General features: G+C 66.8%; 50 protein-coding genes and 1 tRNA gene (1 of these 51 cut by a window edge). 13 read left to right on the top strand and 38 right to left on the bottom strand.

What is annotated here, in order from left to right:
• Positions 1-1,797: the 5' portion of a penicillin acylase family protein gene (locus FB547_RS31715; protein ID WP_145747578.1), read on the bottom strand. Its footprint begins 747 nt before the window's first position; 1,797 of the gene's 2,544 nt are visible here — the first part of the coding sequence; the start codon lies at positions 1,795-1,797; the stop codon falls past the left edge of the window.
• Between the two features lie 99 nt (positions 1,798-1,896).
• Between FB547_RS31715 and FB547_RS31710 the strand changes: the two genes are divergently transcribed.
• The 4 genes from FB547_RS31710 (at position 1,897) to FB547_RS31695 (ending at position 6,517) form a co-directional block, all read left to right on the top strand.
• The gene (locus tag FB547_RS31710) at positions 1,897-2,973 is read left to right on the top strand and encodes a PLP-dependent cysteine synthase family protein (protein WP_145747577.1); all 1,077 of its coding nucleotides are present in this window, start codon (positions 1,897-1,899) and stop codon (positions 2,971-2,973) included.
• The gene (locus FB547_RS31705) at positions 2,970-4,046 is read left to right on the top strand and encodes a lipocalin-like domain-containing protein (protein ID WP_145747576.1); all 1,077 of its coding nucleotides are present in this window, start codon (positions 2,970-2,972) and stop codon (positions 4,044-4,046) included. The genes FB547_RS31710 and FB547_RS31705 overlap by 4 nt, the downstream gene beginning before the upstream one ends.
• A 95-nt stretch (positions 4,047-4,141) precedes the next feature.
• Entirely contained in the window at positions 4,142-4,597 is a 456-nt protein-coding gene (locus tag FB547_RS31700; RefSeq protein ID WP_145747575.1) for a hypothetical protein, read from the top strand.
• A gap of 84 nt (positions 4,598-4,681) precedes the next feature.
• Complete coding sequence (locus FB547_RS31695) at positions 4,682-6,517, top strand: bifunctional metallophosphatase/5'-nucleotidase (protein WP_145747574.1); 1,836 nt, start codon at positions 4,682-4,684, stop codon at positions 6,515-6,517.
• A gap of 58 nt (positions 6,518-6,575) precedes the next feature.
• Here the strand turns inward: FB547_RS31695 and FB547_RS31690 are convergent, their stop codons facing one another.
• The 5 genes from FB547_RS31690 to FB547_RS31670 form a co-directional block, all read right to left on the bottom strand.
• Complete coding sequence (locus FB547_RS31690; RefSeq protein ID WP_145747573.1) at positions 6,576-7,562, bottom strand: branched-chain amino acid ABC transporter permease; 987 nt, start codon at positions 7,560-7,562, stop codon at positions 6,576-6,578.
• 5 nt (positions 7,563-7,567) lie between these two features.
• The gene (locus FB547_RS31685) at positions 7,568-8,443 is read right to left on the bottom strand and encodes a branched-chain amino acid ABC transporter permease (RefSeq protein ID WP_145747572.1); all 876 of its coding nucleotides are present in this window, start codon (positions 8,441-8,443) and stop codon (positions 7,568-7,570) included.
• Between the two features lie 84 nt (positions 8,444-8,527).
• Positions 8,528-9,724, bottom strand: coding sequence for an ABC transporter substrate-binding protein (locus tag FB547_RS31680; RefSeq protein WP_012748582.1), 1,197 nt, complete (start codon positions 9,722-9,724; stop codon positions 8,528-8,530).
• 55 nt (positions 9,725-9,779) lie between these two features.
• On the bottom strand, positions 9,780-10,496 hold the full coding sequence (locus FB547_RS31675; RefSeq protein ID WP_145747571.1) for an ABC transporter ATP-binding protein: 717 nt from the start codon (positions 10,494-10,496) through the stop codon (positions 9,780-9,782).
• A gap of 87 nt (positions 10,497-10,583) precedes the next feature.
• On the bottom strand, positions 10,584-11,354 hold the full coding sequence (locus tag FB547_RS31670) for an ABC transporter ATP-binding protein (RefSeq protein ID WP_145747570.1): 771 nt from the start codon (positions 11,352-11,354) through the stop codon (positions 10,584-10,586).
• A gap of 217 nt (positions 11,355-11,571) precedes the next feature.
• Here FB547_RS31670 and FB547_RS31665 point away from each other — a divergent pair, with 217 nt between their 5' ends.
• Complete coding sequence (locus tag FB547_RS31665; RefSeq protein WP_145747591.1) at positions 11,572-12,771, top strand: AGE family epimerase/isomerase; 1,200 nt, start codon at positions 11,572-11,574, stop codon at positions 12,769-12,771.
• 121 nt (positions 12,772-12,892) lie between these two features.
• Here FB547_RS31665 and FB547_RS31655 read toward each other — a convergent pair whose 3' ends face one another.
• The 4 genes from FB547_RS31655 to FB547_RS31640 are packed head-to-tail and all read right to left on the bottom strand — an operon-like array spanning position 12,893 to position 17,876.
• Positions 12,893-14,455, bottom strand: a complete 1,563-nt coding sequence (locus tag FB547_RS31655) for a DHA2 family efflux MFS transporter permease subunit (protein WP_145747569.1) — start codon at positions 14,453-14,455, stop codon at positions 12,893-12,895.
• Positions 14,456-14,485: 30 nt separating this feature from the next.
• Positions 14,486-15,829 (bottom strand): efflux RND transporter periplasmic adaptor subunit, encoded by a 1,344-nt coding sequence (locus FB547_RS31650; protein ID WP_145747568.1) that lies wholly within the window; start codon positions 15,827-15,829, stop codon positions 14,486-14,488.
• Positions 15,830-15,868: 39 nt separating this feature from the next.
• On the bottom strand, positions 15,869-17,347 hold the full coding sequence (locus tag FB547_RS31645) for an efflux transporter outer membrane subunit (protein WP_145747567.1): 1,479 nt from the start codon (positions 17,345-17,347) through the stop codon (positions 15,869-15,871).
• Positions 17,340-17,876: a MarR family winged helix-turn-helix transcriptional regulator gene (locus FB547_RS31640; RefSeq protein WP_145747566.1), complete on the bottom strand. Its 537-nt coding sequence runs from the start codon at positions 17,874-17,876 to the stop codon at positions 17,340-17,342. The genes FB547_RS31645 and FB547_RS31640 overlap by 8 nt, the downstream gene beginning before the upstream one ends.
• A gap of 76 nt (positions 17,877-17,952) precedes the next feature.
• Here FB547_RS31640 and FB547_RS31635 point away from each other — a divergent pair, with 76 nt between their 5' ends.
• Positions 17,953-19,737 carry an ABC transporter transmembrane domain-containing protein gene (locus tag FB547_RS31635; RefSeq protein WP_145747565.1) on the top strand — a complete coding sequence of 595 codons (1,785 nt, stop codon included), beginning with the start codon at positions 17,953-17,955 and terminating at the stop codon, positions 19,735-19,737.
• Positions 19,738-19,752: 15 nt separating this feature from the next.
• Here the strand turns inward: FB547_RS31635 and FB547_RS31630 are convergent, their stop codons facing one another.
• From FB547_RS31630 to FB547_RS31510, 25 genes are all read right to left on the bottom strand, one after another.
• A complete protein-coding gene (locus tag FB547_RS31630; RefSeq protein WP_145747564.1) occupies positions 19,753-20,226 on the bottom strand; it encodes a DUF1178 family protein in 474 nt (157 codons plus the stop codon).
• A gap of 7 nt (positions 20,227-20,233) precedes the next feature.
• The gene (locus FB547_RS31625) at positions 20,234-20,839 is read right to left on the bottom strand and encodes an NUDIX domain-containing protein (protein ID WP_370878960.1); all 606 of its coding nucleotides are present in this window, start codon (positions 20,837-20,839) and stop codon (positions 20,234-20,236) included.
• 5 nt (positions 20,840-20,844) lie between these two features.
• Positions 20,845-21,153 carry a DUF2818 family protein gene (locus tag FB547_RS31620; protein ID WP_145747562.1) on the bottom strand — a complete coding sequence of 103 codons (309 nt, stop codon included), beginning with the start codon at positions 21,151-21,153 and terminating at the stop codon, positions 20,845-20,847.
• Positions 21,154-21,169: 16 nt separating this feature from the next.
• Positions 21,170-22,657 carry an NADH-quinone oxidoreductase subunit NuoN gene (gene nuoN, locus FB547_RS31615; protein ID WP_145747561.1) on the bottom strand — a complete coding sequence of 496 codons (1,488 nt, stop codon included), beginning with the start codon at positions 22,655-22,657 and terminating at the stop codon, positions 21,170-21,172.
• A 24-nt stretch (positions 22,658-22,681) separates the two neighbouring features.
• Positions 22,682-24,160, bottom strand: a complete 1,479-nt coding sequence (locus tag FB547_RS31610) for an NADH-quinone oxidoreductase subunit M (protein ID WP_145747560.1) — start codon at positions 24,158-24,160, stop codon at positions 22,682-22,684.
• Between the two features lie 24 nt (positions 24,161-24,184).
• A complete protein-coding gene (gene nuoL / locus FB547_RS31605) occupies positions 24,185-26,215 on the bottom strand; it encodes an NADH-quinone oxidoreductase subunit L (RefSeq protein WP_145747559.1) in 2,031 nt (676 codons plus the stop codon).
• Between the two features lie 7 nt (positions 26,216-26,222).
• Positions 26,223-26,531 carry an NADH-quinone oxidoreductase subunit NuoK gene (gene nuoK, locus FB547_RS31600; protein ID WP_012748597.1) on the bottom strand — a complete coding sequence of 103 codons (309 nt, stop codon included), beginning with the start codon at positions 26,529-26,531 and terminating at the stop codon, positions 26,223-26,225.
• A complete protein-coding gene (locus FB547_RS31595; protein WP_145747558.1) occupies positions 26,528-27,181 on the bottom strand; it encodes an NADH-quinone oxidoreductase subunit J in 654 nt (217 codons plus the stop codon). The genes nuoK and FB547_RS31595 overlap by 4 nt, the downstream gene beginning before the upstream one ends.
• Positions 27,182-27,219: 38 nt before the next feature.
• Positions 27,220-27,765, bottom strand: coding sequence for an NADH-quinone oxidoreductase subunit NuoI (gene nuoI, locus FB547_RS31590; RefSeq protein ID WP_012748599.1), 546 nt, complete (start codon positions 27,763-27,765; stop codon positions 27,220-27,222).
• A gap of 17 nt (positions 27,766-27,782) precedes the next feature.
• Positions 27,783-28,859, bottom strand: coding sequence for an NADH-quinone oxidoreductase subunit NuoH (nuoH, locus tag FB547_RS31585; RefSeq protein WP_012748600.1), 1,077 nt, complete (start codon positions 28,857-28,859; stop codon positions 27,783-27,785).
• Positions 28,856-31,018 (bottom strand): NADH-quinone oxidoreductase subunit NuoG, encoded by a 2,163-nt coding sequence (gene nuoG / locus FB547_RS31580; RefSeq protein ID WP_145747557.1) that lies wholly within the window; start codon positions 31,016-31,018, stop codon positions 28,856-28,858. Before nuoG ends, nuoH begins: the two co-directional genes overlap by 4 nt.
• Before the next feature lie 20 nt (positions 31,019-31,038).
• Positions 31,039-32,379, bottom strand: a complete 1,341-nt coding sequence (nuoF, locus tag FB547_RS31575; protein WP_145747556.1) for an NADH-quinone oxidoreductase subunit NuoF — start codon at positions 32,377-32,379, stop codon at positions 31,039-31,041.
• Positions 32,379-32,927: an NADH-quinone oxidoreductase subunit NuoE gene (gene nuoE, locus FB547_RS31570; RefSeq protein WP_225613275.1), complete on the bottom strand. Its 549-nt coding sequence runs from the start codon at positions 32,925-32,927 to the stop codon at positions 32,379-32,381. The genes nuoF and nuoE overlap by 1 nt, the downstream gene beginning before the upstream one ends.
• A 10-nt stretch (positions 32,928-32,937) precedes the next feature.
• A complete protein-coding gene (locus FB547_RS31565; protein ID WP_145747555.1) occupies positions 32,938-34,191 on the bottom strand; it encodes an NADH-quinone oxidoreductase subunit D in 1,254 nt (417 codons plus the stop codon).
• 1 nt (position 34,192) lies between these two features.
• Entirely contained in the window at positions 34,193-34,804 is a 612-nt protein-coding gene (locus FB547_RS31560; RefSeq protein ID WP_145747554.1) for an NADH-quinone oxidoreductase subunit C, read from the bottom strand.
• Positions 34,805-34,817: 13 nt separating this feature from the next.
• The gene (locus FB547_RS31555) at positions 34,818-35,297 is read right to left on the bottom strand and encodes a NuoB/complex I 20 kDa subunit family protein (protein ID WP_012748606.1); all 480 of its coding nucleotides are present in this window, start codon (positions 35,295-35,297) and stop codon (positions 34,818-34,820) included.
• Between the two features lie 15 nt (positions 35,298-35,312).
• On the bottom strand, positions 35,313-35,672 hold the full coding sequence (locus FB547_RS31550; protein ID WP_012748607.1) for an NADH-quinone oxidoreductase subunit A: 360 nt from the start codon (positions 35,670-35,672) through the stop codon (positions 35,313-35,315).
• Positions 35,673-35,740: 68 nt separating this feature from the next.
• Positions 35,741-35,825: transfer RNA gene (locus FB547_RS31545), tRNA-Leu, on the bottom strand.
• 117 nt (positions 35,826-35,942) lie between these two features.
• Positions 35,943-36,356: a preprotein translocase subunit SecG gene (gene secG / locus FB547_RS31540; protein WP_145747553.1), complete on the bottom strand. Its 414-nt coding sequence runs from the start codon at positions 36,354-36,356 to the stop codon at positions 35,943-35,945.
• A gap of 39 nt (positions 36,357-36,395) precedes the next feature.
• Positions 36,396-37,181: a triose-phosphate isomerase gene (gene tpiA, locus FB547_RS31535; protein ID WP_145747552.1), complete on the bottom strand. Its 786-nt coding sequence runs from the start codon at positions 37,179-37,181 to the stop codon at positions 36,396-36,398.
• Positions 37,175-38,173, bottom strand: a complete 999-nt coding sequence (locus FB547_RS31530) for an NAD(P)H-quinone oxidoreductase (protein WP_145747551.1) — start codon at positions 38,171-38,173, stop codon at positions 37,175-37,177. Before FB547_RS31530 ends, tpiA begins: the two co-directional genes overlap by 7 nt.
• An 89-nt stretch (positions 38,174-38,262) precedes the next feature.
• Complete coding sequence (gene pnp, locus FB547_RS31525; protein ID WP_145747550.1) at positions 38,263-40,563, bottom strand: polyribonucleotide nucleotidyltransferase; 2,301 nt, start codon at positions 40,561-40,563, stop codon at positions 38,263-38,265.
• Positions 40,564-40,779: 216 nt separating this feature from the next.
• Positions 40,780-41,046, bottom strand: a complete 267-nt coding sequence (gene rpsO, locus FB547_RS31520) for a 30S ribosomal protein S15 (RefSeq protein WP_007837783.1) — start codon at positions 41,044-41,046, stop codon at positions 40,780-40,782.
• A gap of 225 nt (positions 41,047-41,271) precedes the next feature.
• Complete coding sequence (locus FB547_RS31515) at positions 41,272-42,432, bottom strand: pyridoxal phosphate-dependent aminotransferase (RefSeq protein WP_145747549.1); 1,161 nt, start codon at positions 42,430-42,432, stop codon at positions 41,272-41,274.
• 11 nt (positions 42,433-42,443) lie between these two features.
• Entirely contained in the window at positions 42,444-43,724 is a 1,281-nt protein-coding gene (locus tag FB547_RS31510; RefSeq protein ID WP_145747548.1) for a branched-chain amino acid ABC transporter substrate-binding protein, read from the bottom strand.
• A gap of 122 nt (positions 43,725-43,846) precedes the next feature.
• Between FB547_RS31510 and FB547_RS31505 the strand changes: the two genes are divergently transcribed.
• The gene (locus FB547_RS31505; protein WP_145747547.1) at positions 43,847-44,218 is read left to right on the top strand and encodes an Hsp20/alpha crystallin family protein; all 372 of its coding nucleotides are present in this window, start codon (positions 43,847-43,849) and stop codon (positions 44,216-44,218) included.
• Between the two features lie 190 nt (positions 44,219-44,408).
• Positions 44,409-45,170, top strand: a complete 762-nt coding sequence (locus tag FB547_RS31500; protein WP_145747546.1) for an alpha/beta hydrolase-fold protein — start codon at positions 44,409-44,411, stop codon at positions 45,168-45,170.
• Here the strand turns inward: FB547_RS31500 and tsaD are convergent.
• The gene (tsaD, locus tag FB547_RS31495; protein ID WP_145747545.1) at positions 45,103-46,167 is read right to left on the bottom strand and encodes a tRNA (adenosine(37)-N6)-threonylcarbamoyltransferase complex transferase subunit TsaD; all 1,065 of its coding nucleotides are present in this window, start codon (positions 46,165-46,167) and stop codon (positions 45,103-45,105) included. The genes FB547_RS31500 and tsaD overlap by 68 nt on opposite strands.
• Positions 46,168-46,244: 77 nt before the next feature.
• On the opposite strand from tsaD, the gene FB547_RS31490 reads away from it, so the two are divergent.
• The 4 genes from FB547_RS31490 (at position 46,245) to FB547_RS31475 (ending at position 50,862) form a co-directional block, all read left to right on the top strand.
• Positions 46,245-47,525, top strand: coding sequence for a nitrate regulatory protein (locus FB547_RS31490; RefSeq protein WP_145747544.1), 1,281 nt, complete (start codon positions 46,245-46,247; stop codon positions 47,523-47,525).
• A 343-nt stretch (positions 47,526-47,868) separates the two neighbouring features.
• Complete coding sequence (locus FB547_RS31485; protein WP_145747543.1) at positions 47,869-49,113, top strand: CmpA/NrtA family ABC transporter substrate-binding protein; 1,245 nt, start codon at positions 47,869-47,871, stop codon at positions 49,111-49,113.
• Between the two features lie 13 nt (positions 49,114-49,126).
• The gene (gene ntrB, locus FB547_RS31480; protein WP_145747542.1) at positions 49,127-50,056 is read left to right on the top strand and encodes a nitrate ABC transporter permease; all 930 of its coding nucleotides are present in this window, start codon (positions 49,127-49,129) and stop codon (positions 50,054-50,056) included.
• Positions 50,053-50,862 (top strand): ABC transporter ATP-binding protein, encoded by an 810-nt coding sequence (locus FB547_RS31475; protein WP_012748620.1) that lies wholly within the window; start codon positions 50,053-50,055, stop codon positions 50,860-50,862. Before ntrB ends, FB547_RS31475 begins: the two co-directional genes overlap by 4 nt.
• A gap of 141 nt (positions 50,863-51,003) precedes the next feature.
• On the opposite strand, the gene FB547_RS31465 is transcribed toward FB547_RS31475, so the two are convergent.
• Positions 51,004-52,305 carry an ANTAR domain-containing protein gene (locus tag FB547_RS31465; protein WP_145747541.1) on the bottom strand — a complete coding sequence of 434 codons (1,302 nt, stop codon included), beginning with the start codon at positions 52,303-52,305 and terminating at the stop codon, positions 51,004-51,006.
• Between the two features lie 257 nt (positions 52,306-52,562).
• Between FB547_RS31465 and FB547_RS31460 the strand changes: the two genes are divergently transcribed.
• On the top strand, positions 52,563-53,834 hold the full coding sequence (locus FB547_RS31460) for an MFS transporter (RefSeq protein WP_145747540.1): 1,272 nt from the start codon (positions 52,563-52,565) through the stop codon (positions 53,832-53,834).
• Between the two features lie 39 nt (positions 53,835-53,873).
• Here FB547_RS31460 and FB547_RS31455 read toward each other — a convergent pair whose 3' ends face one another.
• Positions 53,874-55,574 carry a bifunctional protein-serine/threonine kinase/phosphatase gene (locus FB547_RS31455; protein WP_145747539.1) on the bottom strand — a complete coding sequence of 567 codons (1,701 nt, stop codon included), beginning with the start codon at positions 55,572-55,574 and terminating at the stop codon, positions 53,874-53,876.
• Positions 55,575-55,711: the final 137 nt, after the last annotated feature.

The raw sequence follows: 55,711 nt of genomic DNA, 5'->3' as shown, positions 1-55,711 counted from the left end.
CTGCATGCGCTCCGAATCTTCTAGCGTGAAGCGCGAGCCCGAGGCCGCTTTCTTCTCGAACAGATCCTTGAGCCGGCGCGCACGCGCACCGTCGCTCCATTCGTAGCCGATGCCTTTCTTCGCGGCCGGATGATCGGGCGGAATGTTGTTCTCGTTCGCGGTCACGACGTAGCCGCGCGCGGGATTGAACTCCGAGGGCAGTTCGTCGCCGTTGCGAAAGCCCGACCACTCGTAGCGGCCATCGCCCGGCACCGGCATCAGGCCGTCCCAGTTGGGGCGGATCGGCGTGAGGCCGCCAGGTATCCAGCCGACGTTGCCATGGCGGTCGGCATAGACCTGGTTCTCGCCGGGCGCACCCCAGCGGTTCATGGCGGCGCGGAACTGGTCCCAGTTCTGCGCGCGCATGTAGTCCATCGAACCGAAGTACGGCGCCATGCCGGGCTCGAGCCATGCGGCGCGCAGCGCGAAGGCACGCCGCTTGCCGGGCTCGGACAGCAGCACCGGGCCGTGGCGCGTGAAGGTGTTCACCACCTCGCGCGGCGCGCTCTCGCCGCGCACCGCGATGCGCTCGGTGACGCGCGTCATCGGCTCCCATCGGCCCTGGTAGCGGTATTCGTTGGGGTTCCGCGGATTCAGCTGGTACACGTACAGGTCTTCCTGGTCCATGTAGAAGCGCGTGAGGCCGAAGGCGATGGTGCCGTTGTGGCCGATCGAAAGGCCAGGCAGGAAGGGCTCGCCAGCGCCGATGGCGTCCATGCCGGGCGCGCTGAGATGCGCCATGTAGCGCAGGCTCGGGGCGCCGTGGGCGCGGTGCGGATCGTTGGCGAGGATCGGGCGCCCGGTGGCCGTGAGCCTCGGCGCGATGACCCAGTTGTTGCTGCCATAGGCGGCCGTCGGATCGCCTTGCAGAGCCTGCTGCCGCTCTTGCTCCTCTTCGGCGCTGCGTGCCGCGGCTTCGGCGCTGCCGGGCGGCAGGAGCGCGGACGCGGTCGCGGTGCCGGCCAGCCGCGTGTTGTCCTTGGTGAAGCGCGGCGGCTCCGTGGCGCGCAGGTAGGCCGCGCGCAACTCGGCCGCCGGAAGGGTGCAGGGGTCGAGTCCCACGGGCACCTTGGGCGTGACCGGCGGATCGAGCTCGCGGCGCAGCCAGTCGGCCTTGATGCCCTGGCCGCCGGCACAGAAGGCGCGCGCGCGGTCGATCTCGGACGTGAAGTTGAGCGTGAGGCCGTGATGGCGAATGCGCACCACGTCCTCGGCCGACCAGAGCGACGGCTGGTAGCCCAGCAGCGCGAATTCCTTCGGCAGCAGCGCCGGCTGCGCGCGCACCTGCGCCACATAGGCGTTGACGCCGGCCGTGAAGGCCTCGGCCACGCGCTTGGCATCGGAGCCGTAGGCCAGCCATTCGCGGTACATGTCGCCGCGGTAGAGCACGGCGCGCGCGGCGCGGTCGCTCTCGACCCAGGCCGGGCCGAAATCCCTGGCCATTTCGCCGAGGCCGCGTTTGCGCCAGAGGTCCATCTGCCAGAGCCGGTCGCGCGCGGCAATGAAGCCCTGCGCAACGAAGGCGTCGTAGAGCGTGCCGGCATAGAGATGCGGCACGCCCCAGCGGTCGACCAGCACCTCGGCCGGCTTCTCCAGGCCGGGCACGGCGAAGGACGACGGCGCGCGCGGTGGCGTCTGCACACCCGGAGGCCCCGATGCACAGCCCGCGAGCACGAGGGCCGCGAGCGCTGTGGCGCCAATGGAATGCCTTTGACCTAACGAGCGCCGCGACGTGGGGCGCAGGTGTCTTGTTCTCATGCGTCTTGTCTCCTGCCGGGTGGAATTTGGCAGCGCACAGTATCCCGATTTGCGCGTTCGCTGGGTGCTGCGAGGGATGACTTGTAGACTTCCTCCTACATGCAGCAAACACCCTTCTCTTCCTCCTGCGGCGGCTGGCTTGGCGGCGCGATCCGCCGCATCGAGGCTGACTACCAGCGCAGCGCCGACACGCACCTGATCCCGCTGCCGCTGCCCGCGCTTGCCGCGGTCGGCATCGACCTCTACCTGAAGGACGAGTCGACCCATCCCACCGGCAGCCTCAAGCACCGGCTCGCGCGTTCGCTCTTCCTCTATGCGCTGTGCAACGGCTGGGTGCGCGAGGGCACCACCATCGTCGAGGCCTCGAGCGGCTCGACGGCGGTCAGCGAAGCCTATTTCGCGCGGCTGCTGGGGCTGCCCTTCATCGCCGTGATGCCGCGCAGCACCTCGCCCGAGAAGGTCGCGCAGATCGCCTTCTATGGCGCGCGCTGCCACTTCGTCGACCATGCGGCGCAGGTCTACGAGGAAGCGCACGCGCTCGCCGAGCAGACCGGCGGCCACTACATGGACCAGTTCACGTACGCCGAGCGCGCCACCGACTGGCGCGGCAACAACAACATTGCCGAAAGCATGTTCCAGCAGATGGCGCGCGAGCGGCATCCGGTGCCGGCCTGGATCGTGGTGGGGGCGGGCACCGGCGGCACCAGCGCCACCATCGGGCGCTATGTGCGCTACCGCTGCCACGACACGCAGGTGTGCGTGCCCGATCCCGAAGGCTCGGTGTTCTCGGCCTACCACCGCACCGGCGACGCCGCGCTGACGGCGGCGGGCTCGCGCATCGAAGGCATCGGCCGGCCGCGCGTGGAGCCGAGCTTCATCCGCTCGCTGGTCGACCGCATGATCGAGGTGCCCAACCTCGATTCGGTGGCCGCGATGCATGCGCTCTCGACGCTGCTCGGCCGCAAGGTGGGGCCGTCGACCGGCACCAACTTCGTCGGCATGCTGGCCGTTGCCCATGAGATGTGCGCGGCCGGCCGGCAGGGTTCCATTCTTTCGCTGCTTTGCGATGCTGGCGAGCGCTATCTGCCGAGCTACCACGATGCGGCCTGGGTGCAGAACGCGTTCGGCGACATCGGCCCGGCGCAGCAGCGCATCGACGCACTGGTCGCGGGGTGACGCCGCCGGCCGCGCTCCACGGGTTCTCGCGCCGCAGCCTGCTGCTCGCGGCGCTGGCCGCCGCGCCCGCGGGCTGGGCGCTGCCCGCGCGCACCCTGCAGTTCCCGCGCGACTACGGCAGCCACTCCGACCTGCAGACCGAGTGGTGGTACATCACGGGCCACGCGAAGACCGCGGCAGGACGCGGATTCGGCTTCCAGGTGACCTTCTTCCGTTCGCGCGTCGATGCGGCGCAGGGCCTGCGCTCGGCCTTCGCGGCCAGGCACCTCGTGTTCGCGCATGCGGCCGTCACCGATCCCGAAGGCCGCGTGCTGCTGCACGACCAGCGCATTGCGCGCGCGGGCTTCGGCATCGCATCGGCCAGCGAAGCCGACACCGACGTGCGCCTGCGCGACTGGTCGCTGGTGCGCGAAAAAAGCGGCAGCTATTCGGCGCGCATTCCGGCCGGCGAGTTCTCGCTCGAGCTGCGCTTCACGCCCACCCAGCCGGTGCTGCTGCAAGGCAAGGCCGGGCTCTCGCGCAAGGGCCCCGAAGAGGCACAGGCGAGCTACTACTACAGCGAGCCCCAGCTCAGGACACAGGGCAAGCTGGCGCTCAAGGGCCAGGCCTTCGACGTCGATGGCACCGCCTGGCTCGACCATGAATGGAGCGAGGCGCTGATGCATCCCGAGGCCGTGGGCTGGGACTGGATCGGCATGAACCTGGACGACGGCAGCGCCCTCACCGCCTTTCGCCTGCGGCGCCGCGACGGCAGTGCGCTGTGGGCCGGCGGATCATTTCGCACGCGCGATGGGGTGCTGCGCGTTTTCAGTAACGACGAGGTGCACTTCGAAGGTGCGGATACGTGGACCAGCCCGCGCACGCAGGCGAAGTACCCGACCCGGTGGCGCGTGCAGACCCCATCGGGTGGCTTCGAGGTGCGCGCGCTGCTCGACGACCAGGAACTCGACAGCCGCGGCTCCACCGGCGGTGTGTACTGGGAAGGCCTGAGTGACCTCGTCGATGCGCAAGGCCGCCGCGTCGGCCGCGGCTACCTGGAGATGACCGGCTACGCCGCACCCTTGCGGCTCTGAGGCCGCGCCGCCCTGTCTGTCATCACGCCGTCATGCGGGCCCCCTGAACTCGGCATTCGACGTTTGCACGATGGTCGTGCGCCAACAAGGCTTGAATGAACAGACGATCCCGGCTCATCGCGCTGCTGACGGTGCTGCTGGCCGCCGCGGGCGCCGCGTGGGTGTTCGCAGCGGCGCGGCCTGCCCCAGCGGCAACGACCGCAGCGCTTGAAATCCGCTGGCACGGCAACGGCATCATCCTGCAAGGCACTGTCAGGGATGCGGCCACGCAGCGCGCGCTGGTGGACGGCGCGACCGCGCGGCTCGGCGGCGAAGCCGACCAGGTGGTGGACTGGCTCGACATCGTGCCCACGGCGCTGCCCATCGCGGACGCCGCTTCGCTCGCCAGCCTGATCCGCATCGGGCAGGAGGGCTGGCACCTGCAGCGGCGAGCCACCGATGGATGGCTGGCCGTGCAGTCGCCCGGCGATGCGCAGAGCGCCCAGGCCAGCGAGCTGCTGCGGCGCGCCTTCGGCCCCGGTGTGGCCATTCGCGTGGTTCCGCTGCCCTGATCATTCTTCCTGCGCGGGGCGGTCATGGCGACGTCATCTGCCATGTCCAGCATGCGCTGCATTCCATCCAAAGAGGAGAGGCTCATGCACGCATCGTTGAAACATCTCGCCATGGCGGGGGTGGTCCTGGCCACCTTGTCCGCATGCGGCGGAAGCAGCAGCAATTCGAACGGGTTCATTCCCTTCATTCCGCCGCCCGCACCAGCACCGGCGCCCTCCCCGGCGCCGGCCCCCGCCGCGCCCGGCAGCATGGACGTGAAGCTCATTGCCTTCAACGACCTGCACGGCAACCTCGAGCCGCCCCGGCTCTCCATCACCGCTCCGGCCAAGGAAGGCGGCACGGTCCCGGTGCCTGCCGGCGGCGCCGCGTACCTCGCTTCGGCCATCGCGTCGCTCAAGGCCAAGAACGAGAACAACGCCGTGGTCTCGGCCGGCGACATGATCGGCGCCTCGCCGCTGGTCTCGGCGCTGTTCCTCGACGAGCCGACCATCGAAGCCGTGAACGCGATGAAGATCGACTTCAACGCGGTCGGCAACCACGAATTCGACAAGGGCCAGACCGAACTGCTGCGCATGAAGAATGGCGGCTGCGCCAAGAACACGCCGCTGGAGCCCTGCCGCGTGAACAAGGCCTTCCCGGGTGCCAACTTCGGCTTCCTGGCGGCCAACACCGTGAAGACCGACGGCACCACGCTGTTTCCCGCCACGGGCATGAAGAGCTTCACCAAGGACGGCGCCACGGTGAAGGTGGCATTCATCGGCATGACGCTCAAGGGCACGCCCAGCATCGTGACGCCGGCCGGTGTCGCGGGCCTGAGCTTCAAGGACGAGGCGGATACGGCCAATGCGCTGATCCCCCAGCTGAAGGCCCAGGGCGCGGACGCCATCGTGGTCGTGGTCCACGAAGGCGGCACGACCACGGTCGGCTACAACGACAAGAGCTGCGCCGGCCTGGGCGGCGACATCCTGCCGATCCTAGACAAGCTCGACGCCTCGGTCGACGTGGTGATCTCGGGCCACACGCACCGCTCCTACGTCTGCGACTACGGCAAGACCAATCCGGCCAAGCCCTTCCTGCTGACCAGCGCCGGCCAGTACGGCACCCTGCTGACCGACATCAACCTGACGATCGACACGCGCACCCGCAAGGTCACGGCCAAGTCGGCCGACAACGTGATCGTCCAGGGCGAGGCCTACACCAGCGGCGCGAACACGGTGGCCGTGACCGACCAGTACCCGGTGTTCGGCAAGAACCAGGAAGTGGCCGCGCTCGTCAGCCAGTACCTGTCGGTCGCGGCGCCGCTGGTGCAGCGGGTGGTGGGCACGCTCTCCGGCCCGGCCACGCGCACGCAGACGGCCTCGCGCGAAAGCGTGCTGGGCAACCTGATCGCCGATGCGCAGCTCGCCGCGACCAGCGCCAGCAACAAGGGCGGCGCGCAGATCGCGTTCATGAACCCGGGCGGCGTGCGTGCCGATCTCGTGCCGGCCGGCGACGGCAGCGTGACCTATGGCCAGATCTTCAGCGTGCAGCCCTTCGGCAACAGCCTGGTGGTGAAAACGATGACCGGCGCGCAGATCAAGGCCGTGCTCGAGCAGCAGTTCAACAGCGGCAGCAACACGGTCGCTTCGCCGCGGGTGCTGCTGCCTTCGCGCAGCCTGAGCTACAGCTACAGCCTCTCGGCGCCCGCGGGCTCGCGCATCAGCAACATGGCGCTCAACGGAACCGCGATGAGCGACGGCGCGAGCTACCGCGTGACGATGAACAGCTTCCTGGCCACCGGCGGCGACAACTTCACGGTCTTCAACCAGGGCACCGACACGCTCGGCGGCGACCAGGACGTGGACGCCCTCGAGGCCTACATCAAGGCGAACAGCCCGCTGGCGCCGCCCGCGGCCAACCGCATCACGGCACTGCCTTGAACGGGCCGGCTCCTCCAGAAGCGAAGAAGGCGGACAGGAGGGTCCGCCTTCTTTCGTTTCAAGCTTTCCTGCCCTTGCGGCGATCGAGGAAAGCGATGACCTCGCCCATGATGCCCCTGCGGAACGCCAGCACGCAGATCACGAAGATCAGGCCCGTGACCATGGTGACCGACTCGCCGAGCGTATTGAACCAGTCGACCCCGGTGAGGTGCGCCATGAAGCTGCCGAAATCGCCCACCTTGTTTTCCAGCAGCACCACCACCGCCGAGCCCACCAGCGGGCCCGACAGCGTGCCGAGGCCACCCACCAGCGTCATCAGGATCACGTGGCCCGAAGCGGTCCAGTGCACGTCGCTCAGCGAAGCGAAGCCGAGCACCAGCGTCTTCAGCGAGCCGGCCAGGCCCGACAGCGCGGCCGAGATCACGAAGGCCAGCAGCTTGAAGCGGTTGACGTCGTAGCCGAGCGAGATGGCGCGCGGCTCGTTCTCCTTGATACCCTTGAGCACCTGCCCGAACGGCGAATGCACGGTGCGCGCGATGAGCAGGAAGGCCGCGACCACGATCACCAGTGCGACGTAGTACATCGTGAGGTCGTCGCGCAGGTCGATGAGGCCGAAGAGCTTGCCGCGCGGCACGCTCTGCAGCCCGTCCTCGCCGCCCGTGAACGGCGCCTGCAGCGCGACGAAGTACATCATCTGCGCGAGCGCCAGCGTGATCATCGAGAAATAGATGCCCTGGCGGCGAATCGCCAGCCAGCCGAACACCAGCCCGAGCAGCGCACCGGCCAGCGTGCCCGCGATCAGCCCGAGCTCGGGCGTGAGGTGCCAGACCTTGAGCGCATGGCCCGTGAGATAGGCCGAGCCGCCCAGGAACGCGGCATGGCCGAAGGACAGCATGCCGGTGTAGCCCAGCAGCAGGTTGAAGGCGCAGGCGAAGAGCGCAAAGCACAGCACCTTCATCACGAACACCGGATAGAAGCCGATGAAGGGTGCGGCGACGAGCGCCAGCAGCAGCACCCCGTAGACGACGAGCGATATTTTCTTCATGGACTTCACTTCTCGCTGCCGAACAGGCCGGCCGGACGGATCAGCAGCACCACGACCATGATCACGAACACCACGGTGGCCGAAGCCTCCGGATAGAACACCTTGGTCAGGCCCTCGATCACGCCGAGCCCCAGGCCCGTGAGGATGGCGCCCATGATCGAGCCCATGCCGCCGATCACGACCACCGCGAACACGATGATGATCAGGTTCTGCCCCATCAGCGGCGAGATCTGGATCACCGGCGCCGCGAGCACGCCGGCAAAGGCCGCCAGCGCCACGCCGAAGCCGTAGGTCAGCGTCACCATCAGCGGCACGTTGACGCCGAAGGCCTCGACCAGCCGCGGGTTCTCGGTGCCGGCGCGCAGGTAGGCGCCAAGCCGCGTCTTCTCGATCGCATACCAGGTGGCAAAGCACACCACCAGCGACGCCACCACCACCCACGCGCGGTAGTTGGGCAGGAACATGAAGCCCAGGTTGGTGCCGCCGCTCAGCGCCTCGGGCGTGCTGTAGGCCAGGCCGGAGACGCCGTACACCGAGCGGAAGCCGCCTTCGATCAGCAGCGTGAGGCCGAGCGTGAGCAGGAGGCCGTAGAGGTGGTCGAGCTTGTAGATCCAGCGCAGCAGCAGCCGCTCGATCAGCACGCCGAACAGGCCGACGATGATCGGTGCCGCCACCAGCATGACCCAGTAGTTGACGTTGAAGTAGTTCATCGCCATCCACGACAGCACCGCCCCCATCATGAACAGCGCGCCATGCGCGAAGTTGATGACGTTGAGCAGCCCGAAGATCACCGCCAGCCCCAGGCTCAGGATCGCGTAGAACGACCCGTTGACCAGCCCCAGCAGGAGCTGGCTCAACAGGGCAGGCATGGAAATGTTCATCGTGTATGGAATCGAGGTTCAGAAAGGTGGCAGCGGCTTCGCGCGGGGGCCGCCGTGTACGGCAGCCTCCCGCTCAAGCAACAATTACTTCCAGAGCGCGCAGGTGCTTTCTTCCTTGGTCGTGTAGACCTGGTCGCCCGGCACCTTCTTGACGATCTTCAGCAGGTCCCACGGACCCTTGGATTCGGACGGCTTCTTGACCTCGGCCAGCAGCATGTCGTGCACCATGCGGCCGTCGGCGCGGATCACGCCCTTGGCGTAGAAGTCGTTGATCGGCGTCTTCTTGAGGTAGGCCATGACCTTGTCGGCATCGGTGCTCTTCACCGCCTCCACGGCCTTGAGGTAGGCCATGGTGGCCGAGTAGTCGGCGGCCTGGATGTCGGTCGGCTTGTTCTTGGTCTTGGCTTCGTAGCGCGCGGCCCACTTGCGCGACTCGTCGTCGGCGTCCCAGTACCAGCTGGTGGTGTGCAGCAGGCCCTGCGTGGCCGGCAGGCCCAGGCTCTTCACGTCGGTGAGGAACACCAGCAGGCCCGCGATCTTCATCGACTTGTCGATGCCGAATTCCTTCGATGCCTTCATCGAGTTGATGAAGTCGCCGCCGGCGTTGGCCAGGCCCAGCACCTGCGCCTTGGAGTTCTGCGCCTGCAGCAGGAAGGACGAGAAGTCCGATGCATTGAGCGGCGCGCGCACCGTGCCCACCACCGAGCCGCCCTTGGCCTTGACGACCTTGGCGGTGTCGGCTTCGAGCGCATGGCCGAAGGCATAGTCGGCCGTCAGGAAGAACCAGCTCTTGCCGCCGGTGTCGACCACCGCGCCGCCGGTGCTCTTGGCCAGCGCGACGGTGTCGTAGGCGTAGTGCACGGTGTAGGGGCTGCACTGCGCGTTGGTCAGCGCCGAGGTGGCCGCGCCGTTGGTGAAGAACACGCGCTTCTTTTCCTGCGCCACCTTGGCGGTGGCCAGCGCCACGCCCGAATTGGTGCCTGCGAAGATCATCGTGGCACCGGCCGTGTCGATCCACTCGCGCGCCTTGGAGGCGGCGATGTCGGGCTTGTTCTGGTGGTCGACGCTCAGCACCTCCACCGGCTGGCCGAGCACCTTGCCGCCCATGTCGTCGATGGCCATCTGGATGGCCGTTGCGCCGCCCTTGCCTTCCAGGTCGGCGTACAGGCCCGACAGGTCGCTGATGTAGCCGATGACGACCTTCTCCTGCGCCTGCACGGCATGGCTCGCAAGACCCGCGGCCCCGAGCATGAGAGCGATGATTTTGAGCTTGGTTTGCATGGTGTCTCCTGGAATGGTTGAGAGAGTCAGCGTAAAAAAAGTGGCGCGGACGCGCCTACACGCCCAGCAGTTCGCTGAGCACGGGCATCTTGGCGTCGAGCTCCCTGGCGCCGAAGGCCTCGACCATGCGGCCGTGCTCCATCACGTAGAAGCGGTCGGCCAGCGGCGCGGCAAAGCGGAAGTTCTGCTCCACCATCACGATGGTGTAGCCCTTGGCGCGCAGCGTGTGGATCATCCGCGCGAGCGCCTGCACGATGACGGGCGCCAGGCCTTCGGAGATCTCGTCGAGCAGCAGCAGCTTGGCGCCGGTGCGCAGAATGCGCGCCACCGCCAGCATCTGCTGCTCGCCGCCCGAAAGCCGCGTGCCCGGGCTGTGGCGGCGCTCGGCCAGGTTGGGGAACATCTCGTAGATCTCGGCCACCGACATGCCCTGCCCCACGCCCTTCGAGCTCTTGAGCGGCGGCGGCAGCAGCAGGTTCTCCTCGGCCGAGAGGCTCGCGAAGATGCCGCGCTCCTCGGGGCAATAGCCGATGCCCAGGTGCGCGATGCGGTGCGTGGCCATGCCGATGGTCTGCACGCCGTTGACTTCGATGCTGCCCTTGCGCGAGCCGGTCAGGCCCATGATGGCGCGCAGCGTGCTGGTGCGCCCCGCGCCGTTGCGCCCGAGCAGCGTGACGACCTCGCCGGGCTGCACCACCATGTTCACGCCGTGCAGCACGTGCGATTCGCCGTACCAGGCGTGCAGATCCTTGATTTCCAGGGCCGCGGTCATCGGGTCTCCTGCCGGGCCGCCCCAAAGGAGGCCCGCGCCCCCTCGGGGGGCAGCGCATACACGAAGTGAGGAGCGTGGGGGTTCATCTCAATGGGCACCCTGCAGCTGGCCGTCGGTCGTGCCCATGTAGGCCTCCATCACCTGCGGATTTTTTGAGACTTCGGCATAGGGGCCTTCAGCCAGCACGGCACCGCGCTGAAGCACGGTGATGGTGTCGGCAATGGTCGAGACCACGCTCATGTTGTGCTCGACCATCAGGATGGTGCGGCCGGCCGACACGCGCTTGATGAGTTCGGCCACGCGGTGCACGTCTTCATGGCCCATGCCCTGCGTGGGTTCGTCGAGCAGCATCAGTTCGGGGTCCATGGCCAGCGTGGTGGCGATCTCGAGCGCGCGCTTGTGGCCGTAGGGCAGGTTCACCGTGAGTTCGTCGGCCTCGTGCGCCAGGCCGACTTCGTCGAGCAGTTCGCGGGCGCGCGTGTTGAGCGGCTCGAGCGTCTTCTCGCTCTTCCAGAAGTGGTACGAGGTGCCGAGCGCGCGCTGCAGTCCGAGGCGCACGTTCTCCAGCAGCGTGAGGTGCGGAAACACCGCCGAGATCTGGAACGAACGGATGATGCCGCGCCGCGCGATCTGCGCAGGACGCTCGCCCGTGATGTCGTGCCCGTTGAACAGGATCGTGCCGCTGGTGGGCTCGAGAAACTTGGTGAGCAGATTGAAGCAGGTGGTCTTGCCGGCGCCGTTCGGGCCGATCAGCGCATGGATCGAGCCGCGTACCACCGAGAGATCGACCTTGCTGACCGCAGTGAACCCCTTGAACTCCTTGGTGAGCTGGCGTGTTTCGAGGATGACGTCGCTCATCTCGCGAAGTCGCCCGAGTTCAGGAAAGATATGTCGGTCATGCGGTCCATCTCATTGCGCCACTGTCGAGCGCGGACCGATTGTTCGTGGCCGCCTCCCGCTTGCATACTGGGGCAAATGCCTATGCTGCAGTGCAACCTGCCGTCGGTGACCGTCTCCGGGAGCGCACGACTGTCGTCACAATGACAATGACTCATCGGTTCGAACCCTCATGCCCATGCCGAACTTCCGCTCGCCCGAATTCCTGACCGGCCACATCCAGCACACGCTGGCGTTCTACGAGCCGGTCAGCCGCGACCCATCAGGTGGCTTCTTCCACTTCTTCAAGGACGACGGCACCGTGTACGACCGGCGCACGCGCCACCTCGTCAGCAGCACGCGCTTCGTCTTCAACCATGCGACGGCGTATCGGCGCTACGGCGATCCGAAGCACCTCGACGCTGCGCGCCACGGCCTGGCTTTCGTGCAGCGCGCGCATGCGCAGCCGGGCGGCGGCTACGCATGGCAGATCGACTGGCACGACGGCCGCGCCGCCGTGCAGGACGGCACGCAGCATTGCTACGGCATGGCCTTCGTCCTGCTCGCGCATGCGCATGCGCTCATGGCCGGCATCGAAGAGGCGCGCCCGGGGCTCGAGGCCACCTGGCAGCTGATGGAACAGCATTTCTGGGAGCCGCAGCACGCGCTCTATGCCGACGAAGCCACCCCCGACTGGCACGTGGGCGCGTACCGCGGCCAGAACGCCAACATGCATGCCTGCGAGGCGATGCTTGCGGCCTTCGAGGCCACACGGGAGGCGCGCTACCTCGATCGCGCGCTCGCGCTCGCGGAGTCGGTCACGGGGCGGCAGGCCGCGCTGGCCGGCGGGCTGGTCTGGGAGCACTACCGCAAGGACTGGTCGGTCGACTGGGACTACAACCGCGGCGACAGGAGCAACATCTTCCGGCCCTGGGGCTTCCAGACCGGGCACCTGACCGAGTGGGCCAAGCTGCTGCTGCAGTTGGAGCGCGCGCTCGTTGCCGCGGGCCGCGAAGCGGATTGGGCCGTGCCGCGCGCCAGGCACTTCTTCGACACCGCGATGCAGCGCGGCTGGGACGCGGCGCATGGCGGCCTCGCCTATGGCTTCGGCCCCGATGGCGCGGTGTGCGACGGCGACAAGTACTTCTGGGTGCAGGCCGAGAGTTTTGCCGCCGCGGCCCTGCTGGCCGTGCGCACCGGCGATGCCGGCTACTGGAGCTGGTACGACCGCATCTGGGCCTACAGCTGGGCACATTTCGTCGACCACCGGCATGGCGCGTGGTACCGCATCCTCACGCCCGACAACCGCAAGATCAGCGACGAGAAGAGCCCGGCCGGCAAGACCGACTATCACACCATGGGCGCATGCCACGACGTATTGCGCGCACTCGGCGCTTGAATAGGGACACGTGCCCTTCGTGAAACACCGCGGAACCGGCTTTGCCGGGCCGCTGGTGTTGCCCCCGGTGAGGGGGAAGGAGAAGCGACACGAAGTGCGCGTAGCCTGGGGGAGAGCCCGGTCAATGCGCGCCGGCTGCGGCGTCGCCGCCGGCACCGCCGCGCTGCGGCCTGGCCAGCCACACCAGCGGAATCAGCAGCAGGAACAGGATCGCCGACGCATAGAAGATGTCGTTGGTGGCCAGCATGAACGACTGCTGGTCGACGATGCGGTTGATCTGGCCCATCACCTGCTCGGTGCTCAGGCCGCTGCCCGCCAGCCCCGACATTGCGCTGGCCGCGGCGTTGTTGCCCGGGTTCACCGACTCCGCAAGCTGCGCGTGGTGCAGGGCCGCGCGGTTCTCCCACAGCGTGGTGGCGATCGACGTGCCCATGGCGCCCGCGGTGATGCGCAGGAAGTTCGACAGCCCCGAGGCGGCCGGGATGCGATCGGGCGTGAGGCCCGAGAGCGTGATGGTCACCAGCGGAATGAAGAAGAACGCCATCGCGATGCCCTGGATGATCGTCGGGATGATGATCGTCACGAAGTCGGCCTGCGTGTTGAAGTTCGAGCGCATCCACAACACCAGTGCGAACACCAGGAACGAGAAGGTCGCGTAGCGGCGCGGGTCGATCTTGGACACCGTGAGGCCCACCACCGGCGAGAAGAAGATCGCCAGCAGCCCCACCGGCGCCATGATCATTCCCGCCTGCGTGGCGGTGTAGCCCATCCACTGCTGCAGCCACAGCGGCAGCAGCACCACGTTGCCGAAGAACAGGCCGTAGGCCACGGCCGTGGCCACGGCGCCCGACCAGAAGTTGCGGCGCTTGAACAGCGACAGGTCGACCACCGGGTGCTTGTCGGTCAGCTCCCAGACCAGGAAGAAGGCAAAGCCGACGATGGCCACCACGGCCATCGTGATGATCTCGGCCGAGTGGAACCAGTCGAGCTCCTTGCCCTTGTCGAGCATGAGCTGCAGCGAGCCCACCCACAGCACCAGCAGCGCCAGCCCGATGGCGTCGATCGGCACCTTGTGCGTGTTGCTCTCGCGCTTGTGGTACAGCGCCCAGGTGATGGCCGCGGCCACGATGCCCACCGGGATGTTGATGTAGAAGATCCACGGCCATGAGATGTTGTCGGTGATCCAGCCGCCCAAGAGCGGCCCCATCACCGGCGCGACCAGCGTGGTCATCGACCACATCGCCATCGCGAGGCCCGCCTTGGCGCGCGGATAGCTCGACAGCAGCAGCGTCTGCGACAGCGGGATCATCGGCCCCGCGACAAAGCCCTGCAGCGCGCGGAACAGGATCAGCGTGGTCATGTTCGGCGCCAGGCCGCACAGCAGCGAGCTGATCATGAACAGGATCACGCTGGCCATGAACAGGCGCACCTGGCCGAAGCGCTGCGTCATGAAGCCGGTGAGCGGCACCGCGATGGCGTTGGCCACCGCGAAGCTGGTGATGACCCAGGTGCCTTGCGTGGTGCTCACGCCGAGGTCGCCCGAGATGGCCGGCAGCGACACGTTCGCGATCGACGAATCGAGCACGTTCATGAAGGTGGCGGCCGACAGCGCGACGGTGCCCCAGATGCGGGCGGCGCCCTCGAGCGGCGGATGCGCGACGTAAGCGGGAGCAGCAGTGGCCATTGGCTTTGCCTCGGGTTCCGTGGACGGCGATCAGCCGGGATGGGATTGCGAAGCAGCCTGCGCCGCAGCGCCGGCGGCGGCCGCGGGCACGGCGGAGCGCCCCGCCGCCGCAGGTGCCGCAGAGGCGGCCGGCGCGCCGCGGCCGAGATTGGCGGCCACGATGCGGTCGACTTCGGCGTCGGCACCCTGGTCGAGCTTGCTGTAGACCTGCGTCTGCGAGATGGCGGTGGGGCGCGGCGCGTCGGCCAGCATCTTGCCGCTCTTCTGCGAGATGTCGATCTCGGCGTCCATCGAGAGGCCGATGCGCAGCGGATTGGCCTTGAGCTGCTCCGGATCGAGCGCAATGCGCACGGGCACGCGCTGCACCACCTTGATCCAGTTGCCGGTGGCATTCTGCGCGGGCAGCAGTGCAAAGGCGCTGCCGGTGCCCACGCCCAGGCCCGCGACCTTGCCGGTGTATTCCACCTTCTTGCCGTAGACGTCGGCCCTGAGCTTCACGGGCTGGTCGATGCGGATGTTGCGCAGCTGCACTTCCTTGAAGTTGGCGTCGACCCACAGCTGGTTCAGCGGCACGATCGACATCATCGGCGTGCCGGCGGCCACGCGCTGGCCGAGCTGCACGGTGCGCTTGGCCACATAGCCGTCGACCGGCGCCGGCAGCGCGACGCGCTGCGTGGCCAGGTAGGCCTCGCGCACCTTGGCGGCGGCGGCCAGCACGCTCGGGTGCTGGGCCACGCTGGTGCCCTCGGTCAGCGACTGGTTGCTGGCCAGCGCTTCGCGCGCGGCCACCACGCCGGCCTGCGCGGCGGCGAGCTGGCTCCTGGCGTTGTCGAGCGCCGTCTCGGCATGGTTGAGTTCTTCCTTCGAGACCGCGCCGTTGCCCGAGAGCGCGCGGCGGCGCTGCAGGTCGTCCTGCGCCTTGGCGATGTCGCTCTGCGCCTTGACGATGTCGGACTGGCGCAGCGTGACCTGCGCGGCCAGCGATCCGTTGTTGGCGTAGAGCGTGCGCACCTGGCGCACCGCCTGCGCGAGCGCGGCCTCGGCCTGCTCGAGCGCCACCTTCGCATCAGCGGGGTCCAGCTGCACCAGCGGCTGGCCGGCCTTCACGAAGTCGGTGTCATCGGCATTGATGGCCATGACGGTACCGCCGATCTGCGGCGTGATCTGGATCACGTTGCCCTGCACGTAGGCGTTGTCGGTGTCCTCGTAGTGGCTGGCCACCAGCCATTCGTAGAGGCCCCAGCCGCCGCCGGCAACGATCACCACGGCCGCCAGCGCGGTCAGGGCGCGGCGGCGCTTGCCGTTGCCGGCGGGTGCTTCGGGAGCTGCGGAAGCGTTGGCTGCAGCGGGCGTCGGAGTGTTGTTGTCGCTCATGATGGAGTTCTTTCCGAAGACGAAAAAAGTCGGTTCAGTTCAGTTCGATGCGGACGGCGCGGGCGCCGCGGCGGTGGCGGTTGCCGGCGGCTGCCAGCCGCCGCCGAGCGCGCGCGCCAGGCCCACCTGCGTGTCGAGCGCGCGCGCGGCCAGATCGACCGCCAGCCGGCGCTGCGCGAGCACGGCGGTTTCGGCGGTCAGCACGTTGAGGTAGTTGCCCAGGCCCGCGCGGTAGCGCTGCACGGCGATGTCGTAGGCGCCTTCGGCGGCTGTCTGCGCGGCGCGCTGCTCGGCCTGCTGGCGTGCGATCGACTGCGCGCTCGTGACCTGGTCGGACGCGTCGCGCACGGCATCGATGACTGCGGCGTTGTAGCTCTCGATGGCCACGTCGAGGTCGGCCGACTTGCCGCGCAGGTTGGCGCGCAGCTTGCCGCCTTCGAAGATCGGCAGGCTGATGGCAGGGCCCACGCCCCACTGCTCGCTGCCCGACTTGAGCAGCTTGCCGAAACCCAGGCTCTGGAAGCCCGCGAAGGCGGTGAGGTTCACGTTGGGATAGAAGAGCGTCCTGGCGTTCTTCACGTCGCTGGTGGCGGCTTCGACGCGCCAGCGCGCGGCGGCGATATCGGCGCGGCGACCCAGCAGGTCGGCCGGAATGTTGGCCTGCAGCGCCATCGGCTTGAGCTTCTCGAGCGCCGGCGGCTTGAGCGATTGCGATACGTTGGGCTGGCCCACGAGCGCGTCGAGCGCATGCTGTTGCAGCGCGATCTGCTCGTCGAGGGCTTCGATCTGCTGGCGCGCCTCGGGCAGGCCGCCTTCGCTCTGGCGCAGTTCGAGTCGGGTGTCCAGGCCAGCGGACACGCGGTCGCGCACGAGCTTGAGCGTTTCGTCGCGCTGGGCCAGCGTGCGCCGCGCCACGGCAAGCTGGTCGTTCAGGCGCGCCCACTGGAAATAGCTGCGCGCCACGTTGCTGGCCAGCAGCACGCGGGCGGCATCCGCATCGGCAGCCGCGGCATTGGCCGCGCCGATGGCGGTGTCGAGCGCGCTGCGGTTCTTGCCGAAGAAGTCGAGTTCCCAGCTGGCGCCGAGCTGCAGCAGGCCGATGTTCTGCGTGGAGCCGCCGAGCGGCGCCGGGTAGATGTAGTTGCTGTTGAACTTCTGGCGTTTCAGGTCGAGGTCGCCCTTGACCTGCGGCTGTAGCGCGGCGCCGGCGATGTCCGCCGAGGCCTGGGCGCGCGCAAGGCGGGCCTGTGCCACCTGCAGGTTCGGATTGCCGGCCACGGCCCGGTCGATCAGCGTGTTGAGCTGCGTGTCGCCGAAGGCCTGCCACCATTGGCCGTCGAGGCGGGAGGCCGGCACCGCGGCGCTGTCGGGCGCGATGCCCAGCGACGAGGCATCGCGCAGCCTGGCCTCGGAGCCGATGCCTGCCATGTCGGCACAGCCGGCCAATGCCACCACCAGCAGTGCGGCGGCCACGATGGGGGTGCGGCGCGCGGCGCGCACGGCGAAGGAATCAGTCATTTTTATCTCCACGGGCCGCAAGGGCCTGGGCGTTGTCGAAGATCCGGCGCAGGTAGCTCTTGAGTTGCTCCCACTCTTCCTTGGTGAAACCCGCCAAGTACTCGTTCTGTACCCGGCTCAGCACGTACGGCACCTCCTTGGCGGCCGCGCGGCCTTCGTCGGTGAGCTCGATGTTGACCACACGGCGGTCCTCCAGCGAGCGCACGCGGCGGCACAGGCCCTTGGCCTCGAGGCGGTCGAGCAGGCGCGTCATGGCGCCGGCATCGAGCTCGCAGGCGCGGGCCAGTTCGGCCACCGTGGTGGCCGCGCCGACATGCAGCTTGTAGAGCGGCAGCCATTGGGGAAAGGTCGGACCGCCGGGCTCGCACATGCGGGTTTCCACTGCCTGGGCCACCGCCCCCAGGATACGGCGCATCAAATACCCGATGCTTTCCTCGGTCTGGTAGGTTTCGGCGCGGTAGAAGTCGGCCGGCTGGCCCCCGGCGTTGCCGGAGGCCGGGGGGACTTGCGGGTTGTCTGCATCGCTCATGGCCGCAATATTACTTGCCCAGTCAATTATTGTCAAGGATGCCTTTGCGACGGCAAGGGTCGGTAGAATCGGGGCCATGGCTTCCTCCCCCCTGTCTTCACCGGCCAAGGGCTCGCCCCGATCGCTGTCGGGCCTGAGCCCTTTTCTCCGGCCCTACCGCGTCCAGATCGTCCTCGCGGGCATTTTTTTGGTGATGGCGGCCATCACCACGCTGGTGTTTCCTATCGCATTGCGCAGCCTGATTGATGGCGGCTTGATCAGCGCGGACAAGGGCGCCCAGACCATGGCGCTGCGCGAGCACTTCGGCGCCCTCTTCGCGGTGGCCGTGGCGCTCGGCCTTTTTTCGGCCGCGCGCTTCTACACGGTGAGCTGGCTCGGCGAACGCGTCACGGCCGATCTGCGCAACGCGGTCTACGGCCATGTGCTGCGCCAGAGCCCGGCCTTCTTCGAGACCACGCAGACCGGCGAAGTGCTGTCGCGCCTGACGGCCGACACCACGCTGGTGCAGACCGTGGTCGGCTCGTCGCTGAGCATGGGCCTGCGCAATGCCGTCATGGGCGTGGGCGCGCTGGCGGTGCTGGTGTGGACCAATCCCTACGTGATGGTCCAGGTGCTGGGCATCCTGGTGCTGGTGGTGCTGCCGAGCATGTGGTTCGGCCGACGCGTGCGCAAGCTCTCGCGCGCGAGCCAGGACCGGGTGGCCGATTCGAGCGCCATCGCGGCCGAGGTGCTCAATGCGATTCCGGTGGTGCAAAGCTACACGGCCGAATCGCGCGAGGCCGGCCGCTTCAAGGCCTCGACCGAAAACGCCTTCAAGACCGCGGTGCGCCGCACCAAGGCGCGCTCGGTGCTGGTGGCCTTCATCATCATCGCCACCTCGGCGGCGCTGCTCTGGGGCCTCTACCAGGGCACGCAGGCGGTGCTGCGCGGCGACATCACGGCCGGCCACCTGGGCCAGACCGTGGTGTACGTGGCCATTCTTGCCAGCGCGACCGCAGTGCTCGGCGAGGTCTATGGCGACCTGCTGCGCGCAGCCGGCGCGACCGAGCGCCTGATGGAACTGCTGCATGCCCCGGCGGCTATCGTTTCACCGCCCGATCCGGTGGCTGCGCCCGTCCCGGCGGCGGGCAGCGCGGTCAAGCTCGAGGCGGTGACTTTCCACTACCCCTCGCGGCCCGGCACGCCGGCGCTCAAGGACTTCAGCCTCGACATCGCGCCCGGCGAAACGGTCGCCCTGGTGGGATCGAGCGGTGCCGGCAAGAGCACGGTGTTCCAGCTGCTGCTGCGCTACTACGATCCGCAGTCCGGCCGCCTGCTGCTCGACGGCGCCCCGCTGGCCTCGCTCGCGCTGCCCGAGCTTCGCACCCGCATCGGCCTGGTGCCGCAGGACGCCGTGATCTTCTCGGCCAGCGCCTTCGAGAACATCCGCTACGGCCGCCCCGACGCCACGGCCGACGAGGTGCATGCCGCCGCGCGCGCGGCCTTTGCGCACGATTTCCTGCAGGCGCTGCCCGAGGGCTATGACACCTTCCTGGGCGAGCGCGGGGTGCGCCTGTCGGGCGGACAGCGCCAGCGCATTGCAATTGCGCGCGCCATTCTCAAGAACCCGCCGCTGCTGCTGCTCGACGAAGCCACCAGCGCACTCGATGCCGAGAGCGAACGCATGGTGCAGGCGGCGCTCGAATCGGCCATGGAAGGCCGTACGACGCTCGTGATTGCGCACCGCCTGGCCACCGTGCAGAAGGCCGACCGCATCATCGTGCTGGACCATGGCGGCATTGTCGAACAGGGAACACACGCCACGCTGGTGGCGCAAGGCGGGGTCTATGCCCGCCTGGCCGCCCTGCAGTTCACGGCTTGATGGGCCGGCTGCAGGCTACTGCAGCGTTTCCTTGAGCGCCGCAGGGATGGGCAGGGCCATCACCGGAATGCCCTCTTCGAGCAGCGCTTCGGTCTGCTCGCGGGTCGCCTGGCCGCGGATCCCGCGTTCTTCGGCTTCGCCGTAGTGCATCCTGCGCGCCTCGTCGGCAAAACGGTCGCCCACGTCCTCGGTCTTTGCGAGAACCTCGCGCACGGCGCGCATCCAGCGGGCCTCGGGAGATTGTTCGGCCGGTGCCTGGGCCTTGGCGGGTGCCGAAGATGCCGATGCCGACGCAGCAGCGGCCTCTGCCGGCGCCTTCGCGTTGCCCAGGTTCAGGCGCGGCGCGCTCAGCAGCTTGACGATGCGCGTGTCGGCACACACCGGGCATTCCACCAGTCCGGCGGCCAGCTGGGTTTCGAAAGCTTCATTGGACGCAAACCAGCCTTCGAAGCCGTGGCCATGCGAGCAGCGCAGATCGAGAACCTTCATGCGCGGATTATCCCGCGCCGCCTTGCGAAGCGGTGGCTCGCCAATCGAGTGACCATGCGCCCGAAAGAACGTTCTGCAGCCACAGCATGCAGGTCAGCGACTTGGCATCGGTGAGCGTGCCGTCGCGGCACCAGAGTGCAACTTCGGCCGGCGTGGCCGTGAACACGTCCAGGAACTCGCCGTGGTCGAGCTGCCGCTTGCCGAGCGACAGGCCGCGCGCAAAGTAGATGTGGATGATCTCGGTGGAATAGGCCACGGCGAGGTGCATGGCGCCGGCGTAGGCCCATTCGCTCGCGGTGTAGCCGGTTTCCTCGAGCAGTTCGCGCTGGCCGCACACCAGCGGATCTTCGCCCGCATCGAGCTTGCCGGCCGGAAACTCGACCATCACATGCCCCACCGGATAACGGTACTGCCGCTCCAGCACCACGCGGCCGTCGTCGAGCAGTGGAATCACCACCACCGCGCCCGGATGGATCACGTACTCGCGCGTGGCGCTGTGGCCGTCGGGCAGGCGCACGGTGTCGCGGCAGACCTGGAGGAAGTTGCCTTTGACCAGCAGCTCGCTGGCCGTGCGTTCTTCCTTCAGGTGCGAATCGGCGATGGGAGAAGTCATGTCGGTCATCCGTGCCTGTGCTTCATGAGGTAGCGCCAGGTGAACCCTGGAAAGGCCAGCACGATGAAAAGCGCGCCGGTCACCGCATAGAACTCCCAGCCCTGCGGGGCGATCTGCCCTGCCCGGCTTTCGAACAGCAAGCCCACGCCGCCCGCGGCGAAATACAGCACCACCAGTTCGGCGAGCCGCACTGCCAGCGGCTTGGGCCGCGTGGCCAGGGGCACGACGCCGAACAGCCGGTCGTTGCAGAACGGCAGGTTGGCCGCCACCAGCGCCACCAGGAGAACGACCCAGACCGATGCGGTTTGCGACACCGTGGGCAGGCCGGGATCAGTTCGCCAGCGTGGCCACGATGGCCTTGGCGCACAGCGTCATGAGGCCGCCGGGCACGATGCCCAGCACGAGGATCAGCAGGCCGTTGATCGACAGCACTGTGCGCACGTCGCGCGGCGCCGACACGGTGCTGGCCGTGACCGGCGCGTCGAAGTACATGACCTTGACCACGCGCAGGTAGTAGAAGGCGCCAATCAGCGACATGACCACCGCGAACACCGCCAGGCCGATGTAGAGCGCCTGGCCCGAGGCGATCAGCGCCTGCAGCACCGCCAGCTTGGCGTAGAACCCGACCAGCGGCGGCAGGCCCGCGAGCGAGAACATCGCGATCGCCATCACGCCGGCGTACAGCGGGCTGCGCTGGTTCAGGCCGGCCAGGTCGGTGATTTCTTCGCTTTCGAACCCCTCGCGCGCCAGCAGCAGGATGATGCCGAAGCTCGCCAGCGTGGTCAGCACGTAGGTCACGATGTAGAACATCGAGGCGCTGTAGGCGAACTGTGCGTTGTAGGTGTTGCCGTTGACCACGCCCGCCACCAGGCCGAGCAGCATGAAACCCATCTGCGCAATGGTCGAGTAGGCCAGCATGCGCTTGAGGTTGGTCTGCGCGATGGCGGCCAAATTGCCCACCAGCAGCGAGGCGATGGCCAAGAGTGCCAGCATCTGCTGCCAGTCGATGGCCAGCGGCAGCAGCCCTTCCACCAGCAGGCGGATGATGATGGCGAAGGCGGCCAGCTCGGGCGCCGCGCCGATCAGCAGCGTGACCGCCGTCGGTGCGCCCTGGTACACGTCGGGCACCCACATGTGGAAAGGCGCCGCCCCCACCTTGAAGGCCAGGCCCGCCACGATGAACACGAGGCCGAACACCAGCACCTGGTGGTTCACCTTGCCGCTGGCGATGATCTTGAACACTTCGTTGGTGTCGAGCGAGCCGGTCGCGCCGTAGAGCATCGACAGGCCATAGAGCAGGAAGCCGCTGGCCATGGCGCCGAGCACGAAGTACTTCATGGCTGCTTCGCTGGCCACCGCGTTGTCGCGGCGCAGCGCCACCAGCGCATAGCTGGACAGCGTGAGCAGTTCGAGCCCGAGGTAGATCAGGAGGAAGTTGCTGCCCGAGATCATCACGAACATGCCCAGCAGCGCGAACATGCTGATGGTGAACATCTCGCCGCCGCGCAGCATGTCGCGGTCGGCCGCGTAGGGCCGGCCGTAGACCAGCGTGACCATCAGGGCCACCGTGGCAAAGCACTTGAGCCAGTTGCCCATGGGATCGCTCACGACCATGCCGCCGAAGCCGTAGACCGTCTTGCCCTCGTTGCCGGCCAGGCCGGTCAGCACGGCCACCACGGCCAGCGTGAGCAGCGTCAGGATGTAGGTGCGCGTGCGCTGCGCACTGGTGCTCGACAGGTCGACCAGCGCAATGATGCAGGCCATGACCAGCAGCACGATTTCGGGGTAGATCGCGACCCAGCTGAGTTTGTCAATCATCTCGTTCTCTTCTTCAGCGTGGCATCAGGAGGGCAGCTTCGAAATCGCCACGTGGCGAAGAAGCTCGGTCACGGAAGCGTCCATCACGTCGGTGAACGGCTTCGGATGGATGCCCATCCACAGCACGGCAATGGCCAGCAGCGACAGCATCAGGAATTCGCGGGCATTGATGTCGGTGAGTTCCTTGACGTGGTCGTTGCCGACCGGGCCGAGGTACACGCGCTTGTACATCCAGAGGGTGTAGGCCGCGCCGAAGATCAGCGCCGTGGCGGCTCCGAAGCCGAGCCAGAAGTTGGACTTGACTGCACCCAGGATGACCATCCATTCGCCCACGAAACCGGCGGTGCCCGGCAGGCCGCAATTGGCCATGGCGAACAGCAGCGCGAATGCGGCGAACTTGGGCATGGTGTTGACCACGCCGCCGTAGTCGGCGATCTGGCGCGAATGCACGCGGTCGTAGAGCACGCCGATGCCAAGGAACATGGCGCCCGACACGAAGCCGTGGGCAATCATCTGCACGATGCCGCCGGACACGCCCAACTCGTTGAAGATGAAGAAGCCGAGCGTCACGAAGCCCATGTGGGCAACCGACGAGTAGGCCACGAGCTTCTTCATGTCTTCCTGCACCAGCGCCACCAGGCCGACGTAGATCACCGCGATCAGCGACAGCGCGATCATGAGCCAGGCCCATTCGTGCGAGGCGTCGGGCGCGATCGGCAACGAGAAGCGCAGGAAGCCGTAGGCGCCGAGCTTCAGCATGATGGCGGCCAGCACGGCCGAGCCGCCGGTGGGGGCCTCGACGTGCACGTCCGGCAGCCAGGTATGGACCGGCCACATCGGCACCTTGACGGCAAAGGCGGCAAAGAATGCGAAGAACAGGAAGGTCTGCGCTGTCGAGCCCAGCGGCAGCTTGTGCCAGCTCAGGATGTCGAAGCTGCCGCCCGACTTGTTGTACAGGTAGATCAGCGCCACCAGCGTCAGCAGCGAGCCGAGCAGGGTGTAGATGAAGAACTTGAAGGCCGCGTAGATCTTGTTCGGGCCGCCCCAGATGCCGATGATGAGGTACATCGGGATCAGCGTGGCTTCGAAGAACACGTAGAACAGGATGCCGTCGAGCGCGGCGAACACGCCGATCATGAAGCCCGAGAGAATCAGGAACGCGGCCATGTACTGGTTGACGCGCTCGGTGATCACTTCCCAGGCCGAGATCACGACCACCACGGTGGTGAACGAAGTCAACAGCACCAGCCAGATCGACAGGCCGTCGATGCCGAGGTGATAGTTGACATTGAAGCGCGCGATCCAGCCGGCCTTCTCGACGAACTGCATCGCGGCGGTGCCGTTCTGGAAGCCCGTGTAGAGCGGTACGGTCACCAGGAAGCTCACGATCGCGCCGACCAGCGCGACCCAGCGCACGCCCCTGGCATGCTCGTCACGGCCGAACGCCAGCAACGCGACACCGAATGCGATCGGCACCCAGATGGCAAGGCTCAACAAACCCATTTTTGTTTTTCTCCAGCGCTTGACTCAGCGCTTGAACCAGACGAAGTACGTCATCAGGATGAAGATGCCGAGCAGCATCGCGAAGGCGTAGTGATAGATGTAGCCCGACTGCAGCCAGCGTACCGCGCCCGAGATGCGGCCCACGACCTTCCATGAGCCATTGACCACCGCGCCGTCGATCAGCGCCTGGTCGCCGCCCTTCCACAGCCCGGTGCCGAGCCCACGCGTGGCGCGGGCGACGACGTTCTCGTTGAACCAGTCCATGTAGTACTTGTTCTCGAGCAGGCGGTAGATCGGGCCGAAGGCGCGCTTGATCGCGGCCGGCAGCGCCGGATTGATCATGTACATGTACCAGGACAGGACCACGCCAGCCAGTGCCAGCCAGAACGGCGCCGCCTGCAGACCGTGGATGGCCATGGCCACCGGGCCGTGGAAGGCCTCTTCCAGTTCCTTCATGGCGTGGTGCCGTGTGCCGTCCACGATGATCGCGTTCTTGAAGAACTCGCCGAACAGCATCGGCTCGATCGTCATGAAGCCGATCACCACCGACGGGATCGCGAGCAGCACCAGCGGCAGCCACACCACCCAGGGCGATTCGTGCGGCTTGTCGCCGTGGCCGTGATCGTCGTCGTGCTCCGCATGTTCGTCATGGTGGTGCGCGTCGGGATTCTGGTCGTAGCGCTCCTTGCCGTGGAACACCAGGAAATACATACGGAACGAATAGAACGCCGTCACGAACACGCCGGCCAGCACCGCGTAGTAGGCGAACTGTGCGCCCCACAGGTGGCTTTCGTGCACCGCTTCGATGATGCTGTCCTTCGAGTAGAAGCCGGCGAAGAACGGCGTGCCGATCAGCGCGAGCGAACCCAGGAGCGAGGTGATCCAGGTGATCGGCATGTACTTGCGCACGCCGCCCATCCATCGGATGTCCTGGTTGTGGTGCATGCCGATGATCACCGAGCCCGCGCCGAGGAACAGCAGCGCCTTGAAGAAGGCATGCGTCATCAGATGGAACACCGCGACCGAGTAGGCCGAGGCACCGAGCGCCACGGTCATGTAGCCCAGCTGCGAGAGCGTCGAATACGCCACCACGCGCTTGATGTCGTTCTGGATGATGCCGAGGAACCCCATGAACAGCGCCGTGATGGCACCGATCACCAGGATGAACGAGAGCGCCGTGTCGCTGAGTTCGAACAGCGGCGACATGCGCGCCACCATGAAGATGCCGGCCGTGACCATGGTCGCGGCGTGAATCAGCGCGGAGATGGGCGTCGGGCCTTCCATCGAGTCGGGCAGCCACACATGCAGCGGGAACTGCGCGCTCTTGCCCATGGCGCCGATGAACAGGCAGATGCAGATCACGGTCACCAGCATCCACTCGGTGCCGGGGAAGGTGATGCCGGCCAGCGTGTTGGCCTTGGCGAAGGCCTCGCCGTAGTTCAGCGTGCCGGCATAGGCGGCGATCAGGCCGATGCCCAGGATGAAGCCGAAGTCGCCCACGCGGTTGACCAGGAAGGCCTTCATGTTCGCGAAGATCGCCGTAGGCCGGTTGAACCAGAAGCCGATCAGCAGGTACGACACCAGGCCCACCGCTTCCCAGCCGAAGAACAGCTGGAGCATGTTGTTGCTCATGACGAGCATCAGCATCGAGAAGGTGAAGAGCGAGATGTAGGCGAAGAAGCGGTTGTAGCCCTCGTCTTCTTCCATGTAGCCGATGGTGTAGATGTGCACCATCAGCGAGACGAAGCTCACCACGCACATCATCATGGCCGTGAGGCCGTCGACCAGGAAGCCGATTTCCATCTTCAGGCCGCCCACCACCATCCATTCGTAGATGGTGGCGTTGAAGCGCGCGCCATCGGCCACCACGCTCTTGAGCGTCATGGCCGAGATGATGAAGGCGACGAGCACGCCGAGGATGGTCAGCGAATGCGTGACCTTGCGGCCGATGTGATTGCCGCCGAACTTGGTGCCGAACAGGCCGGCGACGACGGCGCCGACCAGGGGTGCCAGCGGCACGGCCAGCAGGGCGGATGCGGAAAGGGTTGCGCTCATACTGATTTCAACCCTTGAGCGAGTTGAGTTCGTCCACGTTGATGTTCGACTTGTTGCGGAACAGCAGGACCAGCAGCGCAAGGCCGATGGCCGACTCGGCCGCGGCCACCGTCAGGATGAAGAACACGAAGATCTGGCCGTGCATGTCGCCCAGGTAGTACGAGAACGCCACGAAGTTCATGTTTACCGCGAGCAGCATCAGCTCGATGGCCATCAGCAGCACGATGAGGTTCTTGCGGTTCAGGAAGATGCCGATCACCGACAGCGCGAAGAGCATGGCGCCGAGCGATAGAAAGTGTCCGAGCGTGAGCGTCATGCCTTGTTTTCCTTTGCCGCTGCTGCGTCTGCTTCCGCCACGGGCTCGGCGGCGCGCGTGACCGGCATCTGCACGATGCGCACGCGGTCCCGCGCCTTCACGCGCACCTGGTCGGAGGGGTTGACGTACTTGCTGTCCTTGCGGGTGCGCAGCGTCAGCGCGATGGCGGCCACGATGGCCACGAGCAGGATGACGGCCGCGATCTCCAGCGGATACAGGTACTCGGAGTACAGCAGCTTGCCGAGCTCGAGCGTGTTCGAGTTGCTGGCCGCCATGGCGGCTCCGGCGCGCGGCGGCTCCGCCAAGCGGAAGCCGCCCATCAGCACGGCGGCCATTTCGAGCGCAATGAGCGCGCCCACGCCGGCTGCCAGCGGAAAGTGCTTCCAGAAACCCTGCCGCAGGCCGTCGACGTTGATGTCCAGCATCATCACGACGAACAGGAACAGCACCATCACTGCCCCCACGTAGACGAGCACCAGCGAGATTGCCAGGAACTCGGCGCGCAGCAGCAGCCAGATCGCCGAAGCCTGGAAGAAGGCCAGCACCAGGTACAGCGCGGCGTACACGGGATTGCGGGCGGTGATGACCCGGAAGGCTGCGAACAGCAGCACCGCGGCAAAGAGATAGAACAGACCGGTCTTGACGTCCATTGGAATTCGAATTGGTACGGGGTTCGGACTGATCGGGATCAGCGGTACTTGGCGTCGGCCGCCTTGTTCGCTGCGATTTCTTTTTCGTAGCGGTCGCCCACGGCCAGCAGCATGTCCTTGGTGAAGTACAGGTCGCCGCGCTTTTCGCCGTGGTATTCGAAGATGTGGGTCTCGACGATCGAATCGACCGGGCAGCTCTCTTCGCAGAAGCCGCAGAAGATGCACTTGGTCAGGTCGATGTCGTAGCGCGTGGTGCGGCGCGAACCGTCGTCGCGCACATCGGATTCGATGGTGATGGCCAGCGCCGGGCACACGGCTTCGCAGAGCTTGCAGGCGATGCAGCGCTCTTCGCCGTTCTCATAGCGGCGCAGCGCGTGCAGGCCGCGAAAGCGCGGCGACAGCGGCGTTTTTTCTTCGGGAAACTGCACCGTGATCTTGCGGGCGAAGGCGTACTTGCCAGTGATGGCCAGGCCCTTGAACAGTTCGAACAGCATGAAGCTGCCCAGGAAGTCCTTGAGCGAAAACGGGGCGGACGCGAGCTTGGAAGGGCGCGCGAGCGCGCCGGCGGTATGCGCAGCAGTCATGATGTTGGCGCTTCCAGTTATTTCCAGATGTTGAACGGGGTCTGCATCCAGGCACCGACCACGACCAGCCACACGAGCGTGACCGGGATGAAGATCTTCCAGCCGAGCCGCATGATCTGGTCATAGCGGAAGCGCGGGAAGGTGGATCGGACCCACAGGAACATGGTGACCACGCAGAAGGTCTTGGCACCGAGCCAGATCCAGCCCGGGATGAAGCTCAGGAACTCGAACGGCGGCAGCCATCCGCCGAGGAACAGCACGGTGCACAGGATCGAGACCAGCCACATGTTGGCGTACTCGGCCAGGAAGAACATCGCGAAGCTCATGCCCGAGTACTCGATCATGTGGCCCGCAACGATCTCGGACTCGCCTTCGACCACGTCGAAGGGGTGGCGGTTGGTTTCCGCCAGGCCCGAGATGAAGTAGACGACGAAGATCGGCAGCAGCGACAGCCAGTTCCACGACAGGAAGCCGATGCCCATGTCGGCGAAGGTGCCCTTGCCCTGCCCCGTCACGATGTCGGTCATGTTCAGGCTGGCCGAGACCATCAGCACCACGACGAAGCAGAAGCCCATCGCAATCTCGTAGCTCACCATCTGTGCCGAGGCGCGCAGCGCGCCCAGGAAGGCGTACTTCGAGTTCGATGCCCAGCCCGCGATGATCACGCCGTAGACCTCGAGCGAGGTGATGGCCATCACGAACAGCAGGCCGGCGTTGATGTTGGCCAGCGCCACGTCCGGACCGAAGGGAATCACAGCCCATGCGACGAGCGCCGGCATGATGGTCATGATCGGGCCGAGCAGGAACAGGCCCTTGTTGGCGACCGTCGGAAGAATGATTTCCTTGGTCATCAGCTTGAGCGCGTCGGCGATGGGCTGCAGCAGGCCCAGCGGCCCGATGCGGTTCGGGCCGATGCGGATCTGCGTGAAGCCGATCGCCTTGCGCTCCCACAGCGTGAGGTAGGCCACGGCCCCCATCAGCGGAAGCACGACCACGATGATCTTGATCAGCGTCCAGATCACCGGCCAGGCCAGGCCCGTCCACCAGCCCGCGTGGACCAGTCCCTGGCCGAAAGCATGCACTGCGTCGATCATGCCAATGCCTCCTCGGCACGGGCCGGAGCAGCCGATGCGTTGCGCGCATCGGCGGTGAGTTGCAGCGACGGTGCGCGGCGCACGATCGAGTCGAGTTGATAGATGCTCGCGACCACGGGAGCGGGAGCGGCGCCGCTGGAAGCGACGGCCTTGGCCGCGGTGGCGTTGTTCAGCGCGCTGGCCGGCACGGCGCCGTTGTCGCCGATGGTGCGCAGCACGTCAGCCGTCGATTCGAATGCGAAGCCCGGCAGGCCGAGCAGGTTGGCCAGCACGCGCAGCACCTTCCAGGCCGGACGCGTTTCGCCTTGCGGCTTCACGACGGCATGGAAACCCTGCACGCGGCCTTCGGCATTGACGAAGGTGCCCGGTGTTTCGGTGAACGGCGCGATCGGCAGCAGCACGTCGCTGAACTCGAGGTTGGCCTTGAAGGGGCTCAGCGTGACGACCATCTGTGCATTGCCGATGACGTCGGCGGCTGCGGCGCCCGCAGCCGAGTCGAACACCGGTTCGTTGTTGAGCAGCAGCACGGCCTTGAGGCCCGAGCCCGCGGCCAGCATGCGGCCGGCATCGAGGCCGCCGTTCTTCGGGAACGCGCCGACGAGCTGCGCGCCCACGGTGTTGGCGGCTTCGGTCAGGTAGCCGACGGTGGCGCCGGTCTGCGCGCCGATCCAGTTGGCGAGGGCCAGCAGGCTGCTCGCTTGCGCATGGTGGGCGGCGGCGTTGCCGAGCAGGATGGCCTTGCGCTCGCCGCTCAGCAGCGAGGCGGCAATGGCTTGCGCGGCGGCGTCGGGTTCGTTCTTCGGCGCCAGCGGTGCAGCCGCACCGTTGGTCTTGCCGATGGCAGCGGCCACGGCGGCCAGCGCCTCGACCCATTGGTCGGCTTCGGCGATGGTCGATTGCGCTACGCTGATGGCCCAGGCGTCGCGGTCGGCCATCAGGCCGGCCGAGGTGATCACCGACAGCGCGGCGCCCTTGCGCACGGCCTGGCGGATGCGCTGCGCGAACAGCGGATGGTCCTTGCGCAGGTTCGAACCGACGACCAGCACGCGCTGCAATTGCGTGAGCGATGCGATCGAGGTGCCGAGCCAGCGCACGCCTTCGAAGGCCGTGAATTCGGCATTGCGCAGGCGGTAGTCGATGTTGTCGCTGCCGAGCTCACGCGTGAGCATGGCGGCCAGCTGCAGCTCTTCGAGCGTGCTGTGCGGGCTCACCAGCGTGCCGATGCTTTGCGCACCGTGGTCGGCCTTGATCTGCTTGAGGCCGTTGGCCACGTATTCGAGCGCGGTCTGCCAGTCGACCTGGTGCCACTGGCCGCCCTGCTTGAGCATGGGCTGCGTGAGGCGTTCCGGGCCGTTGAGCGCTTCGTACGAGAAGCGGTCGCGGTCGGCGATCCAGCACTCGTTGACTTCTTCGTTCTCGAGCGGCACCACGCGCATCACGCGGTTGCTCTTGACCTGGACGATCAGGTTGGCGCCGGTGGAGTCGTGCGGGCTCACCGACTTGCGGCGCGACAGCTCCCAGGTACGGGCGCTGTAGCGGAACGGCTTGCTCGTGAGCGCGCCGACCGGGCAGATGTCGATCATGTTGCCCGACAGCTCGGAGTCGACCGAATCGCCGAGGAAGGTTTCGATTTCGGAGTGCTCGCCGCGCTGGGTCATGCCGAGCTCCATCACGCCGGCCACTTCCTGGCCGAAGCGGACGCAGCGCGTGCAATGGATGCAGCGGCTCATTTCTTCCATGCTGATCAGCGGACCGACGTCCTTGTGGAAGACGACGCGCTTTTCTTCTTCGTAGCGCGAAGAAGAACCGCCGTAGCCCACGGCCAGGTCCTGCAGCTGGCACTCGCCGCCCTGGTCGCAGATCGGGCAATCGAGCGGGTGGTTGATCAGGAGGAACTCCATGACCGACTGCTGCGCCTTGATGGCCTTTTCGCTCTTGGTGCGAACGATCATGCCCTGCGTGACGGGCGTGGCGCAGGCCGGCATCGGCTTGGGCGCCTTTTCCACGTCGACCAGGCACATGCGGCAGTTGGCCGCGATGCTGAGCTTCTTGTGATAGCAGAAGTGCGGGATGTAGGTGCCCGCCTTGTCGGCCGCATGCATCACCATGCTGCCTTCGGTCACTTCGACCTTCTTGCCGTCGAGTTCGATTTCGATCATGAGTATGTTTCTTCTCGCGCTCAGGCCTTGACGGGCGCTTTCGGGACGTAGCCCGGAATCAGGGCCTCGAACTCGTGACGGAAGTGCTTGATCATGGCGCGCACCGGCATGGCCGCCGCGTCGCCGAGCGCGCAGATGGTGCGGCCCTGAATGTTGTCGGCCACGGAGTTCAAGAGGTCCATATCCGACGCCCTGCCCTGCCCGTTGTGGATGCGGTCCACCACGCGGTACAGCCAGCCCGTGCCTTCGCGGCACGGCGTGCACTGGCCGCAGGATTCGTGCATGTAGAAGTACGAGAGGCGCCGCAGCGACTCGACCATCGAGCGGCTGTCGTCCATCACGATCACCGCACCCGAGCCCAGCATGGAGCCGGCCTTGGCGATGGAGTCGTAGTCCATCGTGCATTCCATCATGATCGAAGCCGGCAGCACCGGCGACGACGATCCGCCGGGGATCACGGCCTTGAGCGTGCGGCCCTTGCGAACGCCGCCGCACAGCTCGAGCAGCTTGGAGAACGGCGTGCCCATCGGCACTTCGTAGTTGCCGGGCAACTCGACGTCGCCGCTCACCGAATAGATCTTGGTGCCGCCGTTGTTCGGCTTGCCGCATTCGAGGTAGGCCTGGCCGCCATTGTTGATGATCCAGGGCACCGCCGCGAAGGTCTCGGTGTTGTTGATGGTGGTTGGCTTGCCGTACAGGCCGAAGCTCGCCGGGAACGGCGGCTTGAAGCGCGGCTGGCCCTTCTTGCCTTCCAGCGATTCGAGCAGCGCGGTTTCCTCGCCGCAGATGTAGGCGCCGAAGCCGTGGGCGGCATGCAACTGGAAGTTGTACGTGCTGCCCATGATCTTGTCGCCGAGGTAGCCGGCGGCGCGCGCCTCTTCGAGCGCTTCCTCAAAGCGGTCGTAGCTCTGGAAGATCTCGCCGTGGATGTAGTTGTAGCCCACGCTGATGCCCATCGCATACGCGGCGATGGCCATGCCCTCAATCACGATGTGCGGGTTGAACTGCAGGATGTCGCGGTCCTTGCAGGTGCCCGGTTCGCCTTCGTCCGAATTGCAGACGAGGTACTTCTGTCCCGGGAACTGGCGCGGCATGAAGCTCCACTTCAGGCCCGTGGGGAAGCCCGCGCCGCCGCGGCCGCGCAGGCCCGAGGCCTTGACTTCGGCGATCACCTGGTCGGGCGTGAGGCCCTCGGTGAGGATCTTGCGCAGCGCCTTGTAGCCGCCGCGCGCCTCGTAGTCGGCCAGGCGCCAGTTGGTGCCGTCGAGGCCGGCATAGATCTGCGGCTCGATGTGGCGGCCATGGAAACAGGTCTGGACGCCCGTGGCCTGGAATTGCTGGAGCACTTGTTCGGGCGACATCAGGCAGCCTCCCCTTTGGTGGAGCCGCGCAGGCCGTCGATGAGCTGGTCGAGCTTCTCGTTGCTCATGAAGCTGCACATGGTGCGGTCGTTGACCAGCATCACGGGCGAATCGGCGCAGGCGCCCAGGCATTCGCTCTGCTGCAGCGTGAACATGCCGTCGGCCGTGGTTTCGCCCATCTTGATGCCGAGCTTCTTCTCGAGGTGGACCAGCGCAGTGACGCCGTCACGCAGCTGGCACGGCAGGTTGGTGCACACGTTGAGCTTGAACTTGCCCACCGGATGCTGGTTGTACATGTTGTAGAAGGTCGTGACCTCGTGCACGGCGATGGGCGCCATGCCGAGGTACTCGGCGATCTCGCGCTCGCGCTGCATGCTGATGAAGCCTTCGTCCTGCTGCACGATGGCCAGGCAGGCCATCACGGCCGACTGCTTGCCGGCTTCAGGGTACTTGGCGACTTCGCGCGCAAAGCGCTCGAGAATCGCAGGCTTCAGAGGAGCAGAAGGCGCCGAGGGCGCCGTGTCATGGTGGGTCGAGGAAGTCGTCATTCGCTCTTTCTCACCTGTCGATTTCGCCGAACACGATGTCCATCGTGCCGATCACCGCGACAGCGTCGGCGATCATGTGGCCGCGCGACATTTCGTCGAGGGCGGCGAGGTGCGGGAAGCCGGGCGCGCGGATCTTCAGGCGGTACGGCTTGTTGGCGCCGTCGCTCACCAGGTAGATGCCGAACTCGCCCTTCGGGTGCTCGACGGCGGCATAGGCCTCGCCTTCGGGCACGTGGAAGCCTTCGGTGAAGAGCTTGAAATGGTGGATCAGCTCCTCCATGTTCGCCTTCATCGATTCGCGCGCGGGCGCGGCGACCTTGTGGTTGTCGGTGATCACCGGGCCGGGGTTGGCGCGCAGCCAGGCCGAGCACTGCTGGATGATCTTGTTGGCCTGGCGCATTTCTTCCACGCGCACGAGGTAGCGGTCGTAGCAGTCGCCGGTCTTGCCGACCGGCACGTCGAACTGCATCTGGTCGTAGACGTCGTAGGGCTGCTTCTTGCGCAGGTCCCATTCGACGCCCGAGCCGCGCAGCATGGGGCCGGTGAAGCCGAGGTTCAGCGCGCGCTCCGGCGTCACCACGCCGATGCCGACGGTGCGCTGCTTCCAGATGCGGTTGTCGGTGAGCAGCGTCTCGTACTCGTCGACCATGCCGGGGAAGCGCTTGCAGAAATCGTCGATGAAGTCGAGCAGCGAACCCCGGCGGTTCTCGTTGAGCTTCTCGATGGCCTTCGCGTTCTTGATCTTGCTGACCTTGTACTGCGGCATCGCATCGGGCAGGTCGCGGTAGACGCCGCCCGGACGGAAGTACGCCGCATGCATGCGCGCGCCCGACACGGCTTCGTACATGTCGAACAGGTCTTCACGCTCGCGGAAGCAGTAGATGAGCATGTTCATCGCGCCGCAGTCGAGACCGTGCGCGCCGAGCCACAGCAGGTGGTTCAGCAGCCGGGTGATCTCGGCGAACATCACGCGGATGTACTGCGCGCGGATCGGCACGTCCAGGCCCAGCATCCGCTCGATGGCCAGGCAGTAGGCGTGCTCGTTGGACATCATCGACACGTAGTCGAGACGGTCCATGTAGGGCAGCGACTGGATGAAGGTGCGCGATTCGGCAAGCTTCTCGGTCGCACGGTGCAGGAGGCCGATGTGCGGATCGGCGCGCTGGATCACTTCGCCGTCGAGCTCGAGCACCAGGCGCAGCACGCCGTGGGCCGCAGGATGCTGGGGACCGAAGTTGAGTGTGTAGTTCTTGATTTCGGCCATATCAATGCAAACCGCTGCCGTAGTTGTCTTCGCGAATCACGCGCGGGGTAATTTCCCGCGGCTCGATCGATACCGGCTGGTAGACCACGCGCTTCTGCTCTTCGTCGTAGCGCATTTCGACATGGCCCGACACCGGGAAGTCCTTGCGGAACGGATGGCCGATGAAGCCGTAGTCGGTCAGGATGCGGCGCAGGTCGTCGTGGCCTTCGAACACGATGCCATAGAGGTCGAAGGCTTCGCGCTCGAACCAGGTGGCGGCATTCCAGACGGGCTGGAGCGAATCGACCACGGGCAGGTCTTCGTTCGGCGCAAACACCTTGAGGCGCACGCGCTGGTTGAGGCTCACCGACAGCAGGTGCGTGACGACGCCATAGCGCTCGCCCTGCCACTCGCCTTCGCGGTAGTCGGAGTAGTCCATGCCGCAGAGGTCGATCAGCTGCTCGAAGCGGCAGCCGGGCGCATCGCGCAGCAGCATGGCGGCTTCGATGTAGTCGGCAGCACCGACCACCACGGTCACCTCGCCGAGCGCAACCGTGACGCTCCTGGCCTTGGCGCCCAGGGTCTCGGCAATGGTGGCGCGCAGCACCTCCGGCGAAATTGCAAAATCAGTCATCGTCGGCAATCCCTCAGGCGCGCGCAATGGTGTTGGTGCGGCGAATCTTCTGCTGCAGCTGGATCACGCCGTAAAGCAGCGCTTCGGCGGTGGGCGGGCAACCCGGCACGTAGACATCCACCGGCACGATGCGGTCGCAGCCGCGCACCACCGAATAGCTGTAGTGGTAGTAGCCGCCGCCGTTGGCGCAGGAGCCCATGGAAAGAACCCAGCGCGGCTCCGGCATCTGGTCGTAGACCTTGCGCAGCGCCGGCGCCATCTTGTTGCACAGCGTGCCGGCCACGATCATCAGATCGGACTGGCGCGGGCTGGGCCGGAACAGCATGCCGAAACGGTCGATGTCGTAGCGGGCTGCGCCTGCGTGCATCATTTCGACGGCACAGCAAGCCAGACCGAAAGTCATCGGCCAAAGTGATCCGGTCTTCGCCCAGTTCACCACCGAGTCGTAGGTGGTGGTGACGAAGCCTTCCTTCATGACGCCTTCAATGGCCATTTTGTCGATTCCTTGTCATTCCCAGTCGAGCGCGCCTTTTTTCCACTCGTAGGCGAAGCCCACGACGAGGATGGCGAGAAAGATCATCATGGCCCAGAAGCCGACGGCGCCGATTTCCTTGAGCGCAATCGCCCATGGAAAGAGAAAGGCAATCTCGAGATCGAACAGGATGAAGAGAATGGCAACGAGGTAATAGCGCACGTCGAATTTCATGCGCGCATCCTCGAAGGCCTCGAAGCCGCACTCGTAGGGAGCGTTCTTCGCTGCGTCGGGCCGGTTGGGACCCAGGATGTAGCCGATGACTTGCGGTGCGACGCCTACACCGACACCGACCAAAATGAACAAGAGGACGGGGAGATAGGAATCGAGGTTCATCGGGAGATTTTTCACCGCTTGCCACCGGCAGGAAAACACTCTGGATGAGGTTTTCTGCCGGTGAGATTTGGTGCGGTCGGCGAGACTCGAACTCGCACAGCTTTCGCCACTACCCCCTCAAGATAGCGTGTCTACCAATTTCACCACGACCGCGGTTTTTTGTTCGGATGGCATGAGGTACCTGGAAAGGTGTTTGGCTTTCCGAACAGCTTTAGAGTTTACCCTGAAATGAAGCAGTTTCTCACCGACAGCTTCATGAAAACAACTTGATTATTTGTTCGGGATCTGGCCCGCGCCCGAAACGGGTGCGGCAGGCGCCGAAGCAGGTGCACCGGCAGGCGCTGCGCCCGAGGTGCCGCCCGGAATCTGCCCTGCAGCGCCCGAAGCGGGCGTTGCCGGCGTACCGACAGCCGCGCGCTCCAGCAGGCTGCCGCCGCCCACCGGCCGTGCGTGGCTGAAGTAGGCCAGCAGCAAGGTGCAGGCAAAGAAGACCGCCGCCAGCACTGCCGTGGTGCGCGAAAGGAAATTCGCGCTGCCGCTCGCACCGAACAGGCTGCCCGCGCTGCCGCTGCCGAAGGCCGCGCCCATGTCGGCACCCTTGCCGTGCTGGATCAGGATCAGCCCGATCATTGCAAGGGCCGACAGCATCTGCACGCCGACCAGTAGATTGAGGACCACATTCATTCGTTCTTACTCCTAATTGATGTCGGCCACGGCCCGCGTTCAGCGGGAAGCGGCGGAAATGATCTGCAAAAAGTCGGGGGCCTTGAGCGACGCGCCGCCGATCAGCCCGCCGTCGATGTCGGGCTGCGCCAGCAGCTGCGCGGCGTTGGCCGCGTTCATGCTGCCGCCATAAAGAATGCAGATGCCGGCGGCGTGCTCGCTCGCGGCATGGTGCAGCTGCGCGCGCAGCACGGCATGCACCGCCTGCGCCTGTTCCGGCGTCGCCGTCTTGCCGGTGCCGATGGCCCAGACCGGCTCGTAGGCCACGACGATCTCGCTGATGCAATGGCCATTGACGTGGATCACCGCGGCCAGCTGGCGCTTGACGACTTCTTCGGTGCGCCCTGCTTCGCGCTCGGCCAGCGTTTCGCCCACGCAGACGATCGGCGTGATGCCGTTCGCGAGCGCAGCCGCCGTCTTGGCCGCCACCGCCTCGTCGGTCTCGCCGTGGTATTGGCGGCGCTCCGAATGGCCGACGATCGCATAGCGCACGCCGAAATCCTTCAGCATGGCCGCCGAATGCTCACCCGTGAACGCACCTTGGGGATGCGCCGAGATGTCCTGTGCGCCCAGCGCCATGGCCGTGGAGCCCGCCAGCAGCGACTGCAGCTGCGCGAAATACGGGGCCGGCGCGCACAGCGCGATGTCGCAGCCGGCCGGCGCCGCGGCCAGCCCCTGCTGCAGGGCCTTCACCAGCGCCTCGTTGGCAGCGAGGCCGCCGTTCATCTTCCAGTTGCCCGCGATCAGCTTCTTTTTCGTGGTCATCGTGTTGTCGTCCGTCACCATGTCAGCACGATCTTGCCGATGTGCTGGTTGGATTCCATCAGCGCATGCGCCTGCGCCGCTCCGCTGGGTTCGCCATCGGCCGCGAAAGTGCTGTGGATCACGGGCTTGACCGCGCCGCTTTCGAGCAGCGGCCAGACCTTCTCGCGCAGCGCCTTGGCAATGGCCCCCTTGAAGGCCACCGGCCGCGGACGCAGCGTGGAGCCGGTGATCACCAGCCGCTTGCGCAGCACCAGGCCCGCGTTGAAGTCGCTCTTGACGCCGCCCTGCACTGCGATGATCACGAGCCGGCCGTCTTCGGCCATGCATTCGATCTCGCGCGCCACGTAGTCGCCCGCGACCATGTCCAGCACCACGTCCACGCCCTTGCCGCCGGTGAGCTTCTTCGCCTCTTCGGCGAAGTCGCTCGTGCGGTAGTTGATGGCGTGGTCGGCGCCCAGCTTCCTGCAGGCCTCGCACTTGTCATCGCTGCCGGCCGTGGCGATCACGGTGGCGCCCAGCGCCTTGGCGATCTGGATGGCCGTCACGCCGATGCCACTCGTTCCGCCCTGGATCAGCAGGGTTTCGCCCTTCTGCAGGCGGCCGCGCTCGAACACGTTGCTCCAGACGGTGAAGAAGGTCTCGGGCAGCGAGGCCGCCTCGATGTCGCTCCAACCCTTGGGCACCGGCAGGCATTGCGCCACGGGGGCCACGCACAGCTGGGCATAGCCGCCGCCCGCGATCAGCGCGCAGACGCGGTCGCCGATCTTGAACCCCGCCTCGGCCAGCGCCGCAGCGTCGCCCGACACGATCTCGCCGGCCACCTCAAGGCCCGGCAGGTCGGAGGCGCCCGGCGGAACCGGGTAGTGCCCCTTGCGCTGCAGCACGTCCGGACGGTTCACGCCGCTGGCCGCGACGCGGATCAGCAGTTCGCCCACGCCGGCCACCGGATCGGGGCGCTCCACGGCGCGCAGCACCTCGGGGGCGCCGTACGAAGTGATTTCAATGGCTTTCATGGTCTTTGGCCTGCAACGCCCGTTTCAGGGCGCGGTTAGCGAATCAAAAAAGGATTGGCAACGGCATGGCTGCCGTCGCGCCTTCTTTCTTACTCTTGCGATTCGCGCGGTGCGTACTCGCCGACGGGCGCCTGCGGCTGCTCGTTGCGCGGCTGCTGCTGCTCGTTGTTGAAGCGCGGAGCACGCTCGCCGCGATCGCCACCGCGATCACCGCCACGGTCCGAGCGCTCGCGGCGCTCGCCGCCGCGGTCGCCACGGTCTTCACGGGGCGGGCGCTCGCTGTATTCCATGCCGGCCGGACGCTCGGTCAGGGCCTTCATGGACAGCTTGACGCGACCCTTTTCGTCGGTCTCGAGCACCTTGACCTTGACGATCTGGCCTTCGCTCAGGTAGTCGGTCACCTTCTCGACGCGCTCGTGCGCGATCTGGCTGATGTGCAGCAGGCCGTCCTTGCCGGGCAGCAGGTTGATGAGCGCGCCGAAGTCCAGGATCTTGGTGACCGGGCCTTCGTAGACCTTGCCGATTTCGACTTCGGCCGTGATCTGCTCGATGCGCTTCTTGGCGAACTCGGCCTTTTCAGGGTCGGTCGAGGCGATGGTGATGGTGCCGTCTTCGTCGATGTTGATCGTCGTGCCGGTTTCTTCCTGCAGGCCGCGGATGACGGCGCCGCCCTTGCCGATCACGTCGCGGATCTTCTCGGGGTTGATCTTCAGCGTGGTCAGGCGCGGTGCGAACTGCGACACCTCGGTCTTGGCTTCGCCCATGGCTTCCTGCATCTTGCCGAGGATGTGCATGCGCGCCTCCTTGGCCTGGGCCAGTGCGACCTGCATGATTTCCTTGGTGATGCCCTGGATCTTGATGTCCATCTGCAGCGCAGTGATGCCGTTGGTCGTGCCGGCCACCTTGAAGTCCATGTCGCCCAGGTGATCTTCGTCGCCCAGGATGTCGGTCAGCACCGCGAAGCGGTTGTCTTCCTTGATCAGGCCCATGGCGATGCCGGCCACGTGGGCCTTCATCGGCACGCCGGCGTCCATCATCGAGAGGCAGCCGCCGCACACCGAGGCCATCGACGAGGAGCCGTTGGATTCGGTGATTTCCGACACCACGCGGATGGTGTAGGGGAATTCTTCCTTGGTCGGCAGCACGGCGACGAGCGCGCGCTTGGCGAGGCGGCCGTGGCCGATTTCGCGGCGCTTGGTCGAGCCCATGCGGCCCACTTCGCCGGTGGCGAAGGGAGGCATGTTGTAGTGGAACAGGAAGCGGTCTTCGTACTCGCCGGCCAGCGCGTCGATGCGCTGCGCGTCGCGCTCGGTGCCGAGCGTGGTCACGACCAGGCCCTGGGTCTCGCCACGCGTGAACAGCGCCGAGCCGTGGGTGCGCGGCAGCACGGAATTGCGGATCTCGATGGGGCGCACGGTGCGCGTGTCGCGGCCGTCGATGCGGGGTTCGCCCGAGAGGATCTGGCTGCGCACGATCTTGGCTTCGATCGAGAACAGCAGGTCGTTGACCTTGCCGGCGTCGAAGGGTTCGCCGCTTTCCTTCAGCGCGTTCATCACGCTGGCGTTGGCTTCGCGCAGGGCCTGCGTGCGGGCCTGCTTGCTGCGGATTTGATACACGGCGCGCAGCTTTTCCTCGGCCAGGCTCTTGACCTTGGCGACGAAGGCTTCGTCTTCGGCCGGTGCCTGCCAGTCCCACACCGGCTTGCCGGCGTCGCGCACGAGTTCATGGATCGCGTTGATCGCGATGTTGGCCTGCTCATGGCCGAACACCACGCCGCCCAGCATGATTTCTTCGCTGAGCTGCAGGGCTTCGGATTCGACCATCAGCACGGCGGCTTCGGTGCCGGCCACGACGAGGTCCATCTGCGAATCCTTGCGAGCGGTCTGGCCCGGATTCAGCACGTACTGGCCGTTGATGTAGCCCACGCGGGCGGCGCCGATCGGGCCGCTGAACGGAATGCCGGAGATCGACAGCGCAGCGCTCACGCCGATCATGGCGGCGATGTCGGCGTCGACTTCGGGGTTGAGCGACAGCGTGTGGATGACCACGTGCACTTCGTTCAGGAAGCCTTCAGGGAACAGCGGGCGGATCGGACGGTCGATCAGGCGGCTGGTCAGGGTTTCGTGTTCGCTGGGCTTGGCTTCGCGCTTGAAGAAGCTGCCGGGGATCTTGCCTGCGGCGTAGGTCTTCTCGATGTAGTCGACGGTCAGCGGGAAGAAGTCCTGGCCGGGCTTGGCGGTCTTGGAGGCCACCACGGTCGCGAGGATCACGGTGCCGTCGATGTCGACCACCACGGCGCCACTGGCCTGGCGGGCGATTTCACCCGTTTCCATGACGACGGTCTTGTCGCCCCATTGGAAGGACTTGGTGACTTTGTTGAAGAGGCTCATGTTTTGCTCCTGTTTTGAGAGCGGATGACCTGCATTGGGCGCAGGTTCCGCAGGGACGGAGGCTTCTCAGAACACGATGCCATTCCAGCGAAGCTCGGCGGGAACTTCATTGGAATGACACAGCTTCGCTCTGTTTTGGCACTCCGAAAGTGGATCGCGAAGTAAAAAACGCCTGAGCTAGCGGACTAACCCAGGCGTTTTTTCATGCGATTCGATTTACTTGCGCAGACCCAGCTTGGCGATCAGCGCGGTGTAGCGGTCGGCATCCTTGGACTTGAGGTAGTCCAGGAGCTTGCGGCGGCGGCTCACCATGCGCAGCAGGCCGCGACGGCCGTGGTGGTCCTTGGCGTGCGTCTTGAAGTGGGGGGTGAGCTCGTTGATACGGGCGGTCAGCAGTGCGACTTGCACTTCGGGGCTGCCGGTGTCGTTGGCGGCACGGGCGTTGTCCTTGACGACTTCGGCCTTGATGGAGGCTGCGATCATTGAATTTCCTTTGTTCCGGGATGTTTGACTTGCGGTGAGCGCTGGAACTGCCCTTACCGTGCGCCTTGCGGCATGCAAAGCCATTAATTATAGCTCGCCCCCAGGCTCCGCGCACTTCGTGTCGCTCCTCCCTCCCCCCTACCGGGGCGACGCCTGCGGCCCGGCGGAGCCGGTTCCGCGGCATCTCTGGAACGGACGGCTCGCCTTCGGCCTCGCTATTCCTTGTTATTTCTGAGCGGCGAGCCAGGTTTTGAGGCGCTCAACGCCCTGAACGAGGCGCTGGGGATCCTTGGAGGCAAAGCACCAGCGCAGCCAGCCCTGGGCCTCGGGGGCGAAGGCATTGCCGGGGGCCAGGCCGAGGCCGGCCTCGACGACCAGGCGCTTGGCGAGGTCGAGGGAGTCGCCGAAGCCTTCGAGGCGGAAGAAAGCGTACATGCCGCCCTTGGCGGGGGCCACCTGCACGCCGGGCAGTGCGGCCAGCAGGGGCACGAGGGTGTCGCGGCACTGCTTCAGATGGGCCACCACGCGGGGCGTGATCTCCGCGGTGTGCGCGATGGCGGCGACGGCGGCACGCTGCGTGAAGACGCTGGCGCAGGAGGTGTTGAATTCGATCAGCTTGCCGATGCCGTCGACCAGCGCGGGCGGCAGCACGAGCCAGCCGAGGCGCCAGCCGGTCATGAGGAAGCTCTTCGAGAAGCTGTGCGTCACCACCAGCCGGTCGTCCGGCCTGGAAATATCGAGGAAGCTCGGCGCGCAGCCGTTCGGGGTGGGCTCAAAGTACAGCCGCTCGTACACCTCGTCGGCCAGGATCCAGGTGCCGGTTTCGCGGCAGTGGTCGAGCACGGCCTGCTGCTCTTCGCGCGTCATGGTCCAGCCGGTCGGGTTGTTGGGCGCGTTGACGATCAACAGCCGGGTCCCTGGCGTGACCGCCTTGCGCAGCGCGGCCAGGTCGAGCGTCCATTCACCATCGGCGGGGACCAGCGGCACCGTGCGCACGTGGGCGCCGAGGATCGCGGGCTGCGCCGTGAGGTTGGGCCACACGGGCGTGATCGCGACCACCTCGTCGCCCGCATCGACCAGCGCCTGCACCGCCAACATCAGCGCGCTGACGCCGCCGGATGTGACGGCGATGCGCGACGCATCGACCGCGGGATGCAGCGCGCTGGTGTAGCGTGCAATGGCCTCGCGCAGTTCGGGCAGGCCGAGGTTGTGCGCATAGAAGGTTTCGCCGCGCTGCAGCGAATCGATGGCCGCCTGGCGGATCACCTCGGGCGTAACCTCGTCGCTTTCGCCGAACCAGAACGCGAGCACGTCGTCGCGGCCGAGCCCTGCATTGGCCACCTCGCGGATCTTGGAGGCTTCGAGGTTGTGGATGGCTTCACGCATGTCTTGGTTTCCTAGATTCGTTTCATCTTGCAGGTGGTCGGCAGCTCGGCGCGCTCGGGGGCGATGGTCTTGACCACGCGAAAGCCGTAGCCCGACCCCTCGACATCGAACTGCACGCCCGGACTGCCCTGCCTGTCCATCACGCCGACCACCAGCTGCTGCTGGAACTGGTGGTCCGCCGCGCGCATGCGGCCGCGCTGTCCGTAGAGGCTCACGTCGGCCTGCTCGAGCGCGCGCGCCACGGCCACCGCGTCGACGCTGCCCGCGCGCGCGATCGATTGCGCGAGCGACTCCACGAGCAGTTGCATGCGCATGTGCACATAGTCGTCGGCGGGCTTGGGAAAGCGCGCGCGGAAGGCGCGGTAGAAGGCCTCGGACTGCGCGCTCTGCACATTGGGCAGCCAGTCGGCCACCGCGATCACGCGGCCGATGCCGGCGTCGCCGATGGCTGCCGGCGCACCGAGCGCGTTGCCGTAGAAGGTATAGAAGCTGCCGTTGAAGCCGGCCTCGCGCGCAGCCTTCACGAGCAGCGTGAGGTCGTTGCCCCAGTTGCCGGTGAACACCGCCTGCGCACCGCTCGCAATGATCTTGCTGGCGTAGGGCGCGAAGTCCTTCACCTTGCCCATCGGATGGAGTTCTTCCCCGACGATCTCGATGTCGGGCCGCTGCACGCCAAGCTGGCGTTTCGATTCGCGCAGCACCGCCTGGCCGAAGCTGTAGTCCTGCCCGATCAGGTAGGCGCGCTTGATGGCTGCATCGTCCTTCACCACTTGCATGAGCGCGGCCACGCGCATGTCGGCATGCGCGTCGAAGCGGAAGTGCCAGAAGCTGCAGCGCTCGTTGGTCAGCGCCGGGTCGACCGCCGCGTAGTTGAGGAAGATCACGCGCCGCGCGGGGTCGCGCTCGTTGTTCTTCTCGATGGCATCGATCAGCGCCGCGGCAGTGGCCGACGAGTTGCCCTGCAGCACGATGCGCGCGCCGTCGTCGATGGCCGCGCGCAGCGCCGACAGCGCTTCCTCGTTCTGCCCCTTGCTGTCGTAGCGGTCGAGCTGCAGCGGCCGCGCGCCGCCGGGCAGCTTGATGCCGCCGCGCGCATTCACGCGCTCCACGGCCCACAGCAGGTTGCGGAACACCGCCTCGCCGGTGTTGGCGAACGGCCCGCTCATGCTTTCGATCAGCGCGAGGCGGATCGGCGCGGGCGCTGCCTGCGCCTGTGCTGCGAAGGGCGCCGCGCATAGCGCCAGCGCCGCAAATTTCAAGGCCTTGCGACGCCAAATAAAGGGAGGATTCATTGTCTTGAAACGAGTGCGGCTGTGCCTAGATGAGGTGACAAGCGGCACTCAGGATGGAATGGCCGCGCAGTGTAAGGGACACACATTCCTTGTCCCCATTGTGTTCATTCAGGAGTTCTCACATGTTTTTCGCACCCACCCTTCGCACCGCCCGCTTTGCACCCCGTTCGTACGACCGCGCCTTCGAGCGCTTCGTCAACGAGGCCTTCGCCGGCACGCGCCCCTCGCCGCTCGTCGAGCAGGACGACAAGAGCTGGACGCTTTCCGTCGACGTGCCGGGCCTCTCGCGCGAAGACCTCGCCATCGGCATCGAAGGCGCCGTGGTCCGCATCGACAGCAAGGCAGAAGCCAAGCGCCAGTTCAAGGCGGCCTACGAATTGCCGCTGGACATCGACGTGTCCTCGAGCGAAGCCAAGCTCGAGAACGGCGTGCTCACGCTGAAGCTGGGCAAGCGGGTGCCGGTCAGCCAGGTTTCGCAGCTGCAGATCAACTGAGCCTGCAAAGCCCACAAGAGGAAAGTGTCGTTATCTATTGTTTTTGACTTTGAAGACGCTCCCTAATCACAATACGACAGCGAATAACGTCACATCATGTGACGTTTTCACATTTTCTTTCTTCGTGGGCGTTTCGACAGACGCACCGAATCCATGACGGTGCGGATTCGGGTGCCCCTCAAGGCACGCCATGATCACGCACCTCAAGTCAGCCAAAGACGATGAACGGTCCGATACGCTCCTGGTCTTCCTTCCGGGCGCCTACCTGAAACCTGACGAGTTCGAGCGCGAGGGCTTCATCAGCGCCGTGCGCGAGCGCCACCTGGCGGCCGACTCGCTGCTGGTGGATGCCGATGTTTCCTACTACTACGACCAGACGCTCAGCGAGCGCCTGCATGCGGACGTCATCGAGCCGCAGCGCGCCAGGGGCTACAAGTCGATCTGGCTGGTCGGCATTTCCATTGGCGGCTTCGGCGCGCTGATCCACGAGCTGTCGCGACCGGGCTCGGTCGACGGCATCGTCGCGCTGGCGCCCTACCTGGGGCGCCGCGTGCTGGGCGCCGAGATCCTCAAGGCCGGCGGCCTGCGCACCTGGCAGGCGCCGGCTGGCCCCCTGCCCGACGAGGAAGTCGACCGCAAACTCTGGCCCTGGTTCCAGCAGTACCTGGAGCCGCAGAAGTCGCAGAGCCTGCCCCAGCTCTACCTCGGCTTCGGCCTCAGCGACCGCTTTGCCAGCAACCACAAGCTGCTGGCGGACGCCCTGCCCGAAGGCCGCGTCTTCACCACCGAGGGCGGCCACGACTGGCCGCAATGGCGCCAGCTCTGGCGCAATGTGCTCGACGTGCTGCCGCTGCCGTCGCTCGGCCGCTCGCGCCCGTCGGCGGCTACGCGGGCACCGGCCGCGGCGTCTCGGATGGCGCCATCAGCGAAGCCATGGGCCATCGCGGCTTGACGTCGAAGGCATAGCGCTCGCTCGCCTGGGCCAGGCCCGACTGCAGCCGCATGGCGGCCGCCATCGCAATCATGGCGCCGTTGTCGGTGCACAGGTGCAGTTCCGGATAGTGCACGCGCACGCCGCGCCTGGCGCAGGCGGCGTTCAGCTGTTCCCGCAGGCTGCGGTTCGCGCCCACGCCGCCGGCCACCACCAGCCGCTTGAGGCCCGTCTGCCCGAGCGCGGCCAGCGATTTCTTCAGCAGCACCTCGACGATCGCCGCCTGCGTGGACGCGGCCAGGTCGGCCTTGTTCGCTTCGAGTTCAGCGCCGAGCTTCTTGGCCTGCGTCAGCACCGCCGTCTTCAGGCCCGCGAACGAAAAATCGAGGTCGCCGCTGTGCAGCAGCGGCCGCGGCAGCTTGAACGCCGCGGGGTTGCCCGCCTCGGCCAGCTTGGCCAGCCAGGGGCCGCCTGGATAAGGCAGACCCATGAGCTTGGCACTCTTGTCGAAGGCCTCGCCGGCCGCATCGTCGATGGTTTCGCCCAGAAGCTCGTAGCGACCCACGCCGTCGACCCGCATCAGCTGCGTATGGCCGCCCGACACGAGCAGCGCCACGAACGGGAATTCCGGCGGATCGGCGCTCAGGAACGGCGACAGCAGGTGCCCCTCGAGGTGATGCACCCCGAGCACCGGCTTGCCCAGCGCCGCGCCCAGCGCGCAGGCCACGCCGGCGCCCACCAGCAAGGCCCCGGCCAGGCCCGGCCCGCGCGTGTAGGCGACCACGTCGATCTCGGCCAGCGAGCGGCCTGCTTCGGCCATCACGGCCTCGGTCAACGGCAGCACGCGGCGGATGTGGTCGCGGCTGGCCAGTTCGGGCACCACGCCGCCATAAGCCTGGTGCATGGCGATCTGGCTGTGCAGCGCGTGCGAACGCAGCAGCGGCAGTGCGTCGCCATGCGTTTCCACCAGCGCCACGCCGGTTTCGTCGCAGGATGATTCGATTCCCAGGAGGAGCATGCCCGGGAGTGTAGGCGGCGCGGAATGCCCGTGCGGCACGGATGTTGCAGCGGGCCTTGTGCTCCCCCTCCCCCGCCATGAAATCCGGACTGAGTTTTCTGATCGCCGCCCGAAGGTGCGAAATCGACGAGCTGGACCAGCTCGCGCGCACCAGCGACCTGGTCGGCCTGATCGCGCGGCTGGTCCATGCGCTGCAGCGGGAGCGCGGCATGTCCAACGTGTTCCTCGCCTCGCGCGGCGGCCGCTTCGCCGAGCAGCGCGATCCGCAGATCGCCGAATGCCTGGCGCTCGAGCAGGAGGTGCGCGCCGGGTTCGACCAGCTCGAGACCGAAGCGCACCCCGGCGCCACCGCAGGCAACAGCGCCCGCCTCTTCAGCCGCATCGCCTGGGTGCTTCCGGGACTGGACGGCCTGCCCGCCCTGCGCCGCCGCATCGGCGCGCTTGAGCTGACGCCCGCGCAGGCCACCGCCGCCTTCGCCAAGCTCGTGGCCGGCCTGCTGGCGGTGGTGTTCGAGGCAGCCGACGGCGCCACCGATCCCGAGATCTCGCGCCTGCTGGTGGCGATGTTCAATTTCATGCAGGGCAAGGAATTCGCCGGCCAGGAGCGTGCTTTCGGCGCCGCCTCGCTGGCCGTGGGCCGCAGCGACGAGGCGCAGCGCCAGCAATGGCTGCATCTCATCGAACTGCAGGAGCGCTGCTTCCAGGTCTTCACCGAGTTTTCGAGCAGCGGCGTGCTGGCGCTCTGGCACCAAAGCCAGTCCGAGGCTGTCATGGCCGAGATCGAGCGCCAGCGCCGCATGAGCGTGAGCCCGGCCCAGTCGGCCTCGGCGGCCGCTCCCGACCCGCGGCTGAGCCAGGCCTGGTTCGACTGGTGCACGCGCCGCATCGACGCCATGAAAACCGTCGAGGACCGGCTGGCCGCCGACCTGCGCGAACTCTGCGCCCGCAAGACCGCGCAGGCACGCAGCGAACTGCAGCGCTACCAGCAGGTGCTCGGCAACCTCGCGCCGCAGCCCGAGGGCGCGCTGTTCTTCGACGACGCCGACACCCGGGCCACCGAGCCCGCGCAATACGGCCGCCACCTGGAGCGCTCGGTGCTCGACATGGTCCAGGAGCAGTCGCGCCGGCTGCAGGCCATGGGCGACGAGCTCGAGACCGTGCGCGCCTCCCTCAACGAGCGCAAGCTGGTCGAGCGCGCCAAGGGCCTCTTGATGGCGCACCGCCGCATGAGCGAGAACGAAGCGCACAAGATGCTGCTGCAGACCGCCATGAACCAGAAGCGCCGCCTGGTCGACGTGGCCGAGTCGATGCTCGCGATGGCCGACTACCTGCCGCTCGATGCGGCGCCCCGGCGCTGAGCGCCGCCCCAAAAAGCGTTCGGATTGGTGCAGTGCACAACAACCGTGCATGCATCCGGATTTCCGCCCTGTGGCCCTTGCGCTCATGCCGGCAACCGCTCTCCTGCTGCCGATTCGATAGCAATTGGCGGCGGCAAAAGCTGGCACACAGTTTGCTGAAGTAGTACATGGACCTTCGGGTCCCAGGCAGGTGGCACCCAACGGCGGGTGTTGCCCGCCGAGATCGGACAAAGGCGTCCCCCATCCCGCAAGGGCTCGTTTTCGAGCAGCCCCTGCGCGGTGCGGGACGCCTTTTTGTTTTTTGCCTTCCTTTGTTTGTTGTTCTTCAACCGGAGCCCGCCACATGACCGACCCGCTGAAAACCCGCCTCAGCCGCCGCCGCGTACTGCAAGCCGCCGCCATCGGCGCCGTGGGAGTCAATCCTGCGCTGCGTGCCGCAGTCTGGGCCCAGGGCTCCGACAAGCCCGAGAAGGAAGAAGTGAAGATCGGCTTCATCCCGCTGACCGACTGCGCCAGCGTGGTGATGGCCTCGGTGCTGGGCATCGACAAGAAGTACGGCGTGAAGATCGTGCCCAGCAAGGAAGCCAGCTGGGCCGGCGTGCGCGACAAGCTCTCCAACGGCGACCTGGACATGGCGCACGTGCTCTACGGCCTGGTCTACGGCATGCACCTGGGCCTGAGCGGCCCGAAGAAGGACATGGCCGTGCTCATGACGCTCAACAACAACGGCCAGGCCATCACGCTCTCGAAGAAGCTGGCCGACAAGGGCGCGGTCGATGCCGCCTCGCTCGCCAAGCTGATCGCGAGCGAGAAGCGCGAATACACCTTCGCACAGACCTTTCCCACGGGCACGCATGCAATGTGGCTCTACTACTGGCTCGCGTCGGCCGGCATCGATCCCTTCAAGGACGTCAAGAACATCACGGTGCCGCCGCCGCAGATGGTGGCCAACATGCGCGTGGGCAACATGGACGGCTACTGCGTGGGCGAGCCCTGGGGCCAGCGCGCGATCATGGACGGCATCGGCGTGACGGCCATCACGACGCAGGACATCTGGAAGGACCACCCCGAGAAGGTGCTCGGCACCACGGCCGACTTCGTCAAGAAGTACCCCAACACCGCGCGCGCCGTCACCGCGGCCATCATCGAAGCCGGCAAGTGGATCGACACCGGCCTGCAGAACAAGAACAAGATGGCCGAGACCATCGCGGACAAGAGCTACGTCAACACCAGTGTGGACGCGATCAACCAGCGCATCCTGGGGCGCTACGTCAACGGCATGGGCAAGAGCTGGGACGACCCCAACCACATGAAGTTCTACAACGGCGGCGCCGTGAGCTTTCCCTACCTGTCGGACGGCATGTGGTTCCTCACCCAGCACAAGCGCTGGGGCCTGCTGAAGGAGCATCCGGACTACCTGAAGGTGGCCACCGAGATCAACCGCATCGACATCTACAAGCAGGCCGCCGCCGCCACGCAGACCCCGGTGCCCAAGGACGTGATGCGCAGCAGCAAGCTGTTCGACGGCACCGTGTGGGACGGCAAGGATCCGAAGAAGTACGCCGAGTCTTTCAAGCTGCATGCCTGAGGAGAAACACATCATGGTCAGCGCTGTATTTCATTCGCCGATGGACGCATCCCTTCCTCTCCCGCGTGCGGGAGAGGGTCGGAGCGAGGGTGTGCCCCGCGCCGAGGCGCCCTCGCAACCCGCCGCTGCCGCCGGGGAGCCCAAGCCGCGCACCCCCATCGACCTGCGCGCCTTCTGGATGCGCGTGCTGCCGCCGCTCGCGGGCTTCGGCCTGCTGGTGCTGATCTGGGAGCTGGTGGCCATGAAGAGCACCACCGGCTTTCCATCGCCGCTGGCCACCTGGCAGCAGGCGCTCACGGTGTTCAGCGATCCGTTCTACAGCAAGGGGCCGAACGACCAGGGCGTGGGCTGGAACGTACTCTCGTCGCTGCAGCGCGTGGCGCTGGGCTTCGGGCTGGCCGCGGCGGTCGGCATTCCGGCGGGCTTTGCGATCGGGCGCTTCGAGTTCCTTTCGCGCATGTTCAATCCGCTCATCAGCCTGCTGCGCCCGGTCTCGCCGCTCGCCTGGCTGCCGATCGGCCTGCTGGTGTTCAAGGGTGCCAACCCGGCGGCCATCTGGACCATCTTCATCTGCTCGATCTGGCCGATGGTGATCAACACCGCGGTGGGCGTGCAGCGCGTGCCGAGCGACTACATGAACGTGGCGAAGGTGCTGAACCTGTCGGAGTGGAAGATCTTCACAAAAATTCTGTTCCCGGCCGTGCTGCCCTACATGCTGACCGGCGTGCGCCTGGCCGTGGGCACCGCATGGCTGGTGATCGTCGCGGCCGAAATGCTGACCGGCGGCGTGGGCATCGGCTTCTGGGTGTGGGACGAGTGGAACAACCTCAACGTCGCCAACATCATCATCGCGATCTTCGTGATCGGCATCGTCGGCCTGGTGCTGGAGTTCGCGCTCATCAAGCTTGCAACCGCATTCACGTTCGAAGAGGTGAAGTCATGAATGATGATTCGAAGTACATCGAGATCCACAACGTCGAGCAGCGCTTCAAGACCGCCAAGGGCAGCTTCCTTGCGCTGCAGGGCGTCAACCTGAACGTGGCCAAGGGCGAGTTCGTCACGCTGATCGGCCATTCGGGCTGCGGCAAGTCGACGCTGCTGAACCTCATCGCCGGCCTGACCACGCCAACGCAGGGCGTGCTGCTGTGCGCGAACAGGGAAATCAAGGGCCCAGGCCCGGAACGCGCGGTGGTGTTCCAGAACCACTCGCTGCTGCCCTGGCTCACCTGCTTCGAGAACGTGTACCTCGCGGTCGAGCGCGTCTTTGCCGCCACCGAAGGCAAGGCGCAGCTGCGCGCGCGCACCGATGCGGCGCTCGCGATGGTCGGCCTCTCGGCCGCCGCGCAGAAGCGCCCCGGCGAAATCTCCGGCGGCATGAAGCAGCGCGTGGGCATTGCGCGCGCGCTGTCGATGGAACCCAAGGTGCTGCTGATGGACGAGCCCTTCGGCGCCCTCGACGCGCTCACGCGCGCCAAGCTGCAGGACGAACTGCTCGCCATCGTCCAGAAGACGCAGAGCACCGTCGTCATGGTCACGCACGACGTCGACGAGGCGGTGCTGCTCTCCGACCGCATCGTGATGCTCACCAACGGCCCGGCCGCCACCATCGGCGAGGTGCTGAAGGTCGACATCGCCCGGCCGCGCAACCGCGTCGAGCTGGCCGAGGACCCGGCCTATGTGCACGCCCGCAAGGCGGTGATCGATTTCCTCTACACGCGCCAGGCGCACGTAGAAAAAGTCGCAGCCTGACCCGGCGCGCAAGGCGCATGACGCGATGCCAGCCCTTCGTGGAACACCGCGGAACCGGCTTCGCCGGGCCGCTGGTGTTGCCCCCGGTGAGGGGGTTGGCGAAGCGACACGAAGTGCGCGCAGACTGGGAGTGAGCCAGGCTCAGGACATGATGACCTGCAGGCTGTGCTCGTACCAACCCGTGAGGCGCTCGAAGGTGTCGACGAGCGCCTCGCTCGAACGCACCAGCGTTGCGCGGCCTTCGGGGCTTTCGAGCGCCTGCACGCCGCCTACCAGGCGCAGCCATTCGTCGCGCGCGGCCGCCAGCGCGGCGCGGATCTCGGGTGAACTGAGGGGCGCGCGCTCCAGCTCCAGCAGCGCGGCCTCGAACTCGTTCATGGTCGGCAGCAGCCGGCCGCGCGAAGCCTCTGCCCCGATGATCGACGCGAGCAATGCGTCCTTCGCGAGGCGCTGCGCGCGCATGCGCTGGCGCCCGCAGATGTTGACGATGCGCAGCGCACGCCGCGCGCCGGATGCTTCCAGCGCCTCCGTCATGGCCTCGGCCGCCGACAGCAAGGCCTCGCCACGCGCGTCGATCTCGGCCAGCCCCTGCTGCGCGGGACGCGCGGCCAGCGACGCGGCGAGCGCGCTCCAGGCGGCCTGCACTTCGCCCAGCGCGAGCACGCCGGCCGCGCCCAGCTCGAGGGTGCCCAGATGATCGAGGTTCTGCTGCACCCGCTCGGTCGACTGCGTGCGCAGAACCCGCGCGCGCTGCACGTCGATGCCCGACAGCAGCTGCGCCGCCACGCGCACCAGCCGCTGCGAGAGCATGCGCAGCTGGCCGGCGCGGTTGATCGCATCGGCCCACTGCGCGGCCTCGATGACCGAGCGAGACACCTCGCCCAGCCGCAGGTTGGCATGCATTGCGGCACCGCGCAGCAGGCCGAAGGCTTCGTCTTCGCCGATGCCGCGCGCCGACATCAGCAGGCCCTTGGCGCGGTCGACCCACTTGCGCTCGTCCATGCGCGTGCGCAGCGCGTCGAGCTCGGTGCGCAGCGCGGCCTCGCGCTGCCAGCGGGCCTGCGCGCGGGCGAGCAGTGCAGCAAGCGACACGGCGTCCAGCGCATCGATGGGCGCCCAGGCATGCACGCCGAGCGCAGCCAGCGCCTCGTGCTGTTCTCTGCTCAGCGGCGCGCTGGCCAGGCTCAGCGCGCAAGGCGGCGCGCCGCCCCAGGCCTGCAGTGCTTCGACCAGCGCCGGCAGCTGATCCGCCGGCTCGGGCAGATGGACCCATGCCTGTTGCGGTGCAAGCGCACCCACCTGCTGCACCAGCGTGTGGCAGGTGGCCACTCCGAGCATGGTGGCATTCGTCCCCTCCAGCGCCAGCCGCAGCGGCTCCGGCAGCTCCGGCAAGGGCGCGGAGCCGGCGAATTCATTGGGCAGAACGGCGAGAAGGGAAATCATGGCGAGGTGTCGGAGAGCAGCGCAAGCATAGGCCAGGCCCGCGCGTTTTCGCGGGCACGCCTCTTGCATCGAACGGGGTGCGGTGTAACGAAGCACCGCTTTGGTGAGGCTGCAGGCTCCTGCATCCATCCCGGCACTGCACGTGCCGGGAAGCACCCCCACGCCGGCAGCGTCCGCCGCCGGCATCCCGCCCCAACCCCGTCCGCCGACACGGCTCCTGCAAGGCCGCGCCGCGGCATTTCGCACGATTGAACGCCATGTCCAGCTTCAAGACCTTTCTGCATTCCGGCCACGGGCCGACGCTGTTTGCGTCCTTCCTGTACTTCTCGTTTTCGTGCTGCATCTGGGTGCTCAACGGCGCGATGGCGCCCTTCATCGGCGAGAGCTTCGACCTCTCGCCCGCACAAAAGGGGCTGATGCTGTCGGTGCCGATCATCGCGGGCGCGCTGATGCGCTTTCCGCTCGGCATCCTGTCGCAGTACATCGGCCGCAAGAACGCGACGCTGGTCGAGATGGGCCTGATCGCGGTGGCGATGCTGTTCGGCTTCTTCTTCGTGAAGAGCTTCAACGACCTGCTCGCCATGGGCGTGCTGCTGGGCATTGCGGGCGCAAGCTTCGGCGTGGCGCTGTCGCTGGGCTCGGGCTGGTTCCCGCCGCAGCACAAGGGCCTGGCAATGGGCCTGGTGGGCGCCGGCAACGTGGGCACGGCGGTGTCGGTGCTGGTGGCGCCGCCGCTCGCGCAGTGGCTCGGCTGGCAGGCGGTGTACGGCGTGGCGGCCGGCGCCATCCTCGTGCCGATGATCGTGATGATCGTCTTTGCCAAGGAACCACCCGACGTCGACAGCCACGCCAGCTTCCGCGAACACATCGCCTGCCTGTTCGAGAAGGACGGCTGGGTGTTCAGCCTGATCTATGGCGTGACCTTCGGCGGCTTCATCGGGCTCACCACCTTCCTGCCCTCCTACTACTACGACCAGTTCGGCGTGAGCAAGGTGCAGGCCGGCCAGCTCACGATGCTGGCCGCCTTCATGGGCGCCGCGGTGCGCATCGTCGGCGGCTGGATCTCCGACCGCTGGGGCGGCGTCAACACGTTGACCGTGGTGCTGCTGGTGGTGGCGCTCGGGCTCGTGCTGGTGGGCATCTCGTCGGCATCGCTCGCGCTCACCACGCTGCTGCTGATCGTGTGCTTCGCCGCGCTGGGTGCGGGCAACGGCGCGCTGTTCCAGCTGGTGCCGCTGCGCTGGCCCACGAGCACCGCGGTGGCCGGCTCGATGATCGGGGAGATCGGCGCGCTGGGCGGCGGCTTGGTGCCCAACGCCATGGGCCTGTCGAAGCAGTACCTGGGCAGCTACGTCTGGGGCTTCGTGTTCTTCGGCGCGCTGTCGCTGGTGATGCTGGGCGTCATGCGCGTGATGCAGATCCGCTGGACCCGCACCTGGGCCGAAAAAGGCGGCCGTGCCCGCACGACCGCCTTTTCGTCGCAGGCTAACTTCGCCTCCGGCGAAGTTAAGCGCGGAGCGCGGCCGTAGACAAAAAGGCATCCGATGAAGCGCGCGCCATCCCATCTCTCAACGTGGCAGAAACAGCAGCCACACCACGAGCAGTGCGTTGAACAGCAGCGACACGGCCAGCGCGATCTTGTAGAGCGCAGCCGGATCGCGGCGGATCAGCGGCGTGGCGGCGGGCGCGCTCACGGGGCGGGAAGCGCCGCGCTCCAGGGCGAGCAGCATTTCCTCGGCGGTTTCGAAGCGCTCGCGCGGATCGCGCGCGACGGCCTTGCGCACCAGGTGGTCGAGCCACACGGGCACGTCGGGCCGCAGGCGCGAGAGTGCAGCCGGATCGCGCCGGTAGCGCGCCACCTGGTAGGGCTCGATCTCGCCATAGGGCAGGTGGCCGCCGAGCCACTGGTACAGCGTGACGCCGAGCGCGAACAGGTCGCTCGCGGTGTCGGCTTCGGCGCCCTCCCACTGTTCGGGGTTGATGTAGCTGGGCGTGCCGGCATGCAGCTCCCGCTGGGCCGCGCCTTCGCGGCCCGACAGCGCGACGCCCAGGTCGAGGATGCGCCAGCGGCCGTCGTCGCCCAGGTGCAGGTTGCCGGGCTTGATGTCGCGATGCACCACGCCATGGCGATGCAGCCGGCCCAGGGCCTTGGTGAGCTCGATGGCCGCAGAAACCACCTCGGCCACCGCGCCGCGCGCGCCGGACTTGCGCATCTGCTCCAGCGTGCGCCCGCCGTGCCAGTCGAACACGATGTAAAGCGCACTGGCGTTCTCGGCGCGCTCGTGCACGCGCACGAATCCGCTGTTGCCCACGCGCTGGCCCAGCCAGGCCTCGTGCGCGAGCATCGCGCGCTCCTGCGGGTCGCTGGCGCGCGAGGGATGCAGCGTCTTGAGTGCCACCAGTTCGCGCGTGGCCGCATTGCGCGCCTGGTAGAGCAGGTGCACGCCGGTGTCGGCCACCAGCCCGGTGACAACGTAGCCGTCGAGCACGTCGCCCACCTTCAAGAAAGGCGGCGGCGCCAGGCGGCGGCCATCGCCGAGCTCGTCGTCGAGCTGCCGCACATCGAGGCCGACGACGCGGATGACCAGCGCGGTCGCGTTGTCGCGCGTGCCGGCATCGAGCGCCTCGCGCACCAGCGCCTCGCTCGCCTCCTCGGCACCGCCCTGCAGGGCCAGCGCGGCCAGGCGCTGCGGCTTGAGCACGCCGTGCACGCCGTCGGTGCTGAGCACGAAGCAGTCGCCCACGCGCACGTCGCCCTGCGCGTAGTCGACACGCACCTGGTCGTCGAGGCCGATGGCGCGCGTCAGGCGGCTGCGCATGTCGGGGTGTTCGAAGGCATGGTCCTGGGTCAGCGGCATGGCCGGCTCGCCGCCGGCGCGCACGCGCCAGGCGCGCGTGTCGCCCACGTGCGCGAGCGTGTAGCTCTGGCCGTGCAGCACCAGCGCCGTCAGCGTGGTGAGCGCGGTGGCGCCGCCCTGCCGCCGGCGGTTGTGGTCGGCGAGCCAGGCGTTCTGCGCCGCGACCAGGCGGTCGAGCGCGGCAGTCGGCTCCCAGGTGTCGGGCGTCGCGAAGTAGTCGGCCAGCAGGCCCATGACGGTGGTCTGCGCCGCCTCGAGGCCGCGCCCGCCGGTGGACACGCCATCGGCAATGGCCGCGATGAGCCCGCGCGACTCCTCGCCCGGCGGTGCGTTCACGGCGCCCGCGAAGTCTTCGTTCACGTCGCGCGGTCCGCGCTGGCTGCTGTAGCCGATGTCCACTTCAAAGCTCATGGCGCGATTCTCTACGCGCGCCGTGCGCTTCCGATTGCTTAATCCCCGAAAGGCCCACCCATGATGAAGAAACTCAAGCTCGTGATGGTCGGCAACGGCATGGCCGGCGTGCGCACGCTGGAGGAGCTCCTGAAGCT

Origin of the sequence: Variovorax beijingensis (assembly GCF_007828835.1) — a bacterium.
Classification (GTDB): Bacteria; Pseudomonadota; Gammaproteobacteria; order Burkholderiales; family Burkholderiaceae_C; genus Variovorax; species Variovorax beijingensis_A.
This window is presented reverse-complemented; position numbering and strand designations above follow the sequence as displayed.

Excerpts from the sequence above, each read along its gene's own strand:
- FB547_RS31610 (WP_145747560.1), bottom strand. The coding sequence starts at position 24,160 with ATGGGTTTGTTGAGCCTTGCCATCTGGGTGCCGATCGCATTCGGTGTC.
- FB547_RS31625 (WP_370878960.1), bottom strand. The coding sequence starts at position 20,839 with ATGACTTCTCCCATCGCCGATTCGCACCTGAAGGAAGAACGCACGGCC.
- FB547_RS31465 (WP_145747541.1), bottom strand. The coding sequence starts at position 52,305 with ATGATTTCCCTTCTCGCCGTTCTGCCCAATGAATTCGCCGGCTCCGCG.
- nuoK (WP_012748597.1), bottom strand. The coding sequence starts at position 26,531 with ATGACGCTCACGCTCGGACACTTTCTATCGCTCGGCGCCATGCTCTTC.
- pnp (WP_145747550.1), bottom strand. The coding sequence starts at position 40,563 with ATGAGCCTCTTCAACAAAGTCACCAAGTCCTTCCAATGGGGCGACAAG.
- FB547_RS31455 (WP_145747539.1), bottom strand. The coding sequence starts at position 55,574 with ATGAGCTTTGAAGTGGACATCGGCTACAGCAGCCAGCGCGGACCGCGC.
- nuoI (WP_012748599.1), bottom strand. The coding sequence starts at position 27,765 with ATGACTGCTGCGCATACCGCCGGCGCGCTCGCGCGCCCTTCCAAGCTC.
- FB547_RS31505 (WP_145747547.1), top strand. The coding sequence starts at position 43,847 with ATGTTTTTCGCACCCACCCTTCGCACCGCCCGCTTTGCACCCCGTTCG.
- nuoL (WP_145747559.1), bottom strand. The coding sequence starts at position 26,215 with ATGAGCGCAACCCTTTCCGCATCCGCCCTGCTGGCCGTGCCGCTGGCA.
- tpiA (WP_145747552.1), bottom strand. The coding sequence starts at position 37,181 with ATGGTGACGGACGACAACACGATGACCACGAAAAAGAAGCTGATCGCG.
- FB547_RS31550 (WP_012748607.1), bottom strand. The coding sequence starts at position 35,672 with ATGAACCTCGATTCCTATCTCCCCGTCCTCTTGTTCATTTTGGTCGGT.
- FB547_RS31530 (WP_145747551.1), bottom strand. The coding sequence starts at position 38,173 with ATGAAAGCCATTGAAATCACTTCGTACGGCGCCCCCGAGGTGCTGCGC.
- tsaD (WP_145747545.1), bottom strand. The coding sequence starts at position 46,167 with ATGCTCCTCCTGGGAATCGAATCATCCTGCGACGAAACCGGCGTGGCG.
- nuoF (WP_145747556.1), bottom strand. The coding sequence starts at position 32,379 with ATGTCGCCCGAACAAGTGCTCCAGCAATTCCAGGCCACGGGCGTCCAG.
- secG (WP_145747553.1), bottom strand. The coding sequence starts at position 36,356 with ATGAATGTGGTCCTCAATCTACTGGTCGGCGTGCAGATGCTGTCGGCC.
- FB547_RS31490 (WP_145747544.1), top strand. The coding sequence starts at position 46,245 with ATGAAATCCGGACTGAGTTTTCTGATCGCCGCCCGAAGGTGCGAAATC.
- FB547_RS31515 (WP_145747549.1), bottom strand. The coding sequence starts at position 42,432 with ATGCGTGAAGCCATCCACAACCTCGAAGCCTCCAAGATCCGCGAGGTG.
- FB547_RS31645 (WP_145747567.1), bottom strand. The coding sequence starts at position 17,347 with ATGACTGATTCCTTCGCCGTGCGCGCCGCGCGCCGCACCCCCATCGTG.
- FB547_RS31460 (WP_145747540.1), top strand. The coding sequence starts at position 52,563 with ATGTCCAGCTTCAAGACCTTTCTGCATTCCGGCCACGGGCCGACGCTG.
- FB547_RS31690 (WP_145747573.1), bottom strand. The coding sequence starts at position 7,562 with ATGAAGAAAATATCGCTCGTCGTCTACGGGGTGCTGCTGCTGGCGCTC.
- nuoE (WP_225613275.1), bottom strand. The coding sequence starts at position 32,927 with ATGACGACTTCCTCGACCCACCATGACACGGCGCCCTCGGCGCCTTCT.
- FB547_RS31665 (WP_145747591.1), top strand. The coding sequence starts at position 11,572 with ATGCCGAACTTCCGCTCGCCCGAATTCCTGACCGGCCACATCCAGCAC.
- FB547_RS31685 (WP_145747572.1), bottom strand. The coding sequence starts at position 8,443 with ATGAACATTTCCATGCCTGCCCTGTTGAGCCAGCTCCTGCTGGGGCTG.
- FB547_RS31555 (WP_012748606.1), bottom strand. The coding sequence starts at position 35,297 with ATGGCCATTGAAGGCGTCATGAAGGAAGGCTTCGTCACCACCACCTAC.
- FB547_RS31680 (WP_012748582.1), bottom strand. The coding sequence starts at position 9,724 with ATGCAAACCAAGCTCAAAATCATCGCTCTCATGCTCGGGGCCGCGGGT.
- FB547_RS31630 (WP_145747564.1), bottom strand. The coding sequence starts at position 20,226 with ATGAAGGTTCTCGATCTGCGCTGCTCGCATGGCCACGGCTTCGAAGGC.
- FB547_RS31635 (WP_145747565.1), top strand. The coding sequence starts at position 17,953 with ATGGCTTCCTCCCCCCTGTCTTCACCGGCCAAGGGCTCGCCCCGATCG.
- rpsO (WP_007837783.1), bottom strand. The coding sequence starts at position 41,046 with ATGATCGCAGCCTCCATCAAGGCCGAAGTCGTCAAGGACAACGCCCGT.
- nuoG (WP_145747557.1), bottom strand. The coding sequence starts at position 31,018 with ATGATCGAAATCGAACTCGACGGCAAGAAGGTCGAAGTGACCGAAGGC.
- nuoH (WP_012748600.1), bottom strand. The coding sequence starts at position 28,859 with ATGATCGACGCAGTGCATGCTTTCGGCCAGGGACTGGTCCACGCGGGC.
- FB547_RS31510 (WP_145747548.1), bottom strand. The coding sequence starts at position 43,724 with ATGAATCCTCCCTTTATTTGGCGTCGCAAGGCCTTGAAATTTGCGGCG.
- nuoN (WP_145747561.1), bottom strand. The coding sequence starts at position 22,657 with ATGATTGACAAACTCAGCTGGGTCGCGATCTACCCCGAAATCGTGCTG.
- FB547_RS31710 (WP_145747577.1), top strand. The coding sequence starts at position 1,897 with ATGCAGCAAACACCCTTCTCTTCCTCCTGCGGCGGCTGGCTTGGCGGC.
- FB547_RS31700 (WP_145747575.1), top strand. The coding sequence starts at position 4,142 with ATGAACAGACGATCCCGGCTCATCGCGCTGCTGACGGTGCTGCTGGCC.
- FB547_RS31655 (WP_145747569.1), bottom strand. The coding sequence starts at position 14,455 with ATGGCCACTGCTGCTCCCGCTTACGTCGCGCATCCGCCGCTCGAGGGC.
- FB547_RS31485 (WP_145747543.1), top strand. The coding sequence starts at position 47,869 with ATGACCGACCCGCTGAAAACCCGCCTCAGCCGCCGCCGCGTACTGCAA.
- FB547_RS31500 (WP_145747546.1), top strand. The coding sequence starts at position 44,409 with ATGATCACGCACCTCAAGTCAGCCAAAGACGATGAACGGTCCGATACG.
- FB547_RS31650 (WP_145747568.1), bottom strand. The coding sequence starts at position 15,829 with ATGAGCGACAACAACACTCCGACGCCCGCTGCAGCCAACGCTTCCGCA.
- ntrB (WP_145747542.1), top strand. The coding sequence starts at position 49,127 with ATGGTCAGCGCTGTATTTCATTCGCCGATGGACGCATCCCTTCCTCTC.
- FB547_RS31595 (WP_145747558.1), bottom strand. The coding sequence starts at position 27,181 with ATGGACGTCAAGACCGGTCTGTTCTATCTCTTTGCCGCGGTGCTGCTG.
- FB547_RS31560 (WP_145747554.1), bottom strand. The coding sequence starts at position 34,804 with ATGACTGATTTTGCAATTTCGCCGGAGGTGCTGCGCGCCACCATTGCC.
- FB547_RS31475 (WP_012748620.1), top strand. The coding sequence starts at position 50,053 with ATGAATGATGATTCGAAGTACATCGAGATCCACAACGTCGAGCAGCGC.
- FB547_RS31565 (WP_145747555.1), bottom strand. The coding sequence starts at position 34,191 with ATGGCCGAAATCAAGAACTACACACTCAACTTCGGTCCCCAGCATCCT.
- FB547_RS31695 (WP_145747574.1), top strand. The coding sequence starts at position 4,682 with ATGCACGCATCGTTGAAACATCTCGCCATGGCGGGGGTGGTCCTGGCC.
- FB547_RS31675 (WP_145747571.1), bottom strand. The coding sequence starts at position 10,496 with ATGACCGCGGCCCTGGAAATCAAGGATCTGCACGCCTGGTACGGCGAA.
- FB547_RS31670 (WP_145747570.1), bottom strand. The coding sequence starts at position 11,354 with ATGAGCGACGTCATCCTCGAAACACGCCAGCTCACCAAGGAGTTCAAG.
- FB547_RS31640 (WP_145747566.1), bottom strand. The coding sequence starts at position 17,876 with ATGAGCGATGCAGACAACCCGCAAGTCCCCCCGGCCTCCGGCAACGCC.